Source organism: Streptomyces sp. NPDC043738, from assembly GCF_056436545.1.
This window is the reverse complement of the sequence record NZ_JBWKCJ010000005.1, coordinates 205403-263073: the sequence shown is the minus strand read 5'-3', so window position 1 is coordinate 263073 and position 57671 is coordinate 205403. Positions and strand designations below refer to the sequence as shown.

The 57671-nt window shown below is 71.2% G+C and carries 42 protein-coding genes and 2 riboswitches (2 of these 44 running past the window's edge); of the genes, 30 read left to right on the top strand and 12 right to left on the bottom strand.

Annotated elements, in window-relative coordinates:
* The 4 genes from AC0680_RS10270 to AC0680_RS10255 all read right to left on the bottom strand — a co-directional run.
* On the bottom strand, window positions 1-861 hold the 5' end (the start) of the coding sequence (locus AC0680_RS10270) for a trypsin-like serine peptidase (protein ID WP_478626517.1). 984 nt of this gene lie to the left of the window's left edge; 861 of the gene's 1845 nt are visible here — the first part of the coding sequence; its start codon is at window positions 859-861; its stop codon lies off the left edge, out of view.
* 55 nt (window positions 862-916) lie between these two features.
* The gene (locus AC0680_RS10265; RefSeq protein ID WP_478626515.1) at window positions 917-2593 is read right to left on the bottom strand and encodes a lytic transglycosylase domain-containing protein; all 1677 of its coding nucleotides are present in this window, start codon (window positions 2591-2593) and stop codon (window positions 917-919) included.
* Window positions 2594-2905: 312 nt separating this feature from the next.
* Window positions 2906-4495, bottom strand: a complete 1590-nt coding sequence (locus tag AC0680_RS10260) for a S1 family peptidase (protein ID WP_478626514.1) — start codon at window positions 4493-4495, stop codon at window positions 2906-2908.
* 146 nt (window positions 4496-4641) lie between these two features.
* Entirely contained in the window at window positions 4642-5175 is a 534-nt protein-coding gene (locus AC0680_RS10255) for a hypothetical protein (RefSeq protein ID WP_478626513.1), read from the bottom strand.
* Window positions 5176-5543: 368 nt separating this feature from the next.
* Between AC0680_RS10255 and AC0680_RS10250 the strand changes: the two genes are divergently transcribed.
* The gene (locus tag AC0680_RS10250) at window positions 5544-9071 is read left to right on the top strand and encodes an ALF repeat-containing protein (RefSeq protein ID WP_478626511.1); all 3528 of its coding nucleotides are present in this window, start codon (window positions 5544-5546) and stop codon (window positions 9069-9071) included.
* A 93-nt stretch (window positions 9072-9164) separates the two neighbouring features.
* Window positions 9165-10322, top strand: a complete 1158-nt coding sequence (locus tag AC0680_RS10245; protein ID WP_478626509.1) for a barstar family protein — start codon at window positions 9165-9167, stop codon at window positions 10320-10322.
* A gap of 587 nt (window positions 10323-10909) precedes the next feature.
* Here AC0680_RS10245 and AC0680_RS10240 read toward each other — a convergent pair.
* The 5 genes from AC0680_RS10240 to gcvT all read right to left on the bottom strand — a co-directional run bounded on the left by AC0680_RS10240 (window position 10910) and on the right by gcvT (window position 17215).
* Window positions 10910-12292 carry an L-serine ammonia-lyase gene (locus AC0680_RS10240; RefSeq protein WP_478626508.1) on the bottom strand — a complete coding sequence of 461 codons (1383 nt, stop codon included), beginning with the start codon at window positions 12290-12292 and terminating at the stop codon, window positions 10910-10912.
* A 105-nt stretch (window positions 12293-12397) separates the two neighbouring features.
* Window positions 12398-14050, bottom strand: coding sequence for an APC family permease (locus AC0680_RS10235; RefSeq protein WP_478626506.1), 1653 nt, complete (start codon window positions 14048-14050; stop codon window positions 12398-12400).
* A 241-nt stretch (window positions 14051-14291) separates the two neighbouring features.
* Window positions 14292-15551, bottom strand: a complete 1260-nt coding sequence (glyA, locus tag AC0680_RS10230; RefSeq protein WP_478626504.1) for a serine hydroxymethyltransferase — start codon at window positions 15549-15551, stop codon at window positions 14292-14294.
* A 28-nt stretch (window positions 15552-15579) separates the two neighbouring features.
* On the bottom strand, window positions 15580-15957 hold the full coding sequence (gene gcvH, locus AC0680_RS10225) for a glycine cleavage system protein GcvH (protein WP_478626502.1): 378 nt from the start codon (window positions 15955-15957) through the stop codon (window positions 15580-15582).
* A gap of 130 nt (window positions 15958-16087) precedes the next feature.
* Window positions 16088-17215: a glycine cleavage system aminomethyltransferase GcvT gene (gene gcvT, locus AC0680_RS10220; protein ID WP_478626501.1), complete on the bottom strand. Its 1128-nt coding sequence runs from the start codon at window positions 17213-17215 to the stop codon at window positions 16088-16090.
* Window positions 17216-17248: 33 nt separating this feature from the next.
* Window positions 17249-17367, bottom strand: a riboswitch (glycine riboswitch).
* Window positions 17368-17463, bottom strand: a riboswitch (glycine riboswitch). It abuts the riboswitch before it with no gap.
* A gap of 223 nt (window positions 17464-17686) precedes the next feature.
* Between gcvT and AC0680_RS10215 the strand changes: the two genes are divergently transcribed.
* The 9 genes from AC0680_RS10215 to AC0680_RS10175 all read left to right on the top strand — a co-directional run bounded on the left by AC0680_RS10215 (window position 17687) and on the right by AC0680_RS10175 (window position 28363).
* The gene (locus AC0680_RS10215; RefSeq protein ID WP_478626722.1) at window positions 17687-18415 is read left to right on the top strand and encodes an AAA family ATPase; all 729 of its coding nucleotides are present in this window, start codon (window positions 17687-17689) and stop codon (window positions 18413-18415) included.
* Window positions 18416-18525: 110 nt separating this feature from the next.
* Window positions 18526-19323, top strand: a complete 798-nt coding sequence (locus AC0680_RS10210) for an enhanced serine sensitivity protein SseB (protein ID WP_478626499.1) — start codon at window positions 18526-18528, stop codon at window positions 19321-19323.
* A 62-nt stretch (window positions 19324-19385) separates the two neighbouring features.
* Entirely contained in the window at window positions 19386-20186 is an 801-nt protein-coding gene (locus AC0680_RS10205; RefSeq protein WP_478626498.1) for an enhanced serine sensitivity protein SseB C-terminal domain-containing protein, read from the top strand.
* Between the two features lie 448 nt (window positions 20187-20634).
* Window positions 20635-21633: an ABC transporter permease gene (locus AC0680_RS10200; protein WP_478626496.1), complete on the top strand. Its 999-nt coding sequence runs from the start codon at window positions 20635-20637 to the stop codon at window positions 21631-21633.
* Window positions 21634-21726: 93 nt separating this feature from the next.
* On the top strand, window positions 21727-23478 hold the full coding sequence (locus tag AC0680_RS10195) for an ABC transporter substrate-binding protein (RefSeq protein WP_478626495.1): 1752 nt from the start codon (window positions 21727-21729) through the stop codon (window positions 23476-23478).
* A gap of 78 nt (window positions 23479-23556) precedes the next feature.
* On the top strand, window positions 23557-24567 hold the full coding sequence (locus AC0680_RS10190) for an ABC transporter permease (RefSeq protein WP_478626493.1): 1011 nt from the start codon (window positions 23557-23559) through the stop codon (window positions 24565-24567).
* Window positions 24564-25730 carry an ABC transporter ATP-binding protein gene (locus AC0680_RS10185; protein WP_478626492.1) on the top strand — a complete coding sequence of 389 codons (1167 nt, stop codon included), beginning with the start codon at window positions 24564-24566 and terminating at the stop codon, window positions 25728-25730. Before AC0680_RS10190 ends, AC0680_RS10185 begins: the two co-directional genes overlap by 4 nt.
* On the top strand, window positions 25727-26836 hold the full coding sequence (locus AC0680_RS10180; RefSeq protein ID WP_478626491.1) for an ABC transporter ATP-binding protein: 1110 nt from the start codon (window positions 25727-25729) through the stop codon (window positions 26834-26836). The genes AC0680_RS10185 and AC0680_RS10180 overlap by 4 nt, the downstream gene beginning before the upstream one ends.
* Window positions 26837-26932: 96 nt before the next feature.
* Window positions 26933-28363, top strand: coding sequence for a M1 family metallopeptidase (locus tag AC0680_RS10175; protein WP_478626490.1), 1431 nt, complete (start codon window positions 26933-26935; stop codon window positions 28361-28363).
* A gap of 15 nt (window positions 28364-28378) precedes the next feature.
* Here AC0680_RS10175 and AC0680_RS10170 read toward each other — a convergent pair whose 3' ends face one another.
* Window positions 28379-29014: a trimeric intracellular cation channel family protein gene (locus AC0680_RS10170; RefSeq protein WP_478626488.1), complete on the bottom strand. Its 636-nt coding sequence runs from the start codon at window positions 29012-29014 to the stop codon at window positions 28379-28381.
* Window positions 29015-29109: 95 nt separating this feature from the next.
* On the opposite strand from AC0680_RS10170, the gene AC0680_RS10165 reads away from it, so the two are divergent.
* The 6 genes from AC0680_RS10165 (at window position 29110) to AC0680_RS10140 (ending at window position 40183) form a co-directional block, all read left to right on the top strand.
* The gene (locus AC0680_RS10165; protein ID WP_478626486.1) at window positions 29110-29958 is read left to right on the top strand and encodes a thioesterase family protein; all 849 of its coding nucleotides are present in this window, start codon (window positions 29110-29112) and stop codon (window positions 29956-29958) included.
* 139 nt (window positions 29959-30097) lie between these two features.
* Window positions 30098-30535 carry a CU044_2847 family protein gene (locus AC0680_RS10160; protein ID WP_478626484.1) on the top strand — a complete coding sequence of 146 codons (438 nt, stop codon included), beginning with the start codon at window positions 30098-30100 and terminating at the stop codon, window positions 30533-30535.
* Window positions 30536-30543: 8 nt separating this feature from the next.
* On the top strand, window positions 30544-32718 hold the full coding sequence (locus tag AC0680_RS10155) for a VMAP-C domain-containing protein (RefSeq protein ID WP_478626482.1): 2175 nt from the start codon (window positions 30544-30546) through the stop codon (window positions 32716-32718).
* 43 nt (window positions 32719-32761) lie between these two features.
* Window positions 32762-33775 carry an AAA family ATPase gene (locus tag AC0680_RS10150; RefSeq protein ID WP_478626481.1) on the top strand — a complete coding sequence of 338 codons (1014 nt, stop codon included), beginning with the start codon at window positions 32762-32764 and terminating at the stop codon, window positions 33773-33775.
* On the top strand, window positions 33772-38208 hold the full coding sequence (locus AC0680_RS10145) for an SAV_2336 N-terminal domain-related protein (RefSeq protein ID WP_478626480.1): 4437 nt from the start codon (window positions 33772-33774) through the stop codon (window positions 38206-38208). Before AC0680_RS10150 ends, AC0680_RS10145 begins: the two co-directional genes overlap by 4 nt.
* A 502-nt stretch (window positions 38209-38710) precedes the next feature.
* Window positions 38711-40183: an amino acid permease gene (locus AC0680_RS10140; RefSeq protein ID WP_478626479.1), complete on the top strand. Its 1473-nt coding sequence runs from the start codon at window positions 38711-38713 to the stop codon at window positions 40181-40183.
* 167 nt (window positions 40184-40350) lie between these two features.
* On the opposite strand, the gene AC0680_RS10135 is transcribed toward AC0680_RS10140, so the two are convergent.
* Complete coding sequence (locus AC0680_RS10135; protein ID WP_478626478.1) at window positions 40351-41193, bottom strand: alpha/beta fold hydrolase; 843 nt, start codon at window positions 41191-41193, stop codon at window positions 40351-40353.
* A gap of 147 nt (window positions 41194-41340) precedes the next feature.
* On the opposite strand from AC0680_RS10135, the gene AC0680_RS10130 reads away from it, so the two are divergent.
* Entirely contained in the window at window positions 41341-42510 is a 1170-nt protein-coding gene (locus AC0680_RS10130) for a cysteine desulfurase family protein (RefSeq protein ID WP_478626476.1), read from the top strand.
* Between the two features lie 38 nt (window positions 42511-42548).
* On the opposite strand, the gene AC0680_RS10125 is transcribed toward AC0680_RS10130, so the two are convergent.
* Window positions 42549-43292, bottom strand: a complete 744-nt coding sequence (locus tag AC0680_RS10125; RefSeq protein ID WP_478626474.1) for an N-acetylmuramoyl-L-alanine amidase — start codon at window positions 43290-43292, stop codon at window positions 42549-42551.
* A gap of 54 nt (window positions 43293-43346) precedes the next feature.
* On the opposite strand from AC0680_RS10125, the gene mnmA reads away from it, so the two are divergent.
* The 12 genes from mnmA to gatA all read left to right on the top strand — a co-directional run.
* Window positions 43347-44492 (top strand): tRNA 2-thiouridine(34) synthase MnmA, encoded by a 1146-nt coding sequence (gene mnmA, locus AC0680_RS10120; protein WP_478626472.1) that lies wholly within the window; start codon window positions 43347-43349, stop codon window positions 44490-44492.
* A gap of 364 nt (window positions 44493-44856) precedes the next feature.
* Window positions 44857-45579, top strand: a complete 723-nt coding sequence (locus AC0680_RS10115) for a VC0807 family protein (RefSeq protein ID WP_478626471.1) — start codon at window positions 44857-44859, stop codon at window positions 45577-45579.
* A 366-nt stretch (window positions 45580-45945) separates the two neighbouring features.
* Window positions 45946-47322 (top strand): NADP-specific glutamate dehydrogenase, encoded by a 1377-nt coding sequence (gdhA, locus tag AC0680_RS10110; protein WP_478626469.1) that lies wholly within the window; start codon window positions 45946-45948, stop codon window positions 47320-47322.
* A 119-nt stretch (window positions 47323-47441) separates the two neighbouring features.
* The gene (locus AC0680_RS10105) at window positions 47442-47984 is read left to right on the top strand and encodes an LOG family protein (protein ID WP_478626467.1); all 543 of its coding nucleotides are present in this window, start codon (window positions 47442-47444) and stop codon (window positions 47982-47984) included.
* An 87-nt stretch (window positions 47985-48071) separates the two neighbouring features.
* Window positions 48072-48761: an SDR family oxidoreductase gene (locus AC0680_RS10100; RefSeq protein WP_478626465.1), complete on the top strand. Its 690-nt coding sequence runs from the start codon at window positions 48072-48074 to the stop codon at window positions 48759-48761.
* 221 nt (window positions 48762-48982) lie between these two features.
* Window positions 48983-49369, top strand: a complete 387-nt coding sequence (locus AC0680_RS10095; RefSeq protein WP_478626719.1) for a MarR family winged helix-turn-helix transcriptional regulator — start codon at window positions 48983-48985, stop codon at window positions 49367-49369.
* 140 nt (window positions 49370-49509) lie between these two features.
* Window positions 49510-50931 carry a DHA2 family efflux MFS transporter permease subunit gene (locus AC0680_RS10090; protein ID WP_478626463.1) on the top strand — a complete coding sequence of 474 codons (1422 nt, stop codon included), beginning with the start codon at window positions 49510-49512 and terminating at the stop codon, window positions 50929-50931.
* A 98-nt stretch (window positions 50932-51029) separates the two neighbouring features.
* Window positions 51030-52043 (top strand): methionine synthase, encoded by a 1014-nt coding sequence (locus AC0680_RS10085; protein ID WP_478626461.1) that lies wholly within the window; start codon window positions 51030-51032, stop codon window positions 52041-52043.
* Between the two features lie 31 nt (window positions 52044-52074).
* Window positions 52075-54291, top strand: coding sequence for an NAD-dependent DNA ligase LigA (ligA, locus tag AC0680_RS10080; protein ID WP_478626460.1), 2217 nt, complete (start codon window positions 52075-52077; stop codon window positions 54289-54291).
* Between the two features lie 156 nt (window positions 54292-54447).
* Window positions 54448-56556: a putative bifunctional diguanylate cyclase/phosphodiesterase gene (locus tag AC0680_RS10075; protein WP_478626458.1), complete on the top strand. Its 2109-nt coding sequence runs from the start codon at window positions 54448-54450 to the stop codon at window positions 56554-56556.
* Window positions 56557-56995: 439 nt separating this feature from the next.
* A complete protein-coding gene (gatC, locus tag AC0680_RS10070; protein ID WP_384431793.1) occupies window positions 56996-57292 on the top strand; it encodes an Asp-tRNA(Asn)/Glu-tRNA(Gln) amidotransferase subunit GatC in 297 nt (98 codons plus the stop codon).
* A gap of 5 nt (window positions 57293-57297) precedes the next feature.
* On the top strand, window positions 57298-57671 hold the beginning of the coding sequence (gatA, locus tag AC0680_RS10065; protein WP_384431790.1) for an Asp-tRNA(Asn)/Glu-tRNA(Gln) amidotransferase subunit GatA. The gene runs 1120 nt beyond the window's last position; 374 of the gene's 1494 nt are visible here — the first part of the coding sequence; it begins with the start codon at window positions 57298-57300; its stop codon lies beyond the right edge, outside the window.

The following is a 57671-nucleotide window of genomic DNA, read 5'->3' as shown; positions in this document are numbered from 1 at the left end:
GAAGTTCTCCAGGAACGGTCCGCCGCTGACGCCGGCCCGGAAGCCGTCGCACTTGATTTCCATGAACCGGCCCTGGAACGCGGTGGTGTTGTGGGTGCACCGCAACGGGGTCTTCTGGCCGCCGGGGTATCCGGCGACCGAGACGCTCTGGCGAGCGAGGTTGGCGGAGTTCACCTTGGTGAGGGTGTTGCCGCGGCCGGTGGCGTCCTCCAGGAGTTGTCCCTGGGCGTTGGGGCCCACGCGCAGGAACGCGAAGTCGACGTCATCGTCGGGTGTCGCCCGCAGATAGCGGCCGTCGATCCAGATCTTGCCGGGCTTGACGGGGAAGATCCCGTACGGGGTCTCGCCCGCCTGGCCCGCCGACGAGCCGCCGGCCCGATAGCCGGGAACGAAGGCGATGTTGCGGCCGGAGGATCTCTTGAGGCAGTGCGCTGCCGTGATGGCGAGGCTCTTGGTCGGTGAGGCCACCGAAGCGGCGGTGCAGAACTGGTTGGGGGTCGCCTCGTCCTTGTCGTTGCGGATCAGGAAGACACCGACGGTGGCCATGCCCTCGTCGATGGCGTGGCTGGGTTCCTGGAGGGAGCGCTTCTGCCGGCCGCCGGGCGGCTTGGGGGCGCTCTGCTGGCCGTCCTCCGGGCTGTGCTGGACGCTGTCCGCGCCGTCGACGGGGACCGCGGTGCGGATGCGTTCCAGGGTCCAGTAACGCTCGGCCTCCCGGGCCTGCCGGATCTCTTCCGGCGTGGCGGTCTTCGAGGGTTTCGGTGCACTGCCGGGGGGCGGCGCGGCCGACGCGGGGGCGGTGAAGGGGATTGCGGCGCACAGGCCCAGGGCCGCGGCGCGCGCCCAAGGTATTCGTCTCATGTGTCTCGTTCGTCTCATGAAGCTTCCGTTGCCGGTTGGCAGCAGAAACGGGCAACTAGGAGGCTGCGTGGGGCAAGGCCCTCGTTGTGGAGGTGCGCTCACCGACGGTGAGGGGGATGTTCAGGGCGGTCCCCTCGGGGGTGGCGAGGCGGAGCGTGTAGGTCCCGGGGTGCTCGTCGGTGAAGAGCGGCGGGAGGGTTAGTCGGCCTTCGGTGTCGGTGCTGGGGAGAAGGAGAGTGCGGACGGGGGCACCGTGCTTGTCCTTGAAGTAGGGGCCGACAGTGCTCTCTTTGTCCGCTCCGTTCTTCTCCTCCTCGTCGCCAGTGCTGGTGAGCAGGGTGGCGGTGAGACGGATGCCTGGGACGGGCTTGTCGTGTGCCGTCACTCGGGTCTGAGGGAGTACGAAGAACCGGCTGCTGATGTCCGCCTGCGGGCCGCCGACCGGCAGCTTGGGGCCGAGGAGTGCCAGACGATCGGCGGTGGCCGCGGTCGCTTGCCGGACGGTCGCGGTGAAGGAGACGGTGACCGAATTCCGCTCCCCGGGAAAAGCGGCGGTAACGGTGACACGTCCGGGCCGGTTGCCGGCCCGCAGAGCGGGCGAGGTGGCGACGCCCCGGCGGTCCGTGGTGACCGTCGCGGTCGTGGCGCGGTCGGCGAAGTGCGCCCCGCCGGTGCCTGTGATGCCGTACCTCACGTTGGCGCCGGGCACCGGGTGTCCGTGGGCGTCGAAGGCGCTCGCCTGCGGACCTCGTCCGAACGCCTCGTCCGCCGTCCGGTCTCCCAGGCTCTCGGTTCCGACGCGTTGGAGGCGGGTGGCCGTGCGGTGGTCACTGCGGTGGGGGTCGGGTGCGGGATCGGGCCTCTTGGCGGGCTTGCGATCCGGACGGCTCGTGGTAACCGGTGGTGTGTGATGCGGAGTTGACGGTGCGCCGGATGCCCGTCCCTGCCGGGGGCGGGGCTGAGCGTGGGCGACAGGGCGCGGTGACGTGGTGGCTGGTAGCCGGGCGTCCGCGGGGTCGGGGTGGTGCGGAGCGGTGGGGGCGTCGTCCGGTATCGCGGTGACCTCGCCGCCTTGGTACGTGCGCATCCAGTCCCGTACGGCGGCCACGTATGCACGGGAGTTGTTGTAGCTCAGGATGGCCTTGTCGAGGTCGGCCGGACGATTCAGGTCGCGGCCGCCTGAACAGAGGTAGTGACCGGTGGCGAGGGCGGCGTCGTAGATGTTGCTGGGGTCGTTGAAGCCGTCGCCGTTACCGTCGGCTCCCCGGGCCGCCCAGGTGGAGGGGATGAACTGCATCGGACCGATGGCACGGTCGAACTCAGCGTCCCCGTCCCACCGGCCCCCGTCCGTGTCACGCATCAGGGCGAACTGCTCACCGTCCAGGCGCGGGCCGCGGATCGGCTTCGCGGTCGACCCGTCGGAACGCAGGCCATAACCGGAGGCGTGCACGGACTCGACACGGCCGATGCCCGCCACAAGCTGCCAGGAAACATGACACGACGGCCGGGCACCGCCCAGCGTCCGCTCGGCCTTCTTGTAGGCGTCGAGGGCGCTGGCGGGTATGCCCATGGTCCCCTCGGACTTCGTTCCCGTTCCCGTCCCTGTCCCCGTTTCCTGCCCGGCCCGGTCCTCACGCTGACCCTGTGAGCCGGGCGGACTGAGGTCGGGTACGCCGCGGGGCTGCGCCTGCTTGGCGTCGGCGCCGGGGACGGTGCCGGTATCGGTGGCCACGGCACTTGACGGTCCGGCAACCTGCAGCGGGCTGAGCGCGGAGCCGGCGGTCAGGCCGGCAGCCAGCGCACAGACACACAGCCCCTGACGCACGCGGGGCGCCAGCCGCACGGAGCAGACGGACGACAGGGAAGGCGGCATCTTCACGGGTGAGCAGGTCCTCGATGTCAAAGGGGATACGGGAGAAGGCAGGGGGACACGTGGTGATCGCGGCAGGAGGCGGACCCAAGGGAGGTCGGACGTCGTTGCCGCGGGCCCGGGGAAGGTCCGGCCGAGGGCCGTGCTGGTCGGCCGGACCTGGCAACGGTCGGTTCAGCCGGTCAGCTTGACTTCTCCGTGGGTCCCGGCGGCGTCCACGCCCGGGTAGAGACCGAGCGAGCCGTCCTTCCACCGGACCAGGACGTCGTTGGGCCGTTCGTTGGCGACGAATGCCCCGGCGGCCACCACCGTGGCGTTGATCCACGGCGACTTCTTCGGCCGGATCTCGATCTCACCGTGGAGTCCCGCGGCGTCGACACCCGGATAGATGGTGGTCTCGCCGTCGACCCAGCGCACCAGCAGATCCGCGGTCTTCTTCCCGGTGAACTCGCCGGCGGCGATCTGCGTGGCGTAGGGCCAGGTCGTGCTGTTCTTGACCAGCGTCTTCCTCGCCTTGTCCGCCAGGCCGTTGGCGTTCAGGTCGGGGTGCAGGGTGACCCGGCCGTCGTCCCAGACGACCAGGAGGTCATCGCGCTGCGCATTGGCCGTGTACCGGCCGGCGGTCATCTGCTTGGCGTGTGTCCACGGGCCCTTCTTGACCGGTGCGACGAGCTTCTTCTCGTTGTGGAGGCCCTTGGCGTCCACGTGGGTGTACTGCGTCATCTCACTGTCGGCCCAGCGCACCACCAGCCCGTCCGTCCCCTCACCGAAGCCGGCGCCGGTCATTTCCTTGACGTACTGCCAGTTGGTCTTCGGGTCCTGCTTCAGCGGCTTGCCCAGCTGGTACTCGGCGACGAACGGATGGGACGGATCCTTGTCGTCCCCGCCTTGGTAGAGCGTGACCTCGGAGTCGGTCCAGCGGACGATCAGGTCCATGTGGCGCTTGCCGCCGGCCGAGCCACCGGTGAAGTACCCCGAGGCGATATGGGTCGCCTTGCTCCAGGGAGCCTTGGGGAAGACAGCCCGGTAACTGACCTTCTGAATCCATGTGCTGAGGTCGTCCACACGGGTGTCCACCGCGCCCTTACGGGTCTCCGACGGATCGGTCCCCAGACACCCGCCCTGCCAGGACGTGCTGTTGACACCGATCAACTCCACCCGCCCGGAGGTCTCGCGCAGTGCCGGACCACCGGTGTCCCCCTTGCACACGGCGCCGTCCGCAGCGGCCTTGGGGCTGATGGAGACCGAACCGTCCTGCACCGCGTCCACGGTGAAGGAGGAACCGCCCAATCGGTCGGGCACCCACGTGGTCTTGGTACGCCCGAAGCCCGCGACCTTCAACTCCTCGCCCGGCCTGGGCGCGCCGGTCCCGATGGCCACGGGGGTGACACCGGCGACCGGCGTGGCGAGTTTCGCCATCAGCAGGTCACGCCCCTCATAGGGGACCAGCTCGACGACATCGGAGACCGTGCCGGCCGGCTTCGTGAGATCGGTGCTGCCGACCGTGGCGGTCGTCTTCCACTTGGGCGCGCCCTCGGAGACCTTGAAACCCTTGTCGGGGTCGTCCGTGAAACAGCTGGCGGCGGTGAGCACCCACTGCTTGTCGACCAGCGCGCCGGAGCAACTCCGCTTGCCGCCACCGATATCGAGCTTGGCGGCGAAGGCGTAGGCGCTGTTCTTGATGCTACCGCTGTCCAGGGCCTGGGCCGGGGAGGCGGCGGTCACCGTGCCGGCCGTGACGGCCGCGGCAAGAAGACCGGTCACCCACGCTGTGCGAGGACGTCTGTTGAACACGTTTTGTTTCCTAATTCACAGAAAGAGAGCTGGGGTTGGAGTGGCCCGCCTCGACCGGTCCACCGCCGCCGGACGGCTGTGGCTCACCGATCGAATTGATCGGGGAGGCCGCTCGGTTACCCGTTGACGCGCAGCTCGACCAGAACAGCCGGCTTTCCGCTCGCACCCGGGCTGATATCACCCGTTCCGACGGGCTTCGAGGCGCCCTCGTCCACATGCACCGTCTTCTTCTTGCCCTCGGAGGTGACGGTGGCTTGGAAAGCCGGGCCCTTGGAGTCGACGGAGAATACTTCGGGAACCTCCAGGGTGAGGTAACCCTTCTTCCCTGTGGCCTTGAAGCAGTACTTGAAATTGTCGGCGCTGGTGCTCGTCGTCCGCACCAGAATGTTGGCATCGACGCACTCGCTCAACACGATGTGGCCGTCTCCCCGGACGAGCTTGATGCCCTTCTCCTTCAGGAGCTGCGCAGCGTTCGGGTAGGCGAAGTCCTCCACCGCGGACGGCGGCGTGTCACCGGCTGATGCCTGCTGAGCAGCGGCTTTCACGGGCGATTGGGCCGCCTGGGCAACCGCGATGGTGGCGGTTCCCGCGAGGACTGTCGCAGTGCCTATAACGCCGGCGAGCAGCGCTGTGCGTGCGCGATGTATCACCAGAGATTCCTTCCCGACGGTGTGCGGTGACAGTGATGGCCGCGTGTATTGCCCGGATTTAGGGCGAACGAAACTTATCACCTATGAACTGATGCAAGTCCATCAACACCCGCCATGTAACGAATCGAGAACGATGCCCGATTTCAGCACAACCATGGCCTTCTGATATCCCGGAGTGGGCAGGCGTACGGCTCCCGACATCGACCTTCTGGGGCAGCGCTGAACCTGCCAATTTCCTTGACCTGAGCGTCGATCGAGCCGCATACGCATGCCGCGCCATTAATGGCGGTCAACAATCAACGAGAAGGGTTTGCTTCGTGAGGCGCAGTGACCGCTCATGCAGAGCGGGGAAGTCCTGGTCGCGTGGCATGAAAGGCATGAGTGCGGGCGCCCTGCCGCTCGCACTCATGGCGGGAATTGTCGGGCCCAGCACGGCAGTTGCCACGGACAAGAGCACAGAGGGCGGTGCAGGATTCGTCAGTCCGATTCCAGAGACCGACCGGGGTCGCGTCGTAGCGGCGTGGAGAGACGGCGGGCCGGGCGTCAGGGCGGCGGCTGAGGCCGCGCTCATGGGGAGCGACGCGGACGTACGCCGTTTCCTGGACTCGGAGAAGGATCTCGCCGAGCGGGGTGACGAGCAGGTCGCCGCCGTTCAGATCTCCTCCGTGGGTGGGGAGAAGGTGCGTGCCGCGGCGCGGAAGGCCCTGGACGGCACTCCGCAGGAGCTGCGTAGCTTCCTCAAGGACGGTTGGAAGACGCCGCTGGAGATGGACCAGCGGGTCCGGGTCGCCCAGATCATGAGCGTCGGCGGGCCGAAGGTCCAGGAAGCCGGGCGGGCCGCGCTGGACGGCTCCAGCCAGGACGTCCGGAAGTTCCTCACCGACGGTCAGTACACCGCCGAAGAGGCCGACCAGCGGGTGCGGCTGGTCCAGATCATGAGCATCGGCGGCCCGGCGACCAAGAAGGCCGCCCAGTCCGTCCTCGACGGCTCCGTCGAGGAAGTCCGGGAGTTCTTGAACGTCGGCCAGTACGTGGCCCGTTCGCGCGATCAGGAACGCGCGACGGTGGCGCAGCTGGCGCAGCGGGCCAAGGAGGCCGGCGCGCAGGCCAAACGGGAGACGCAGGCGGCCAAGAACGCCTCGGCCCGTGCGGTGGAGGCTGCCAAGCTGGCCAAGGAGGCTGCGCAGCGAGCCGCCAAGGAGACCGCGGCGGCCAAGAAGGACTCCGTCCGCGCGGCGAATGCCGCCGGTCGGGCCGCGGACGCGGCACGGGGCGCCGCCCACGCCGCCCAGCAGGCCATCAACGCCGCCCAGGCAGCCAACAGGTCGGCCCGTATCGCGGCCAGTGCCGCCTCCCAGGCCGCCTCCGCCGCGGCCAGCGCCGCCACGGCGGCATCGGTGGCACGCATCCACGCGGCGGACGCGGCATCGGACGCCGGCAAGGCATCGGCCGCGCGCCAGGCCGCCCAGCGGGCACGCGAGGCCGCCAAGGGCGCTCACGCAGCGGCCGACGCCGCCCAGCAGGCAGGCGAAGCCGCCGCCCAGGCCGGTGTCGCGGCCCACGCGGCTGCCACTGCCGGGGCGCACGCCAACGCGGCCGCGGATGCGGCAAGCGAGGCCAGTGGGTACACCGACCAGGCCGGCATACAGGCCCGACGGGCCAAGCAGGCCGCCGCCACTGCCCGTCGCCAGGCCCACGAGGCGACCCGCGCCGCCAACCAGGCCTCCAGCCTCGCCAACCAGGCTTCCCGCGCGGCATATGAGGCCAGGGACGCGGCCAACAAGGCAGCCGAGCACGCCGATGCGGCGGCGGACGAGGCCGAGAAGGCGGCCAAGCACGCCGGCGAAGCCGGCAAGGCCGCGACAGAAGCCAAGCGGCACACCAAGGCAGCCAAGGAAGCCGCCGACGAGGCCACCGACGCGGTCAACAAGGCGCGCTCCACATACGACCTGGCCCGCAAGGTCGAGGCCGAGGAGCTCAAGACCCGCACCGCGGCCGGAGTCGAGAAGGCCACCGAACTCAAAGAAGCGGACGACGAGCGCAAGGCCGCACAGGCCCGCGCTGCCAAGGAGGTCAAGGACCTCGACGCCGAGGCCAGGCGCCTGTCGGCCGAGGCCGCCAATCCCGGCGCCGATGTCAAGGAGCTGGCGGTCAAGGGCCGCAAGGTCGCACTCGGTCTCATGAAGACCGGCAGCCCCTGGAACCACACCGCTGCCGAGGTGGCGCTCGCCGGTTCGGACACGGACATCCGGAGGTACCTGCAGAGCGGCCTGCACGAAGCCCAGGAGCAGGACGAACGCGCCCGCGTGGAACGCCTTGCGGAAGACCCCAAGTCGGCCGCCGTCCGCAAAGCCGCCCAAAAGGCGCTGGAGGGCGACGCCCAACAGGTACACGACTTCCTCACCACCGGCGCGCACCAGGCCGCAGCCGCCGACTACCAAGTGCGCGTGGTACAGATCTCCAGCATCGGCGGACCGGAGGTCAAGAAGGCCGCCCGGACCGCCTTGGACAGCGAGTCACCCGTGAAACTCGCCGAGTTCCTCACCGAAGGCCAGTACACGGCCCGTAAGGCCGACGAGCAGGTCCGTGCCGTGCAGCTGAAGAGCGTCGGCGGTCCCGAGGTCAAGGCCGCCGTCGAGATCGCCCAGGCCGGGCCGCCCGAGCTGATGCACGCCTTCATCCAGAACGGGCAGTACCAGGCAGCCCGCAGGGACAAGCTGACCGCTACTCATGTCGCGGATGTGCAGCACCTCATCGCCGAAGGCGCCGGCGCCGCCGCGACCGCCCAGAAGCACGCCGCGGAAGCCGCCCGCGCTGCCGCCCTTGCGGACAAGGCCGCCACGGAAGCCGACAAGTACGCCAAGCAGGCCAAGAACTCGGAGACCGAAGCCAAGCGCTACGCCGCCCAGGCCAAGAAGTCCGCAAACGAAGCCGAAGCCTCCGCCGCCCAGGCCAGGGAGTCGGCAAAGACCGCCCGCAAGGCCCAGGCCGACGCCATGGAGGCCGCAACCGAAGCCGTCGAGTCCGCCAACCGCGCACAGGATTCAACTGACCGAGCACGTTGGTCCGCTGACGAAGCCTGGAGCGCCGCAAACCGGGCACGTGCATCGGCCACCGCCGCCGGAAAGGACTCCGGCGCCGCCAACAAGGCAGCGACAGAGGCCTACACGACTGCTCTCGCCAAGAAGAAGCAGGAGGAGGAGCGGCGGCGGAGGTTCCAGGAAGCTGTGAAGAAGGCACGCGCCAGCGCGGCCGCGAAAGCCGCCGCCCAGGACGACAGCTGGATCCCCGGCTGGGTGAAGGACGGCGCCGACACATTCGTCGACGGCCTCAACGCCGTCGGCAACTATGCGGAGGCCATCTTCACCGAACCCGATATCTGGGCAGGGAGCGCCGAAACTCTCGGCGGCCTTCTCGCGATGGGAGTCGGAGCGTCCGGCGACATTGCGGGCGGTGCCCTGTGCATCACCGGAGTCGGCTGCCTGGCTGGAGCCCCGGCCGTTGCCGCCAGCTCCACTCTGGTGGTCGGCGGCGCGTTCGGTACGGCCGACGGCATAAGTCGCATCAACGACGGCCTGGGCAGGGCGCTGCGCGAGGCCCGTGGGAAGGGCGGCAGGTCCAAGAAGCCGCAGGAGACGCCAAAGATCATCCACGATGGTGTCGAGGACATCGCCAAGGGCCGACCGGTGCGTCTCGATGAAAACGGGGATCCGGATACGTTCACAGTGCGCCCCAAAACGCCGGGTTCGATCGCGCGGAAATGGGGCGGGGCAGATATCTATGACATCGAAGGAGGCGGAAACCGGTATCGCATTCTCGTGAATAAGTACGGAGACATCGGCTGGGTCGACCAACACGACTACACCAAGATCTATCCGTATACGCCCCGAGGGTAGTTCCATCAAAGAGCCCCGCCGAGAATTGTCTTGGCGGGTTCTCTTCGAGGTATATTCATCAAATCATCAGCTGTTTATGGTTTAGGAGGATGTGTGCAGGTCGAGAACGGTCACTGGAGCTGGGACCGAAGCGTTCCGCTGAAATACCTCCTGGTGGTCGAGGACGGCGGCGGCAACGAGCAGTTGTGGGGGCGGTGCGCCGATGTCGAGGGCCTGTTCGTGGACGCCGAGCCGCTGCCGAGGGAACGACTGACGTTCCTCGGGTGTGCGCCGACCGGCCCGCTGCGTGACGCTGTGGATCAACCCGGAGGGTCGGCCGGCGAGGTGGGCGACCTGTGTGTCGAAATCTCGAATGCCGAGCGCCCGGTGGAGTGGTGGGGACTGGTCGATGTCGTTGTCGTCTCCCACCGCCCGTCCGAAAGCGATCCTGCGCTGGTCGACGTCATCGTCGAGGCCGGCGTGGAAGAGTCGGAGGAGTGGCCCGTCGAGCTGCCCGCTTCGCCGCGGTACGAGCTGCTCAACGGTAACGATTCCCTGGGCACCTGCAAGGGGGTCGACGGTCTGCGCATGGAACGGCCCGGCCCCGCAGAGACGCCTATGGAAATCACCGGCTGCGAGCCCACGGAGGAACTGCTCGTCGCGCTTCGCACGTCGGAGGAGCGTTGGGCCGAACTCTGGGCGCTGGACCGCACGGGCCGGCCGATGGCGAGTCGGCGTCTCTACCTGAGCGTCACCGGATCAGGCCCGTCGGCCCTCGGGGACGACCTGATCGACCTCTCCCTCGCCGACGGTGTGGAGAGCTCGCCGCCGCTGCTTGCCCGCCCGGTCTGGGAGGCCTGGTACTCGGGGGTCCCCAGTGCGCCCAATCAGTGGGCTCAGTACACCTCGGAGGGCAGGACTGCGTGGCTTGGCCTTGCATTCCACACCGGGAGTAGCCGGGGTAGCGACGAGGTAGGCGGTACCTACCACCTCGACGGCACATTCGTCACGGATGTACCCGGCTTGCACTGCGCCATGGGCGAAGCACTCCAAGGACCCGGTGGCTATTACGGTGGGGGTTGGCAGGCGCTCAACGACTGCCTGCACGGCGGGTTCGGTGTGGTACCGCCCTTCACGCTCATCTGGCACGACGTGGACATCGCACGACGGTCGTTGGCCGGGGTCGTGAACCACCCGGACGGACAGAACTCCTACGTCGAGGAGATCGTGGAACTCCTTGAACGCTATGGCGTCACGGTGATTCTCCAGTAGGCCGGCTCCGTCGCTGCTCCAGGTACTTTTCCGGGATCCGTTGCAGCGATCGTCGTGATCGCCATGGTCCCTGAATCAGCCCTCCGGCCTCATGAAGGCTGGAGGGCTGCACCGTGTGCGGGAAGACGCCGGTGGGCAATGGCCGTGGGTATCGCGATGTCGGAGGTCAAAGCCGTTCGATGTCTGCAATATTTCCGGGAGTTCGAGAATCGCTCGGAAAACCCCGGAAGAAGGATTCTTGCTGGGGGCACCATGACGTGGTGGTGAGGACGGCTATGTATACGGCGCCCGGGAAGGGCCGGAAGGTGAACCCATCGACGTGTACCGCAGCCGCTCCGAGTACCGTCCTGTCAAGGGCCGACTTCTCGCAGCAATTCGCGCAGGCCTTTGCGCCGCACGTCGGGGTCAGCAGGTTTCATGCCCCCAGGCGCTCGCGTCACGGTCATCCAGGACCTCTCATGGGACGGGCCGTGGCAGGTCGGGTTTCCCGGGGGTTTCAGGGAACTTGTGCTGCGTGAGCGGGGAAGGCCCTGCCAGCGCTGAGAAATGAAAACACGCTGGTCAGGGCCTACGAGCGAGCTGCGACCTCAGCACTCGATGATGTTCACCGCGAGCCCGCCGCGGGCGGTCTCCTTGTACTTGACGCTCATGTCGGCGCCGGTGTCCTTCATGGTCTTGATGACCTTGTCGAGGGAGACGTGGTGGCGGCCGTCGCCGCGCAGGGCCATGCGGGCGGCGGTGACGGCCTTGACCGAGGCCATGCCGTTGCGTTCGATGCAGGGGATCTGGACGAGACCGCCGACCGGGTCGCAGGTCAGGCCGAGGTTGTGCTCCATGCCGATCTCGGCGGCGTTCTCGACCTGTTCCACCGAGCCGCCGAGGACCTCGGCCAGGCCGCCGGCGGCCATGGAGCAGGCGGAGCCGACCTCGCCCTGGCAGCCGACCTCGGCGCCGGAGATGGAGGCGTTCTCCTTGAAGAGCATGCCGATGGCGCCGGCGGCGAGCAGGAAGCGGACGATGCCGTCCTCGTCCGCGCCGGGCACGAAGTTGAGGTAGTAGTGCAGGACGGCCGGGATGATGCCGGCGGCGCCGTTGGTGGGGGCGGTCACGACCCGGCCGCCGGCGGCGTTCTCCTCGTTGACGGCCATGGCGTAGAGGGTGACCCACTCCATCGCGTGGGCCGGCGCATCGCCCTCGGCGCGCAGTGCGCGGGCGGCGGTGGCGGCCCGGCGGCGGACCTTCAGCCCGCCGGGCAGGATGCCCTCGCGGGACATCCCGCGAGCCACGCAGGCCTGCATGACCTGCCAGATCTCCAGCAGCCCGGCCCGGATCTCCTCCTCGGTGCGCCAGGCCTTCTCGTTCTCCAGCATCAGCGCGGAGATGGACAGGCCGGTCTCCTGGGACAGGCGCAGCAGCTCGTCGCCGGTGCGGAAGGGGTACTTCAGCACGGTGTCGTCGAGCTTGATGCGGTCCTCGCCGACCGCGTCCTCGTCCACGACGAAGCCGCCGCCCACCGAGTAGTACGTCTTCTCCAGCAGCGGGGCGCCCGCGGCGTCGTAGGCGTAGAGGGTCATGCCGTTGGCGTGGTACGGCAGGGCGCGGCGGCGGTGCAGGATCAGTTCGGTCGACTCGTCGAAGTCGATCTCGTGCGCGCCGCCTATCTCGGCGCCCAGCAGCCGCAGCCGCTTGGTGGTGCGGATGCGCTCCACCTCGTCGTCGGCGCTCTCCACGTCCACGGTGCGCGGGGAGTGGCCCTCCAGGCCGAGGAGGACGGCCTTGGGGGTGCCGTGGCCGTGGCCGGTGGCGCCGAGGGAGCCGAAGAGTTCGGCGCGCACCTTGACCGTCTGGGCGAGCAGGCCGTCCTTCTTGAGGCGTCCGACGAACATCCGGGCGGCGCGCATGGGGCCGACGGTGTGGGAGCTGGAGGGGCCGATGCCGATGGAGAAGAGGTCGAAGACGGAGATGGCCACGGTGGCGGACTCCCTTGTCTGCTCGTGGTGGACGGTGGAGCAATGGGGCAGGAGGTGCGTTTCTGCGCCGTTTGTCGAGCGTAACCCGGACCCGGCGCGGTGCCGTCAGACGGAAGCCATCGGGCGTTGGTCCTCGGGCGTAGCAGTGGGTGTCGGAACGGATACGGCGGCGGAGAACGAGCCGGTCAGGCCCGCCGCCCGGGCCCCGACCCCGGCACGTACGGCCCAGAAGTAGAAGGCCGGGGCCGAGAGCGCGACCAGGGCGATGTCCAGGCCGCCGGGGATGATGCCACGGCCGCCGAAGTCCGGGCTGCCCAGCGCCGACAGCGCCGCCATCCAGACCAGGAAGAGGACCATCCACCAGGCCGGCGCGAACTGCCGTGACAACCGGGTCTCGCCCTTGCGCCGCAGCACCAGCGCCGCGATCGGCACGGACACCAGCGTCAGCACGGCGACCTTGCCGGTGTCCGGCCACTTCGACCAGTACAGGGCGCAGGCGGCGAAGGTGAAGGTGAGCGGGCACAGGAACCCGGCGGCGGGGAGCCGGAAGGGGCGCGGCAGGTCCGGCTCGGTCCGCCGCAGGACGCCCACCGCGATCGGGCCGATCAGATATGAGATGACCATGGCCGCCGAGACCACCCCGGCCAGCGCCTGCCAGCTGCGGCCGACGGTGAGCAGCAGCAGGACGGAGAAGCCGAGGTTGAGCCACATCGCGGGGCGTGCGGTGCCGTAGCGCGGGTGCACGGCCGCCAGCTTCCTGGGGAAGAAGCCGGTCTCGGCGAGATTGGTCACCATGTACGCGGCCGAGGCGACATTGGCGATGTTGGAGCCGGCCGGCGAGATGAAGGCGCCGAACTGCAGCAGCGTGACCACCCAGTGCAGCATCAGCAGCTTGGCGAGGTCGGCGAACGGCGAGCTGAGGTTCACGCCCTGCCAGCCGCCGGCCCGCTGGAGCTGCTCGGGAGGTACGGAGCCGAGATAGGCGGTCTGCAGCGCCAGATAGATCACCAGGCCCAGTGCGAGCGCGCCGACCAGGGCGATCGGGATGGCCCGGCCCGGGTTCCTGGCGGCCCCGCCGAGGTTGACCACGGCCTGGAAGCCGTTGAAGGCGAAGATCACGCCGCAGGTGGTGACGGCGGTGAGCACGGCCGGCCAGCCGTACGGGGCGAACCCGCCCTGCGAGGTGAAGTTCGAGGTGTGGAAGCCGGAACCGATCAGGGCCAGCACGGCGAGCACCGGGATGGCGAACTTGACCAGGGTGAGCACGGTGTTGGCACGGGCCAGCAGCTGGACCGACCAGTAGCAGGTCAGCCAGAGGGCGACGGTCAGCGCCAGTGCCGTGCAGATGCCGGAGAGGGTGAGCTGATGGGTGGCCGGGTCGACCAGCCCCTTCGCCCAGCCGAAGCTCCAGGACGTCATGTACTGGGTGGCGGCGATCGACTCGATCGGGATGAGCGAGGCGACCGCGATCCACACGGCCCAGCCGGTGAGGAAGCCGAGCACCGGCCCGTGGGAGAGATGGCCGTAGCGGGCCATGCCGCCGGGGATCGGGTAGGCCGAGCCGACCTCCGCGTAGGACATCGCGATCATGCCGATGAAGACGGCGCCGATCACCCATGCGACCAGCGCCGCGGGGCCCGCCACCTGGGCGGCGGCACCGGCGCCGAAGAGCCAGCCGGAGCCGAAGATCGAGCCTATGCCGATCATGATGAGGGCGAAGAGGCTGAGCCCCTTGCGCTCGCCCGCGCTCATGTCCATGGGATGTGTCGTCCGTCCTGCGTCGAGAAGTGCCCCCTTCACGGAGGAGGGGCGGCTGCCATCTGCCGTGGGCCACCTTATTTCTCGCGAATCACCGGATTTTCCACGTGATTTCGCGAAGGGAGGGAGAAGAGCGGGCACGCAGACGGTGAGCCCGGGACCAACGGCCCCGGGCTCACGGCCCGTTCGGCCTCCGCGCCGCCGGTGACCGGCGGCGCGGAGGATCACCGCATGAGACGCGTCACAGCGACGGGTACAGCGGGTACTTCTCCGCGAGCGCCGTGACCCGGGCCTTGAGGGCCTCGGCGTCGTAGGCGGGCTTGAGGGCCTCGGCGATGATGTCGGCGACCTCGCGGAAGTCCTCGGCCGTGAAGCCGCGGGTGGCCAGGGCCGGGGTGCCGATGCGCAGGCCGGAGGTGACCATCGGCGGACGGGGGTCGTTGGGGATCGCGTTGCGGTTGACGGTGATGCCGACCTCGTGGAGGCGGTCCTCGGCCTGCTGCCCGTCGAGCTCGGAGTCGCGCAGGTCGACCAGGACGAGGTGGACGTCGGTGCCGCCGGACAGGACGGAGACACCGTGCTGCTTGACGTCGTCCTGGACGAGGCGCTCGGCGAGGATCTTGGCGCCTTCGAGGGTGCGCTGCTGGCGCTCCTTGAAGTCCTCGGAGGCGGCGACCTTGAAGGAGACCGCCTTCGCCGCGATGACGTGCTCCAGCGGACCGCCCTGCTGGCCGGGGAAGACCGCGGAGTTGATCTTCTTGGCGAGCTCCTGGGTGGACAGGATGACGCCGCCGCGGGGGCCGCCGAGCGTCTTGTGGGTGGTGGTGGTCACGACGTGGGCGTGCGGCACCGGGTTGGGGTGCAGACCCGCGGCCACCAGGCCGGCGAAGTGCGCCATGTCGACCATGAGGTACGCGCCGACCTCGTCGGCGATCCGGCGGAAGGCCGCGAAGTCCAGCTGGCGCGGGTAGGCGGACCAGCCGGCCACGATCAGCTTGGGGCGGTGCTCCTTGGCGAGGCGCTCGACCTCCTCCATGTCGACCAGGTTGGTCTTCTCGTCGACGTGGTACGGCACGACGTTGTACAGCTTGCCGCTGAAGTTGATCTTCATGCCGTGGGTGAGGTGGCCGCCGTGGGCGAGGTTGAGGCCCAGGATGGTGTCGCCCGGCTTGATGAGGGCGAACATGGCGGCGGCGTTGGCCTGTGCGCCGGAGTGCGGCTGGACGTTGGCGGCCTCGGCGCCGAAGAGGGCCTTGATGCGGTCGATCGCGATCTGCTCGACCACGTCGACGTGCTCGCAGCCGCCGTAGTAGCGGCGGCCGGGGTAGCCCTCGGCGTACTTGTTGGTGAGGACGGAGCCCTGGGCCTCCATGACGGCGACGGGGGCGAAGTTCTCCGACGCGATCATTTCGAGGGTGGACTGCTGGCGGTGCAGCTCGGCGTCGACGGCGGCGGCGACGTCGGGGTCGAGCTCGTGCAGGGAGCTGTTGAGAAGCGACATGAGTCTTCCTGGGGAGAGGGGTCCGGGATCAGCCGGCGGCGAAGGCGGTGTACTCGTCGGCCGAGAGCAGGTCCTCCGGCTCGCCGCTGACCTTCACCTTGAACAGCCAACCGCCCTCGAACGGGGCGGAGTTCACCAGCGAGGGGTCGCCGACGACATCCTCGTTGACCTCGACGATCTCGCCGTCCACGGGCGAGTAGAGATCGCTGACGGACTTGGTCGACTCCAGCTCACCGCAGGACTCGCCCGCCGTGACCGTCGAGCCGACCGCGGGAAGCTCCACGAAGACCACGTCGCCGAGCGCGTTGGCCGCGTGCTCGGTGATACCGACCGTCGAGACGCCCTCCACGGCGTCCGTCAGCCACTCGTGCTCCTTGCTGTAGCGCAGCTGCTGGGGGTTGCTCATGGCTCGATTCTCCTGTACGCGAGGGTGTGATCGTGCATGGGGGCGCCTCCCCGGGCGAAGTCCGGGGGAGGGTCTTGCACAGTGAGACACGCGGGCGCGCGCCACTGCCGGGGATGCCGGGGGTGAACCGCTACTTCTGCCGCTTGTAGAAGGGCAGCGCGGTGACCTCGTACGGCTCATGGCTTCCACGGATGTCCACGCAGACACCCTCGGTGCCCGGTGTGGCGTAGGCGGCGTCGACGTAGGCGATGGCGATCGGCTTGCCGAGGGTGGGGGAGGGGGCCCCGGAGGTGACCTCGCCGATGACCGTGCCGTCGGCCGTGACGACCGGGTATCCGGCGCGCGGAACCCGGCGGCCCTCGGCGATCAGGCCGACCAGCTTGCGCGGCGGGTCGGTCTCGGCGCGCTCGGCGGCCGCCGCCAGCGCGGCGCGGCCCACGAAGTCGCCGTTGTTGGTGGTCTTCTCGAACTTCACGACCCGGCCCAGGCCCGCGTCGAACGGCGTGGTGGCGGTGGTCAGCTCGTGCCCGTACAGCGGCATGCCCGCCTCCAGGCGCAGCGTGTCGCGGCAGGACAGACCGCAGGGCACCAGGCCGGCGTCCTTGCCGGCCGCGGCCAGCGCCTCCCACAGGGCCACCGCGTCCGCCGGCCGCACGAACAGCTCGAAGCCGTCCTCGCCGGTGTATCCCGTACGGGCGATCAGCGCGTCGACGCCGGCGACCGTGCCGGGCAGACCGGCGTAGTACTTCAGTCCGTCCAGATCGGCGTCGGTCAGCGACTTGAGGATCCCCGGGGACTCCGGTCCCTGCACGGCGAGCAGCGCGTAGGCGTCCCGGTCGTCGCGGATCGCGGCGTCGAAGCCGCCCGCTCGCGCACTCAGCGCGTCCAGCACCACCTGGGCGTTGGAGGCGTTGGCGACGACCATGTACTCCTGGTCGGCGAGCCGGTAGACGATCAGGTCGTCCAGGATGCCGCCGCCGTCCTCGCAGATCATGGTGTAGCGGGCGCGGCCGGTACTGACGCCGCCGATGTTGCCGACCAGCGCGTAGTCCAGGAGGTCGGCGGCCTGCGGGCCGGTGACGGTGATCTCACCCATGTGGGAGAGGTCGAAGAGACCGGCGCGGGTGCGGACGGCGACGTGTTCGTCGCGCTCACTGCCGTAGCGCAGCGGCATGTCCCAGCCGGCGAAGTCGGTCATGGTCGCGCCGAGCGCGCGGTGGGTGGCGTCCAGCGCGGTGCGGCGGGGGGCATCTGTCATGGTTCTGGGCTCCCAGGCATGGGTGACAAGACGTTCTCCCCATCTGTCATCGGAACCTGAGAGGTTCACCGGGATCCCGCGAACGGACCCGGTTTGCACCTTGGGTGGAGCCGCCCCGTGCAACCGGGCAGTGGCTCGCTTTTCAGATCTGCCTCGCCCGCGCGGTATAGGGGCCTGAGAGATTCAAGGGAGGACTTGCTCCTTCGGCGCCCCGCCGTGGCGGCCGGGGACTCTCCCGCGCGGATTCAAGCGGCCGGTATGGAGTTGGCGGTGCACGGATGAGCTTCGGACGTGCACGTGGCGGCCACATCATTACACGGGAACGCCGGATCGAGGAGCCCCGGTCGCCGCCCCGTCCAGGACCGGGCCCGCCACGCCGACAGATCGGACAATCGCCTTGATGGGCATTACCTTTTCTTGACACTCTGCGGGTAAGGGACGGACTCGGACCGGAACTGGACGGGGAGGGCGATCACGGTGCAGAGGGAAGCGGCATTCGCGGCCACTTCAGGGGTCGTGCCCCCGGGCGCGCCGGTGGCGGCACCCGCCGCCGGGCCCCCGGCCCGGCGCGCGGCGCGGTCCGTCGTCCGGCCGGGGCGCGGTACTCGGGTGAGGGACCTGCGCGGCCGGAAGCGCGCCCGCGGCACTGCGGAGCTGCGGTTCGCCGCCGGTGACCTGGTGGTGGTCTCCGGGCTGCCGGGCAGCGGAAAGAGCACTCTGATGCACCGGGTGGTGCCGTCGTCGGACGGCCGCGGCCCCGTGGTGCACCGCATCGATTCGCAGGACGTCCGCGAGCGCTGGGGGCGCGGCAGGCTGCGCCGGCTGCCGTACGGGCTGTACCGCCCGCTGGTGCGGGCCGCGCACTATCTCGCGCTGGGCCGTGCGCTCGCGTCGGGGGACAGCGTGGTGGTGCACGACTGCGGAACGCTGGCCTGGGTGCGCCGCTGGGTCGCCCGGTCGGCGGCGCGCGGCGGGCGCGGGCTGCATCTGGTGCTGCTCGACGTGCCGCCGGAGGTGGCGCGGTCCGGCCAGGAGGCGCGCGGGCGCGGGGTGTCGGGGTACGCCTTCGCGCGGCACCGCAGGGCGGTGGGCCGGCTGGTCGCCGCGGCGGAGACGGCCGGGCCGCCGAAGGGGTTCAGCTCGGTGGTCCTGCTGGACCGGCGGGCGGCGAGCGCACTGAAGACGGTCGCCTTCCACTGAGCGGACTGCGGATTCCGGGTGTGCCGTACCCCGCCCCCGTATGAACCGCCTGCGGGTTTTCTCGTCTAGGGTCGTTGGGCGATTGGCGTGGTCGGAACGGGTGGGTACAGATGAGTCTTCCGGAGCAGGGGATACCGCAGCTGGCGTGGCCGGCGAACGAGCTCGAGGAGGTGCTCGCCGCGTCGGTCGGGCATCCGGGCGCCGGCGGCCGGATCGTCGAGGTCCTGGGGCGCAGCCGGGTGTGGGTGCCGCTGCCCAACGGCGGGGGCCCGGAGAGCGCGGGCCCGGGTGCCCGCGGCCTGGACCTGCCCACCGTCGAGATCGGCGGGGTGGCCCATGTCCCGGTCTACAGCTCCGAGCAGGAGTTCCTGCGGGTGGTCGGCTCGCACATGTCCTTCACCGTCGCCCCGGCCGGGGAGTTCGCCCGCGGGCTGCCGCCGAGGATCGGGATCGCGGTCAACCCGGACGGCACGGTCGGGGTCCCGCTGCCGCCGCCCGCGGTGGCCGAGCTGTGCCGGCAGGGCCGCCACGGGGTCGAGGGGCTGCCCAGCGGCGGGCGGGTGCGGCTCTTCGAGCCGGACTGGCAGGAGGAGCCGGTGGACTTCCTGGCCGGCGCCGGGCTGGAGTTCTCCGGTGCCGGAATTGTCCTGACTGCCCGGCGTGCCCTGGCTAGTGTCGAGGGCGACACGCCCACACTGTTCGTCGGTGTTCAGCTCGCCGTGGACCCTGCCGCGCTGCACGACGGCACCGCCCGCGAGACGGTCCTGGCGGCCCTGGGACGTGCGCTCGGCGCGGTCCCGGTGCCCTGGCCGGTGCAGTTGGTGATGCTCGATCTCGCCCACGGCGACCCGGTCGCCGACTGGATGCTGGAGCGCGTGCGGCCCTTCTACTCTCGCGACCACTCGTAAGCTGGTTGGATGACGCGCGGGCGCACCCACACGTGCCCTGCCGAGATGAAGGGACGGACCACGTGAGCGCGGGTGCGCATCAGGGGCCGGCGGCGGCCGGAGCGCTGGAGCAGCTGCTCCAGCAGGTCTCGCCCGGCCGTTACGACGCCTATGAGGCGCTGCTGCAGGCGCTCGCCGCGGGCCAGGTCTGGATGCTGCTGTGGCACGGCCGGGCCGGCTCCCCCGACGCGCAGTACGGAAACATGGAGGTCGACGGCCTCGGCTACGCGCCGTGCGTGACCTCCGCGCCCGAACTCGCCGCCTCCGGCTGGAACCGCGACCACGAGGTCGTCGGCGGCCTGGAGATCGCCGGCGCGCTCTTCCCGGACCGCTGGGGCCTGTGGCTGAACCCGCACGCCCCCGGTGGCGGTGTCGGCATCCCCTGGCTGGACCTGCGCCGCATCGCCGGCGGCCTCGACCGGCTGCCGGCCGGCCCGCTGCGGATCTCCGAGCCGGTCATCGACATCCCGCAGTTCTACGCCCTGCTGGCCCAGAACGCCCACCGCACCCCCGCCGTGCGGTCGTTGCGCCGGGCCTGGGTGCAGCCCGCGCTCGGTGCCCCGTATCTGGCGGTCGGGCTGGATCTGTACGACACCGGCCAACAAGCGGTGGATTCGGCCCGGTTGATGATCCAGCAGTCGATCGGTGCGGTTCCGGACGGACTGCCGGTCTCCACGGTCGCGATGAACGACGACTACGACCCGGTCGCGATGTGGATGCGGGCCTGTGCGCGGCCGTTCTTCGACCGGGACGGCTACGTTCAGCCGCAGGGTCAGCCGGCCCCCGCGCCCTCGTACGGCTACGGCTACCCGCGCCCTTACTGACCCACCCGCCGGCCGCCCGGCCGGAGTTCCTCGGCGATGCCCTCCGGTGACGGAGAGTGTCGTCGAGGTGTCGGTTCCGGGGTGAATTCGCCCCGTATTCCTCACGGTTGAGGTCCGCTCCCGTGGACATTCGCTCCGCTCAGCCCGAACGTGCGTCCGTATAACGGAAAGCCGTGGAGCACATCACAGTTGCGCATCCTTTCCCGGTCAGGGCTGGTGACTGATCGCGAAGGGGATGAAGACTCCGGAAACACCGAGGGCCTCGGTCCTTTGTACGAGCGTCATCGAGCGTCATCCCGTAGGGCGTCGCGTGAATCTCCGACTTCCACTGTGTGAAGTTCCGCGATGCCCGCAGTACTTGCACCGAATTGCACCAGTGATGTGAATCAGGCCGCTTTTGCGGCGGGCAGGGGCCGGCCACCGCCGGCCGAGAGGGGTCAAGGGCACCGTGACCGCACCGATCGAGACCACCGGGGCGGCTGCCGAAGCGCAGCCGGAAGCGGTGCTGAAAGGCGTGGAGGGCAAGCGCATCGAAGGGCGCTCGCTCGGCCAGATCGCATGGCTGCGCTTCCGGCGGGACAAGGTCGCGGTGGCGGGTGCCATCGTTGTCATCCTGCTCGTCGTCCTCGCCGCGCTCTCCCGCCCCCTCCAGGCCCTGCTCGGCCTGGACCCCAACACCCCCAACCAGTCGCTGATCGACCCCAACACCACGCTTCCCAAGGGGGACTTCGGCGGGATGAGCGGGGACCACCCGCTCGGCGTGGACCCGAAGTTCGGCCGCGATCTGCTCGCCCGGATCCTGGAGGGCTCCTGGGTGTCGCTGATCGTGGCGTTCGGCGCGACGCTGCTGTCGGTCGCCATCGGCACCGTGCTGGGTGTGGTCGCCGGCTTCTACCGCGGACGGGTGGACGCCTTCATCAGCCGGATGATGGACGTCTTCCTGGCCTTCCCGCTGCTGCTGTTCGCCATCGCGATCTCCGCCTCGCTGCAGGGCGGCGCCTTCGGCCTGGACGGCCTGCCGCTGCACATCTCGGTGCTGATCTTCGTGATCGGCTTCTTCAACTGGCCGTACATGGGCCGCATCGTGCGTGCGCAGACGCTGTCGCTGCGCGAGCGTGAATTCGTCGACGCCGCCCGCGGCATGGGTGCGCGCGGGCCGTTCATCCTCTTCCGTGAGCTGCTGCCCAACCTGGTGGGTCCGGTCATCGTCTACTCGACGCTGCTGATCCCCTCCAACATCCTCTTCGAGGCGGCCCTGAGCTTCCTGGGCGTCGGTATCCAGCCGCCCCAGGCGTCCTGGGGCGGCATGCTCAACCAGGCCGTCAAGTACTACGAGGTCGACCCCCAGTACATGATCGTCCCCGGCCTCGCGATCTTCGTCACCGTGCTCGCGTTCAACCTGCTCGGTGACGGCCTGAGGGACGCGCTGGACCCGCGCAGCCGCTGACGGCCCGCCGGGCGCCGGCGCCCACAAATCTCCACCGCCAGTGAAGTTTTGACGTGTGAAGTTTCTCGACGAACGAAGGGGACACGGACCATCATGCGAAGGTCAGTTCCGGTCGCGGCGATAGCGGCCATCACCAGTGCGGGCCTTTTGCTGGCCGGCTGCAGCGGGGGCAAGGGCTCCTCGGACGGCTCGGCCGAGGCGAACGCCGCCACCAAGGGCGTCGTCAACGCCTCGGACGCGAAGGGCGGCACCGTCAACTACGCGATGAGCGACGCCCCCGAGTCGTTCGACCCGGGCAACACGTACTACGCCTTCATCTACAACTTCAGCCGGCTCTACGCGCGCCCGCTGACCACCTTCAAGCCGGGCCCCGGCACGAAGGGCAACGAACTGGTCCCGGACCTCGCCGAGGAGATGGGCAAGCCCAGCGACGGCGGCCGGACCTGGACGTACAAGATCCGCAAGGGCGTGAAGTACGAGGACGGCTCCGCGGTCACCGCGCAGGACGTCAAGTACGCGGTCGAGCGCTCCAACTTCGCGCGCGACACCCTCTCGCTGGGCCCGAACTACTTCCAGCAGTTCCTCAAGGACAACGAGGGCGGCTACAAGGGGCCCTACAAGGACAAGAGCAAGGAAGGGCTCAAGTCCATCGAGACCCCGGACGACCACACGATCGTCTTCCACCTCAAGAAGCCGTTCGCGGAGTTCGACTACCTGGTCAGCGCCCCGCAGACCGCTCCGGTCCCGAAGGCCAAGGACAAGGGCGCGGACTACACCAAGTCCGTGCTGTCCACCGGCTCGTACAAGTTCGAGAGCTACGAGGAGGGCAAGCAGCTCACCCTCGTGCGCAACCCGCAGTGGTCGGCGAAGAACGACCCGCTGCGCAAGCAGCTGCCCGACAAGATCGTCCTGAAGCTGAAGGTCGCCCAGTCGACCATCGACAAGGACCTCCAGTCCGGCAACACCCTGGTCGACCTGGCGGGCCGCGGTGTGGACGGCCAGACGCAGGCCCAGCTCCTGACGGACTCCAAGGAGAAGGCCAACACCGACAACGCGCTCGGTCAGCGCCTGGTCTACACGGCGATCAACACCAAGGCGAAGCCGTTCGACAACCTGGAGTGCCGCAAGGCCGTCGAGTACGCGATCGACAAGAAGGCCGTGCAGACCTCGCTCGGCGGCCCGATCCGCGGTGAGCTGGCCTCCACGGTCCTGCCGACCGACATCGACGGCTACCAGAAGTACGACCTGTACCCGCAGAAGTACAACGGCGACAAGCTGGACCTGACCGAGGCCAAGAAGCACTGGGACAAGTGCGGCGCCGGCAAGACCACCACCACGATCCTGGCCCGCAACGACCGCCAGGACGAGGTCGACGCGGCCACCTCGGTCATCGAGTCGCTGAAGAAGATCGGCGTCACGGCCAAGATCCAGTCGTACCCGACCAGCAAGTACTTCTCGGACTACGCCGGTGTGCCGGAGTTCAACAAGAAGAACAACGTCGGCCTGATCATGATGCAGTGGGGCTCGGACTTCCCGACCGGCTACGGCTACCTGCAGCAGATCCTCAACGGCAAGGCGATCAGCAAGTCCGGTAACACCAACCTGTCCCAGCTGGACGACCCGGAGATCAACAAGCTGCTCGACACCGCCATCGCCAACACCGACAAGGCGGCCCGCGAGAAGGCGTACGCCGAGATCGACAAGAAGACGATGGAGCAGGCGGCGCTGGTCCCGCTCACCTACTTCAAGGTCCTGATGTACCGCTCGCCCAAGGCCACCAACCTGGTGTCCACCTCGGCCTTCAGCGGTCAGTACGACTACCTCAACATCGGCGTCAAGAAGTAGCAGCCCTGGAAGGCAGGTGAAGGCATTGGTGTCCGCGGTCCGGTTCCGGCCGGCCCGCGGCGCCGACGCCGCATCCCCGTGTTCTCGTACATCATCCGCAGGTTGATCAGCGCAGTGATCCTGCTGCTGATCGTCAGCGCGGTCACTTTCGGCATCTTCTTCCTGCTGCCGAAGCTGGCCGGGCAGAGCACCGACCAGCTTGCCCAGCAGTACATCGGAAAGGCCCCCACGCCCGCGGACATCGCCGCGGTCAAGAAGAACCTCGGCCTGGACAAGCCCGTGTACGAGCAGTACTGGGACTTCCTCAAGGGCATCTTCGTCGGCGTCGACTACAAGTTCGGTCCGGAAGCGGCCAAGTGCCATGTGCCGTGCTTCGGCTACTCCTTCAAGACCCACATCGAGGTGTGGCCGGAGATCCAGTCCCGGCTCCCGGTGACCCTCTCGCTGGCCGCCGGCGCGGCCGTGCTGTGGGTCGTCTCCGGTGTCGCCACCGGCGTGCTCTCCGCGCTGCGCCCCGGCTCGGTCTTCGACCGGATGGCGATGGGCGTCGCGCTGGCCGGCGTCTCCCTCCCGATGTTCTTCACCGGCGCGCTGGCGCTGGCCCTGTTCACCTACCAGTGGCCGATCTTCGAACGCAGCGACTACGTGCCGCTGCTGGAGGACCCGTTCCTGTGGGCCCGGACGCTGGTCCTGCCCTGGGTCACCCTGGCCTTCCTCTACTCCGCGCTCTACGCCCGGCTCACCCGGGCCGGCATGCTGGAGACGCTGAGCGAGGACTACATCCGTACGGCCCGCGCCAAGGGCCTGCGCGAGCGCAAGGTGGTGGTGCGGCACGGTCTGCGGGCCGCGCTCACCCCGATCATCACGGTCTTCGGCATGGACCTGGGCCTGCTGCTCGGTGGTGCGCTCATCACCGAACAGGTCTTCTCGCTCAAGGGGGTCGGCGCCTTCGCGGTCGAGGCGATCAACGCCAACGACCTGCCGAACATCCTCGGCGTCACCCTGCTCGCCGCGTTCTTCATCGTCATATGCAATCTGGTGGTGGACGTTCTGTACGCCGCCGTCGACCCGCGGGTGAGGCTCTCGTGACCGACTCCTCCGAGGACAAGACCGTAGAGAAGTCCCAGAGCACCGCGGCCGAGCCCGCGTCGGCCGCCACCGAGCCGGGACCGCGGCCGGCGGCCTTCCTCCAGGTGCGGGACCTCAAGGTCCACTTCCCCACCGACGACGGCCTGGTGAAGTCCGTCGACGGGCTGACCTTCAGCCTGGAGAAGGGCCAGACGCTCGGCATCGTCGGCGAGTCCGGCTCCGGAAAGTCGGTGACCTCGCTCGCCGTCATGGGCCTGCACCGCGCCTCGCGCCAGCAGCGCAGCCGGGTGCGGATGTCCGGTGAGATCTGGCTGGACGGCAAGGAGCTGGTCTCCGCCGACCCCGACGAGGTGCGCCGGCTGCGCGGCCGCGAGATGGCGATGATCTTCCAGGATCCGCTGTCCGCGCTGCACCCCTTCTACTCGGTCGGCAAGCAGATCATGGAGGCCTACCGGGTCCACAACGACGTGGACAAGAAGACCGCGCGCAAGCGGGCGATCGAGATGCTCGACCGGGTCGGCATCCCGCAGCCGGACAAGCGTGTGGACGACCATCCGCACCAGTTCTCCGGCGGTATGCGCCAGCGCGCCATGATCGCGATGGCGCTGGTCAACAACCCCGAGCTGCTGATCGCGGACGAGCCGACCACCGCCCTGGACGTCACCGTCCAGGCGCAGATCCTGGACCTGATCCGCGATCTGCAGAAGGAGTTCGGCTCGGCGGTCATCATCATCACCCACGACCTCGGGGTGGTCGCCGAGCTCGCCGACGACCTGCTGGTGATGTACGGCGGGCGGTGCGTCGAGCGCGGCCCGGCCGAGAAGGTCTTCTACGAGCCGCAGCACCCCTACACCTGGGGCCTGCTCGGTTCCATGCCGCGCATCGACCGCGACCAGACCGAGCGGCTGATCCCGGTCAAGGGCTCCCCGCCCAGCCTGATCAACGTCCCGTCCGGCTGTGCCTTCAACCCCCGCTGCCCGTACGCGGATGTGCCCAAGGACAACCTCACCCGTACCGTCCGCCCCGAACTGCGCGAGGCCGGCAGTGGGGGCACCCCCGCCAATGAGGGCGTAGCCGGCGGGGGAGGGCACTTCTCCGCCTGCCACATGGCGCCGGAGGAGCGGGAGCGTATCTGGACCGAAGAGATTGCGCCGAAGCTGTGACCGAGACGACTGACGACCAGAACAACAAGATCCCGCTCCAGAAGGGCCCGCAGGCCTCGGCCGCGGCCGAGCAGCGCTCCGCCGACCCCGAGCCGCTGCTCAGGGTCCGCGGGCTGGTGCGGCACTTCCCGATCACCAAGGGCCTGCTCAAGCGGCAGGTCGGGGCGGTGCAGGCGGTCGACGGCATCGACTTCGACGTACGGCCGGGCGAGACGCTCGGCGTCGTCGGCGAGTCCGGCTGCGGCAAGTCGACGATGGGCCGGCTGATCACCCGGCTCGACGAGCCGACCGGCGGCTCGATCGAGTTCCAGGGCACGGACATCACCCATCTGTCGCCGGGCAAGTTGCGCCCGATGCGCCGCGACGTACAGATGATCTTCCAGGACCCGTACGGCTCGCTGAACCCCCGCCACACCATCGGCGGGATCGTCTCCACCCCCTTCCGCCTCCAGGGCGTCGAGCCCGAGGGCGGCGTGAAGAAGGAAGTGCAGCGGCTGCTGGAGCTGGTGGGCCTGAGCCCGGAGCACTACAACCGCTATCCGCACGAGTTCTCCGGCGGCCAGCGCCAGCGCATCGGCATCGCCCGCGCGCTCGCGCTCAAGCCCAAGCTGGTCGTCGCCGACGAGCCGGTCTCCGCGCTGGACGTGTCGATCCAGGCGCAGGTCGTCAACCTCATGGACGACCTCCAGGAGGAGCTGGGCCTGACGTACGTCATCATCGCCCACGACCTCTCGGTCATCCGGCACGTCTCGGACCGGATCGCGGTGATGTACCTCGGCAAGATCGTGGAGCTGGCCGACCGCAAGGCGCTCTACGAGACGCCGATGCACCCGTACACCAAGGCGCTGCTGTCCGCCGTGCCGGTGCCCGACCCCAAGCGGCGCACCCAGCGCGACCGGATCCTGCTCAAGGGCGACGTTCCCTCGCCGATCAACCCGCCCTCCGGCTGCCGGTTCCGTACCCGCTGCTGGAAGGCGACCGAGGTGTGCACCACCACCGAGCCGCCGCTGGTCGCGCTGCGGACGGGGCACCAGGTCGCGTGCCACCACCCGGAGAACACGCAGGAGCCCGCCGCGGCCGGTCAGCAGGCGTCAAGTGATCTGTAACACCTGAGGGCTTGGGAAAATCCCGGGCGAAACCGGCCGGGAGAGTGCAGAGTTGGCGCGATTGTTCCCTCATTCGCATGTTCGAAAGGACGGCTCATGGCACTCTCCCGGTCCGTGCGTCGCACTCCCCGCCTGCTCGCCCTCGCCATCGCGGTCGCCTCGGCCGCCACCCTCGCCGCCGCGCCCGGGGTGTCGGCCGCCGCACCCGGCGCCTCGGCCGGTGCGCCCGGGGTCGGCGACCCGTACTTCCCCAAGCTGGGCAACGGCGGCTACGACGCCCTGCACTACGACCTCGGCGTCAGCTACGACCCCGAGAGCGGCCTCCTGGACGGCCGCGCCACGCTCAAGGCCAAGGCCACCGAGAGCCTTCGCTCCTTCGATCTCGACCTGCAGAAGCTCGCTGTCGACGCGGTCAAGGTGAACGGGCGCAAGGCCGCCTTCACCAGATCCGGGGACGAGATCACCGTCACCCCCGCCACCCGCCTGCGCAAGGGCGAGCGGTTCACCGTGACGGTGACCTACGGCGGCATACCGAAGCCGCTCAACGGCCCCATCCTGTTCGGCTCCGACTACGGCTGGATGAAGACCAAGGACGGTGTCTTCGTCGCCTGCGAGCCGAACGCCGCCTCGACGTGGTTCCCCTCCAGCGACCACCCCGGCGACAAGGCCACCTACGACATCCGCATCGACGCCCCCAAGGGGCTGACCGGCGTCTCCAACGGCCGTCTGGTCTCCTCGCGGGTCAAGGGGGACCGCTCGTACTTCCACTGGCGCGAGACCAAGCCGATGGCCTCGTACCTGGCCACCGCCACCATCGGGAAGTTCGACGTGCGCACCGGCACCACCCCCGGCGGCATCCCCGTCTACGTCGCCACCGACCCGACCCTGCCCACCGGCAAGGTCGATGTCTACGCCGTCACGGCCGAGGCCACCGACTACTGGTCGAAGGTCTTCGGCCCGTACCCCTTCGAGGAGACCGGCGCCATCGTCGACGACATGCCCGACGCCGCCTTCTCCCTGGAGGTGCAGTCCAAGCCCGTCTACTCGGCGGTCCGCAGCGAGTCGACCATCGTCCACGAGCTGGCCCACCAGTGGTTCGGCGACTCGGTGTCGGTGAAGACCTGGCCCAACATCTGGCTGAACGAGGGCTTCGCCACGTACGCGCAGTGGCTGTGGGAGGAGCACAAGGGCCGCGCCGGCGCCCACGAGTCCTTCTTGAAGGCCTATGGCTCCCGTCCCGCCGACGACCCCTTCTGGAAGATCAAGGTCGGCGACCCGCAGCGGGACACCATGTTCGACGGCGCGGTCTACCAGCGGGGCGCGATGACGCTGCAGATGCTGCGCGAGCGCATCGGTGACAAGGCGTTCTTCGAGCTGCTGCCCACCTGGACGCGTCAGCACCGCTACGGCAACGCGGAGATCTCGCAGTTCATCACGCTGGCCGAGCGGATCTCGGGGCAGCAGCTGGACGATCTCTTCGACACCTGGCTGTACACGGGCAAGAAGCCGGCGCTGCCCGGCAAGTAGGCACCGCGGGCCGGGTCAGTCGGTGTGCTTCTGGCCCGGCCTCGGCCGCAGCTGCTGCGGCCGGGGCAGATGGAGCCCCAGGTAGACCGCGCCCATCCGGAGTGCGAAGACCACCCCCGCCGAGACCGCCGCGGCGGGGGTGGCGCCGACGCCGAGGTGGTGCAGCAGCAGCAGGCAGCAGGCGCCCGCCATCGCGGCGATCGCGTACACGTCCTCGCGCAGCAGCAGCGGGGGGAACTCCCCGCACAGCACATCGCGGATGACCTCGCCGGCGACGCCGGTCAGCACGGCCAGGATGATCACGGCGAGCGGGGTGGCGCCCGCCTCGATGGCGGCGCGGGCGCCGATCACCGTGACGACGGAGAGTCCGATCGCGTCGACGACCAGCAGGGATTTTCGCGGCAGCGTCCAGAAGCGCAGATAGATCATGGTGCCGACGCCGACACAGATGATCACCGTCAGCAGTACCCAGTCGTGCGTCCAGTACAGCGGCTGCCGGTTGAGGATGAGGTCGCGCAACGTCCCGCCGGAGATGGACGCGGCGAAGGCGAGCACCAGGCCGCCGAAGGGGTCCATGTTGGCGCGGTAGGCGGCCAGCACACCGCTCGCCGCGAAGGCCGCGACGCCGACCAGGTAGAGCACGTGAAGCATGGCGTCATCATCGCAGGGCCGGACGGACCGCTTCCGGGTGAAGTCGTCAAAACTGACACTACCGGTCGGTAACTATCCGGTGTAGCGTGCATCCCATGGCTCTGGTGACGCTTGGCAACAGTGAGTTCGACCGCGACACGGCGGTCGCCCGCCGCGCCCCGGGCGTCTATGACGCCCACCTCTCCGCCGGCTGGACGATCATCCAGGCGGTCAACGGCGGCTACCTCCTCGCCCTCATGGGCCGCGCCCTGGGCGACGCCCTCCCGCACCCCGACCCGCTCTCGGTCACCGCGCACTACCTGACCGCCTCCGTCCCGGGCCCCGCCGTCATCCGCACCGACGTGGTCCGCACCGGCCGCACGATGTCGACCGGCACCGCCACCCTCGTGCAGTTCGCCGACGACGGCAGCGAGGTCGAGCGGCTGCGGGTGCTGGCCTCCTACGGCGATCTCGGCGCGCTGCCCGACGACGTCCGCACGACCGCCAAGCCGCCCGCCATCCCGCCGTACGAGCACTGCCTGGGCCCCGACAGCGCCCCCGGCGAACGCCCCGCCATCCCCGGGAGCACCGCGATCGCCGACCGGCTCGCCATCCGCCTGGACCCGGCGACCGCCGGCTGGGCCGTCGGCGCCCCCTCCGGCAAGGGCGAGATGCGCGCCTGGTTCGGCCTCGCCGACGGCCGCGACCCCGACCCGCTCTCCCTCCTGCTGACCGTCGACGCGCTGCCGCCCACCGCCTTCGACATGGGCATCTCCGGCTGGGTCCCCACCGTCGAACTGACCACCCACGTCCGACGGCGCCCGGCCCCCGGCCCGCTGCGGGTCGCCATCACCACCCGCAACATGGCGGGCGGCTTCCTGGAGGAGGACGCCGAGGTCTGGGACAGCGAGGACCGACTGGTGGCGCAGTCGCGCCAGTTGGCCAGGGTCCTGCTCGCGGAGTAGGCGCGACGCGCCTGCCCGCCATGTTCCGTGCCGACCCCTATGGAGCCCCCCTTTTCGCAGGTGGCACCCGGTGCCGAAGGGCGGAGTGTGACGCAAAAGTGCGCGCGTTGGCCCTGTGCCTCGTGTCAGACTGATCGACATGGGGGACGTGGCACTGAAGTTGGATGACGGGACCGTCGTGTGGCTGCGGGCCGAAGAGCCGGTCGCCAAGAGCCCTTCGGACGCGGGCCGGTCCGCGCACCCCGCCGACGGCGACGACGGCGAGCTGGAGCTGCCCGATGCGTTCGGCTCGGCCCAGCCGGTCAGCGTGGACAGCCGGATGGGCCGCGCGCTGACCCGCGGCGGTGAGGTCCTGGAGGAGGCCCTGCGTCCGCTCGGCGGCGTCCTCGGGCAGATCCACCGCTCGATCGCAAGCGGCGAACACCGCCCGGACGAGGTCACGGTGGAGTTCGGCGTCACCCTCGGATCCGATCTGCGCCTGGGCGTGTTCTCCGGCAACGGCGAGGCCAGCTTCACGGTCTCCGCCACCTGGAACCTCGGCCGGGACCCGGGTGAACCGGGCGGGGCGACACCATGATCGCGGGCGTGGGTCCGGACACCCCGCTCCAGCTGTCCTTCGCCTCCGTACGGCACGGCGAGCAGGCCGTAGGCGCGGGCGTACTGGTCGCCGAGCGACTCGTCCTGACCTGTGCCCATGTCGTCAACAGCGCACTGGGCAGGGAGCGTTTCACCCAGGACCTCCCCGACCGGAGCGAGACGGTCACGCTCAGGCTGCCGCATGTCGCGGCCGGCGCGGACCTGTCGGCCCGGGTCGTACCGGAGATGTGGGTGCCGCCGAGGGCCAAGGCGGCCGGCAACGACCCCGTCCGGCCCGGGCGGTTGCCCTACCACGGCGACCTCGCCGTACTGGAGCTGACCGCCGCCCCGCCCCCGGGTGCCGAGCCGGCACCGTTCCTGCAGCACAACTACGCGGGGGAGACCATCGCGTTATGGGCCAGCGGCAATCCGCTGCCCACGGTCCGCGCGGTGCCGCGGGTCTCGGCACCGCCGTGGATCGCGCTGGACGTGCTCGGCGGAGCCCAGGTCACCGAGGGATTCAGCGGCGGGCCGCTGTGGGACCGCGAGCGGCAGGCCGTCGTCGGCCTCGTCGCGGCCGTGCACCGTGCCCCGGAGTCCGGCGCCCCCGGGTCGCCGCCGGCGACGATGTACGCCATCAGCGTCCCCGCCATCGAGGCCGAACTCCCCGAACTGCCGCCCTCGGCGGTGCCCACCGCCCGCCGCGGCGTCCAGCAGCTGCTCACCGCACTGGAGCGGGTCCTCAAGGGCCGCGAGGCGGTGCTGGCCTGCGAGCAGCGGCTCGCCGCCCGGCTCGGCAGGCCCTCCGCGGGCCCGGCGGCCGACCTCGAACGGCTCGTCGGCCTCGCGGTGGGCGTCCGCCGCGGCATCCCCGAACTCCTCGACCTGGTACGGGACTACGAACCCCCCGCCCTCGCCGCCCCGTACGACCCCCACGCCCGTCCCGGCCTCTACGGCGCCCGCGAGGACTGGGAACGGCTGCGCCGCGCCGCCCATACGGTCCGCCCCGGCGAGTATCTGACCACCCGCCAGCGCCGCGACCTCTCCGGCCTGCTGGCCCACTGCACACGTACGGACCCCCGGGCCCTGCTGGAACGGGTGCTCCCGCACGCCCCGGAACTCCCCGCCGTCGCGGGCCTCGCCGACACCATGGACGCGCTGGAGGGCTTCAGCTCCACGACCGGCGCGCCGGTGCCACCGCTGCTGCAGGCGGTGGTGCGGATCAGCGTCGAGGAACGCGCGGCCGGCGAGGTCTATCCCGCCGAGGACCTGGACGCCTGGGTCGAGCGGGTGGCCGCCCGCTCAGGGGTGGACGAGGCGGCGGTCAGCCAGTTCCGCGCCGACGTCGAGGCCACCCGGTCACCGGTGCGCGCCCCGGATGCCGCTGCCTCGCCCTCCGGCGCGCGCCCCTCCGCCGCCCCGCCGCGCGTCCAGGTGGAGCTGCTGCCCACCGCCACCGGACGCCGCTTCACGTACCAGATCTGGACCTTCGCCGACGGCCAGGCGCACCGCCTCGCACTGGTCCGGGACGCGGAGGCGGGCAGCGAGCAGGTCGTCGACGACATCCGCCGGGTACTGCGCACCGAGGTCAGGGAGGACCCGGAGACCGCCCTGGTGGAGTACTTCCTGCCGTCCGCCTGGCTCGGCCTCGACGTCGACTCCTGGGAGTCGCCCGACAGCGACGAGGACGGGCCGTTCGCACCGGGCATCACCCGCCGGGTGGTGGTGCGCACCACCGAGCGCTCCCGGGAGAGCTACGCGGGCTGGAAACAGCGCACCGCGGCCCTGCCGCACGCCAAGCGCCTGGTCCTCGACCACCGGCACACCGACCGCAAGGTGGCCCGCGCCCAGCTGGAGGTGCACCGCGACGCCGGAACGGTGATCGTGTGCTGCGAACCGCACCACCACGGCACGCTGCTGCGCCAGTGCGTCCAGGCGGGTGTGCACACCGTGCTGTGGCACCGCGCCGAACACGGCGAGCACATCGCCCAGGACCTGCTGGCCCTGGTCGACGGCACGGACCACACCGAGGTCCCCGAAGCGGTACGCCTGGAGCGGGCCAAGGCCGTGGCCGAGCCCGAGAGCGCCGCCCTCCACGGCCGGCGGCTGTCCCTGCTGTACGACGCCCCGGATCACCGCCCCCCGCAACTCGCCCCCGACGCCTGGGTGTTGACGCAACCATGAACGCCTGTGCGTGGACGCACGCCACGAACGAGGAGAACGCGCGGTGACCGGACAGAGCGCAGCTGGCGCCCCCGACGGCCTGGTGCCGGAGCCGGAGGACTGGTGGGTCTTCCGCGGCCCCGCGGAGCTGCCGGCCCCGCCACCGTGGCGTCGCTTTCCGGCCACCCGGGGCACGGCGGCCCAGGCGCCCTACCTCCTGGAGCGCAACGAGATCTCCGTCGTCAACGCCGCCCTGCATCTGCACCGCCCGCTGCTGGTCACCGGCCGGCCCGGCGCCGGCAAGAGCTCGCTGGCCCGCGCCGTCGCCGACGAGCTGGGACTCGGCGACGTACTGCGCTGGTCGGTCAACAGCCGCTCCACGCTCCAGGACGCCCTCTACCGCTACGACGCCGTGGGCCGGCTGCGCGAGGCCTCGCTGCGCCGCGAGCGCGAGGCGCCCCGCGGCTCCGGCCGCCGCCCCAGGGCCCGGCACGCCACCGCGGCCGGCGACATCGGCCAGTACCTGCGCCTGGGCCCGCTGGGCAGCGCACTGGCCGCCGACCGCCCCCGGGTGCTGCTCGTCGACGAGCTCGACAAGGCCGACATCGACCTGCCCAACGACCTGCTCGTCGTCCTGGAGGAGGGCGAGTTCGAGATCCCGGAGCTGGCCCGGCTGCCCGAGCACCAGCAGGAGGTGCAGGTCCTGCTGAGCGGAAGCCGCGAGCGGGTCGCGGTCCATCGCGGAGTGGTGCGCTGCGCCCACTTCCCGATCGTCATCATGACCAGCAACGGCGAACGCGACTTCCCGCCCGCGTTCATGCGCCGCTGTGTACGCCTGGACCTGCCGGAGCCGACCGGCGACCGGCTGCGGAAGATCATCGAGCACAATCTGGGCGAGGAGGCGGTGGCCGCCGCCGAGGACCTCATCGAGGTCTTCCACCAGCGCGCCAAGACCCAGACCCTGGCCACCGACCAGCTGCTGGCCGCCGTCCATCTGCGGATCAGCGGCGCCGACCTCACCAAGGAAGAGCTCCTCGCCGCCGTCCTGCACCGCCTCGACGAGCCCATGTCGCCATGATCGACCCATTGCGACAGGCGATGTCGGCCGCCGGCTACGACCTGGGGGCGAGCGAACTCCTCGATGTGCTGTGGCTGGCACGGGCGATGGAGGGCGGAGCGGCGCCCCGTCCGGAGGGGGAGCCGGGGGAGCGGGGGGAGGCGGCGACGCCGGGCGAGGGGGAGCACGCCGGGCCGGCACACCCCGGTGAGGCCGCCGCCGAGCCCGCCGCCCCTGACGACCGTGCCGGGACCGGCCCGCACCCGGAGCACGCCGACCCGCTCCACCCCGCCGACGCCGCTCACCCCGACGGCCCCGTCGCGCCCGCCGACGCCCCCGAGCCCACCGGGCCCTCGGCCCCCGCCGGCCCGCCCCGCCGCGCCCTGTACGCCATGGGGAGCCAGGGCGGCTCGCAGGGCGCGGACCGCGCGCGCCCCGCCCGGGTCCCCGGTCAGCGCGCACTGCCCGACGCCCAGCAGCTGGGCCGGGCGCTGCGCCCGCTGCGCCGTTTCCGGGACCATCCGCACCGCACCGTCACCGACATCGAGGCCACCGTCCGCCTCGCCGCCGAGACCGGCTTCCTGGATGTCGTCGCCCGCCCGGAACAGGAGCGGCGCTGGTCGGCGGTGCTGCTGGTGGACTGCTCGCCTTCCATGCAGGTGTGGGGCTCGCTCGCCACCGAACTGCGTGCGCTGCTCGCCCGGAGTACCGCCTTCCGCTCCGTCCAGGTCCATCCGGTCGACCCCCGGGACCCCGGCGGCCCCCTGCCGCGCCGGCAGGCCGCGGGCGCGTCGGTGACCTTCCTGCTCACCGACGGGACGAACCCCGGATGGCGCGGCCCGCGGGCCGTCCGCGCCCTGGCCGCATGGAGCCGCGGCGGCCCGGTGGCCGTCCTCAACCCGCTGCCCCGCCGGCTGTGGCGCGGCACCGCCCTGGACGCCCGGCCCCGACTCCTGGCCGCGCCGGGCGAGTTCGAGCCCGTAGGGCGGCTGACGGTCTGCGACGCGCTGAGCGGCGAGCCCGACCCGGAAGCGGAGGGCTTCCTCGCGCTGCCCGTCCTGCATCCGACCGCCTCCGCGCTGGAGCAGTGGGCCGGGCTGCTCACCCGCCCCGGGGTGCCGCATCTGATCGAGACGGCGCTGCTGTCCGAGGCGCCGTCGCCGGCCGCGCCGCCCGAACCGCACGGCAGTGCCGAGGAGTTGCTGGCCCGCTTCCGCGGCGCGTTCTCCCCCGAGGCCTACCGCCTCGCCGTCCGCCTCTCCGCGATCCGCCCGCTGACCACCCCGCTGATGCAACTGGTCCGCGCCGCCACGATGCGCGACGCGGGCCCCACCCATGTCGCGGAGATCCTGCTCGGCGGCCTGCTGGAGCGCACCGACGAGATGCGGGAGACGGCCGCCGCGCAGACCCTGGACCGCGCCCTGGGCGCACCACCGGGCCAACTGGTCCAGCCCGTCTACGACTTCCGCCCCGGAGTGCGGGAGCTGCTGTTCAGCGGGCTCGGCACCGAACAGGCCGTGGAGGTCGTCGAGGCGGTCGGCCGGTCCCTGGAGCCGTATCTGGGGCGGCTGCCGGACTTCCCGGTCCTGATGGGCGACGAGGACGGCGAGCTGCGGCTGCAGGCCTCGGCCCGGGCCTTCGCCGTCCTCGCCAGTCCGGTACTGGAGCGGATGGGCGGGGCGGCGCCGGAGCACCCGGCGGTCACCGCGGAGCCACCGCCGCCCCGGCCGCGCCGCCCGGTGGCCGGCCCGCCGCTGCGCTTCGGAGTGCTCGGCCCGGTGCGGGCCCGGCGGGGCGAGACGGAGGTCCCCCTGGCCGGCCCGGAGGTCCGGGCGCTGCTGGCCTGCCTGCTGCTCCGGCCGGGCCACACGGCCACGGCGGACGAACTGGTCGGCGACATCTGGGGCGCCGCGCCGCCGCGGGAGGCCCGTGAGCTGCTGGACGTCTACGCCACCCGGCTGGGCCGGCAGCTCGACTGGGACCTCGTGGCCGGCGACGCGGACGAGGGGTACGGGCTGCGCCGCCCCGACGGGCGGCCGGCCGTCCTCGACCTCGATCTGCATCTGGCCGAGCGGCTGGTGGCCCACGCCCGCGAGGCCACGGATCCGGCCGAGGCGCGCCGCCTGTGCGATGCCGCACTGGCCCTGTGGGAGGGCGAGCCGCTCGCCGGCCTCCCCGAGCCCTTCGCCCGGGTGCCCCGCGAGCGCCTGGCACGTTGGCGCGCCGACCTCCTGGCCGGGCGGTACCACCCCCTGGCCGAGGACGGCTCCGCGGCCCTGCCGCCGGTCCCCGAGCACTTCTTCGGCCGTACGCAGGAGATCGCCGAGCTGGCGGCGGCGCTGCGCGCCCGCGACGCCGAGAAGCCCTGCTGGGCCGTCCACGGTCCGCCCGGTGCGGGCAAGACGGCGCTGGCGCTGCGGGTCGCGCACGAGGTCGCCGGGCACTTCCCCGACGGGCCGCACTTCATCGACATGGGGGAGGCCGGCCCCGAGCGCTGGGCGCACTGCCGCGCGCTGCTGGCCCAGCGCCGGGTGCTGCTCGTCCTGGACGACGTCTGCGACGACGAGGAGGCGCTCGCCGCCCTCCTGCGGGAGCCGGCCGCCTGGGCCGGCGCCGTCCTGATCACCGGCCGGCACCGCCCGCGGCTCGACGGGCTCACCGGCGACCTCGCACTGGCCCGGCTGCCGGCGACCGAGGCCCACGCCGCGCTGCCCGAGCATCTGCTGCTCCAGTGGCTCGACGCACAGCTCAGCCCGCCCGCGCGGCGCGCCCTGGTGCTCCTGGCCGTACCGTCCGGCGACGGGCTGACGCTGCCGGCCGCCGCCGCGCTGCTGGCCACGACTCCGGAGCGGGCGCGGGCGCATCTCTACGAGCTGGCGACGATCGGCGCCGTGGAGCAGACCTCCGGCGGCCGCTACCGCCACGTCGGCCGCCTCCGGGCCTTCGCCGAGGGGATCGCCCACCGCGAGCTGCCCCGGCAGCTGCGCGACAAGGCGCTGTCCCGGCTGCTGGACCTGTATCTGGCCCTCGGCCGCCGGCTGCACGAGACCCGGTATCCGGGCGAGCGGTGGCTGAGCCGCCTCACCCGCGCCGAATCCCCGTCCCTCCCGAAGGCACGGGACGCCGCCTCGGAGCTGGCCGCCTGGGCCGACGAGACGCCCCACCTCCTCGCGCTCGTCCGCCAGGTGGCGACGGGCGCCCCGGCCCTCCTGCGGCCCGCCGCCGACCTCCTCCTGCTGGCGCAGGTGACGGCGGACTGCGGGGCGCCCTCCGCCGCGTTCGAGACGGCCGGGCGGACCGTGGCCGCGCGGGCGGCCGCCAAGGGCGACGCGCAGGCGGAGGCCCGGGCGCGGGTCGCGCTCGCCGAGGCCTACCTCGCCCTGGGCAAGGTCGCCGAGGCCGAGCCCCAGGCGCGGCGCGCGGAAAGCCTGGCGGACCGCTCCGGCGATGCCCTCGCCCGCGCCCGTGCCCCGTACCTCCGCGGTGTCATCGCCCTCCACCAGGGGCGGCACGACGAAGCGGGGCGGTACCTCACCACGGCCTGTGTGCAGTGCCGCGACCGCAAGGACGAGGCGGGCGAGGCCGTCGCGCTCGCCGCCCTGGCGCGGCTGTGGGCCGCGGTGGGCAACAGCCAGGACGCGCTGCTGTTCGCCGAGCGCAGTATGGACCTCCACCGCCGCGGCGGCGACGGCTCCCCACGCCTGGCACACGGTCTGTACGCGCTGTCCGAGGCGCTGTCGTCGGCCGGCCGGCACACCGAGGCGCTGCGCACGCTGTTCCAGGCGCTGCCGCTCTTCGAGGAGGACCACCAGCGCATCTGGGCGGGCCGCACCCGCTGCCGGATGGCCGAGGAGACGGCCGCGCTGATCCGGCCCAACGAGGCGGCGGCCGCCGGTCAGGACGCCGCGAAGCGGCTGCTGGTGCCCGGCGGCGAGCGGTGGCGCGCCGATGCGCTGACCGCGCTGGGGCACGCCGAGACCGCTCTCGGCCGCAAACAGGGCGCCCGGGCGCACTGGCGCGACGCGCTCGGCGTCTACGAGGCCTTCGGCGCCACGGAGGCCGACGGGGTACGAGCGCTGCTACGGGACAAGCCGGCTCCGTCGGCGGGCGGCACGCGCAGACCCGGGGCGTCGCGCACCACGGACATCGCGAACCTCGGCACGGTCCTGCGCGATCTGACGGCGGCCGTCGGCGTCCTTGGCGACCGGCTCCGGGCCGAGGCCGCCGCCCGGGGCCCGGTCCTTGCCACCCTGGCGTCCCTGGAGGCCGAACTCACCGGGCACACGGAGGAGTTCGCGCGCACGGGCCGCCCCCCGCGGGCCGACTTCGCCCTCCTGCGCACGTCCCTGGCGGAGGCGGCCTCCCCCGAGGCCCTGCCGGAGTCGACCCGCGACCCCGACACCCTCGAAGCGGCCCACACCGTCCACACGCTCAGCGGCCGCCTGCCCGCATAGGCCACGGCCTCCGGCGCGGCCCCGCCCGCCGTCGGCTTCCAGACGTATAGATCCAGCCACCGGGGTCGCGTCATCTCCTCCCGGCCGGAGATCGCAGCCCCGCTTCACCCCTCGCGGTGTGTCGCCTTTTGTGCGCAATAGTCGATTCTGCGCCTCGGTATGACCGCAAAACCCCATCGCTAACGGGTGCGGGGTATCGGTTGCGGAGCACTGTTCGCTGAACGGGTTGCTCGCACCGGATATCGATTCGGTCACACCGGCTGGCGATTCACCTGGGTGTTTACGGTTTGTCGCATTTGCTCTGTGACAGGCGTCACGCTGGCTGGAATTCGACCGTGGTAAATCTTCACGACCACCTGCCGGGCGTCACCCATGTCCGTGTAGGGGGCGCTTGAGTCGGCCGATCGCCGGCATGCAACTCCATCAGTATCCGGGGGGATCGAGACCCGATCCGACGCCAAGCAAGGGCGCGGATCGGCATGGAGCGGAAGGCGCACCACACATGACCTCAACGCAGGTCGGCACGGACCTCGGCGAAGGCAACGAGGCCCCGGGCAGCACACCGGAAGAGGGCTACGAGCGGGGTCTCGGCAGCCGTCAAGTCCAGATGATCGCCATCGGCGGCGCCATCGGCGTCGGCCTCTTCCTGGGCGCGGGCGCGAACATCGCGAAGGCCGGGCCCAGCCTCATCCTGATGTACGCCCTCGCCGGCGTCATCGTCTTCTTCATCATGCGGGCGCTCGGTGAGCTGCTCCTGTACCGCCCGGTTTCGGGTTCCTTCGCGGAGTACGCCCGCGAGTTCCTCGGCCCGTTCTTCGGATTCGTCACGGGCTGGACGTACTGGCTCATGTGGGTCGTCACGGGCATGGCCGAACTGACGGCCGCCGCGATCTACGTGCATTTCTGGTTCCCGGACATCCCGCAATGGGTCACCGCGCTGGTCTTCCTGGTCGTGCTGTACGTGGCGAACCTGATCTCGGTGAAGATCTTCGGTGAGATCGAGTTCTGGTTCTCGATGGTCAAGGTCACCGCGCTCATCGGCATGATCGTGATCGGCCTCGGCGTCGTCACCTTCGGCTTCAGCCAGGCGGGAGACGCCGCGGCGGTCTCCAACATCTGGGCCCACGACGGGATCTTCCCCATGGGTGTCGGCTCCAGCCTCATGACCCTCCAGGGCGTCATGTTCGCCTACCTGGCCGTCGAACTGGTCGGTGTCACCGCGGGTGAGTCCGAGAACCCGGAGAAGACCCTGCCCAAGGCCATCAACACGCTGCCGTGGCGCATCATCGTCTTCTACGTCGGTGCGCTGAGCGTGATCCTCATGGTCGTCAAGTGGACGGAGTTCCAGCCGGGCGTCAGCCCGTTCGTGGCCGCCTTCGCGAAGATAGGCATCCCGGCCGGTGCGGCGATCGTCAACTTCGTGGTCCTGACCGCCGCCCTGTCGTCCTGCAACTCGGGCATGTACTCCACGGGGCGCATGCTCCGCGACCTGGCCGCCAACGCCGAGGCCCCGAAGGTGCTCGGCAAGCTGAGCTCCACCAAGACCCCGGCCGTCGGCATCACCCTCTCCGCCGTCCTCATGGGCATCGGCGTGGTGCTCAACTACGTCGTTCCGGAGAAGGCGTTCGGCTACGTCACCTCGGTGGCCACCGCGGCCGGCATCTGGACCTGGCTGATGATCCTCGTCAGCCACATCCTCTACCGCCGCGCGGTCGTCGCCGGCCGCCTGCCCGCCTCGCCCTTCCCGGCGCCCGGCGGCACGGTGTGCAGCTGGATCGCGGTGGCGTTCCTGCTCCTGGTGACCGGCCTGATCGCCCTCGACCCCGACAGTCGCGTGTCGCTGTACGTGGGCGCCGGCTGGGCCGTGTGCCTGGCGATCGGCTGGTTCGTCCTGAAGGCCCGCAACCCGCAGATCGCGGTCAAGGGGACGACCCAGGAGAAGCAGCTGGAGACCGCCGGACAGCCGCGCGGCTGAACGGAACGGGCTCTCGAGCTCCCGCCGGACGGCCCTTGAAGCCGTCGCAGCCCTGACGGGGGCACCCGGACACAGACGTCCGGGTGCCCCCGTCGGCTGTGTCCGGGTGCCTGTCCGATCGCCACGGCGGCCGACGCGGATCCGCGCCCGGCCCGCGGGACAAGGCCCTACGGCCGCAGGAACTCCGCCAGCGCCACGGCGAGTTCCGCGGGCGCGTCCTCCGGCACCAGATGCCCCGCGCCCTCGATGACCCGAAGCCGCGCGCCGGGTATACGGGACGCCAGCTCGTGCCCCTTCGCCACCGGGATCCAGTCGTCCTGCGCGCCCCAGCAGACCAGCGTCGGCAGCTCGATCTCTCCGTAGCGCCCCTGGATCTCGTCGGTGAAGCGCTGGTCGTTCTGCCGTATCTGCCGGTAGAACGCCGGCTGTCCCTCGTCGGTGCACCAGGGCTCGACCAGCCGGTCGAGGACGGCGGGCGGCAGGCCCGGACGGCTCGCGGAGGAGACGTACTCGCGCACCAGCGCCCGGTGGAGCGCGGCCGGCAGCTGCCCGAAGACCTCGTGGTGGCCGCCCAGCAGCCGGTATGCGGGCGAGCCCCAGGGGCCCAGCGCCACCGGGTCGACCAGTGCCAGCCGTGCGTACCGTGCGCCGTGCAGCAGATGCGCCCGCAGGGCGACGCAGCCGCCGAAGTCGTGCGCGACCACGGCCGGCCCGGACCGCTCGTCGGCCAGCCCCCAGTGCTCCAGCAGCTCCACGAACACCCGGGCCTGCGCGCCGAGTGAGACGTCCTGCCCGTCCCGCATCCCGGAGGCGCCGTAGCCCGGCATGTCCCAGACGAACACCCGGTGCCGCGCGGCGAGGGCGTGGGCGACGCCCCGCCAGACGTACGACGAGAACGGCGTCCCGTGCAGCAGGACGACCGGCGGCGCGCCGTCCTCCCCGAGGGCGGCCCACCGCACCTCGTCGCCGCTCGCGGCGCGGAACGTACGATCCAACAGCCACTTCGTCATGACCGTAAGCGTAATGACTCCTTACAGGTGCTGTCGAGGCCCCAGGGGTGAACGGGCCCGCGGGAAGTGCCCCGGCGTGCGGCGCTTCCGCGCGCCGCGTATGCGCCCCCGGAGCCCACCGCGCCGACTCGTAGAATCGTGCGCACCATGGTTTACCTCGACCACGCCGCCACCACCCCGATGCTCCCGGAGGCGGTGCAGGCGATGACCGCCCAGCTGACCGTCACCGGCAACGCGTCCTCGCTGCACGCCGACGGCCGGCGGGCCCGGCGCACCGTCGAGGAGGCGCGGGAATCCCTCGCCGACTCGCTCGGCGCGCGTCCCAGCGAGATCGTCTTCACCGCGGGCGGCACCGAGGCCGACAACCTCGCGGTCAAGGGCCTGTACTGGTCGCGCAGGGCGGCCGATCCGGCCCGTACCCGCGTGCTCGCCAGCCCCGTCGAGCACCACGCCGTCCTGGACGCCGTGGAGTGGCTCGCCGAGCACGAAGGCGCCCGCGTCGAGTGGCTGCCGGTCGACACCCACGGGCGGGTGCACGCCGACGCGCTGCGCGAGGCCATCGCCCGCAACCCCGCCGATGTCGCCCTGGCCACCGTCATGTGGGCCAACAACGAGATCGGCACCATCCAGCCGGTCGTCGAACTCGCCGCAGTGGCCAGCGAGTTCGAGGTTCCGCTGCATGCGGACGCGGTGCAGGCGTTCGGTCAGCTGGAGGTCGACTTCGCCGCCTCCGGGCTCGCCGCGATGACGGTTTCCGGCCACAAGATCGGCGGCCCGTACGGCATCGGCGCCCTGCTGCTGGGCCGCCAGTACTCCCCGGTGCCGGTGCTCCACGGAGGCGGCCAGGAGCGGCAGGTGCGCTCCGGCACCCTCGACACCCCCGCCATCGCCGCCTTCGCCGCCGCCGGCCGGTACGCCGCCGCGCACCGTGCGGACTTCGCCCGCGACATCGGCGCACTGCGCGACGACCTGATCAAGGCCGTCCGCGCCGCCGCCCCGGACGCCGTCCTCGGTGGCGACCCGGACCCCGCGGGCCGCCTCCCCGCCAACGCCCACTTCTCCTTCCCCGGCTGCGAGGGCGACTCCCTGCTGCTCCTCCTGGACGCCCAGGGCATCGCCTGCTCCACGGGCTCGGCCTGCACCGCCGGTGTGGCCCAGCCCAGCCATGTCCTGCTGGCGACGGGCATGTCACCGGACCTCGCCCGCGGCACCCTGCGGTTCTCCCTGGGGCACACCTCGACCGCGGAGGACGTGGCAGCACTGGCCCAGGCCATCGGCCCGGTGGTGGAACGCGCCCGCAGCGCGGGCCTGAGCTAGCCGGGGGCGGGTCCGAGCCGGCCGGAGCCGGCGGGCACCTAGGACGTGCCCGACGGGTCGTGGCCGGGCACGCCCTTGCGCAGCTCCGCGCGGACGAGCCCCAGATACCGGCCCCAGTCCCAGTGCGGCCCCGGGTCGGTGTGATCCGTGCCCGGTACCTCCGCATGGCCCACGATGTGCTCCCGGTCGGCCGGGAACCCGTAGCGGCGGCAGATCCCCGCGGTCAGCCGCGCCGACGACGCGTACATGGCGGCGGTGAACGACTCCGGCCGGTCCACGAACCCCTCGTGCTCGATGCCGATGCTCCGCTCGTTGTACCCGCGGTCCCCGGCGTGGAACGCCACATCGAGCTCCCGCACCATCTGGGCGAGCCGTCCGTCCCGGCCCACGACGTAGTGCGCGGCGGCCTCGTGGTCCGGGTCCCGGAACACCTTCAGCGCGGTCGCGTAGCTGCCCTGGACGACATGGACGACCACGCGGTCGATGTCGTAGTCCGCCGGCCGGTCCGCCCGCCGGTAGTTCTCGTCGGACGCCGCCACCCACCGCGCGCCCCGGTGGTCGACCGCGCCCGGCGTGCGCGGCTTGTCATTGCCCGGCAGCTGCCACCACCAGTGCCGCAGCTCGTCCCGCGCCGCGAGCGCCACCGCCCCGGCGGCCAGCGCCCCGCCGCCGATCCACAGCGCCCGCCGCCGTGTGACCCCGGGCGGGCCGCTCCCGCCGCCGCTCTCACCTCCGCCTTCTCCGTCGCTCTCGGCGCCCGTGTCCCCAGCCCTGTTCCCCATGCGCTGCATAACGCTTTCCGCACTGTCGGCGGTTCCGTCTACCCTGGACGGGCTATGACTGATGACGCCCCCCGCCGCCTCCGCGTACTCGCCGCCATGTCCGGCGGCGTCGACTCCGCCGTCGCCGCGGCCCGCGCCGCCGAGGCCGGCCATGACGTGACCGGCGTGCATCTCGCGCTGTCCGAGAACCCGAAGTCGTTCCGTACGGGTGCCCGCGGCTGCTGCACGATCGAGGACTCGCACGACGCCCGCCGCGCCGCCGACGTCATCGGCATCCCCTTCTACGTCTGGGACCTCGCCGAGCGCTTCCGCGCGGACGTCGTCGACGACTTCATCGCCGAGTACGAGGCCGGGCGCACCCCGAACCCGTGTCTGCGCTGCAACGAGAAGATCAAGTTCGCCGCCCTCCTGGACAAGGCCCTCGCCCTCGGCTTCGACGCGGTGTGCACCGGCCATTACGCGACGGTGGTCGTGAACGAGCACGGCAGCCGCGAGCTGCACCGCGCCTCGGACATGGCCAAGGACCAGTCCTACGTCCTCGGCGTCCTCGACGACCGCCAGCTGGCGCACGCCATGTTCCCGCTCGGCGACACCCTCACCACCAAGGCCGAGATCCGCGAGGAGGCGGCCCGCCGCGGCCTGTTCGTGGCGAAGAAGCCCGACAGCCACGACATCTGCTTCATCGCCGACGGCGACACCCAGGGCTTCCTCGCCAAGCGGCTCGGCGCGGCGCCGGGCGACATCGTCGACGAGTCCGGCAACCGCCTCGGCACCCACGAGGGCGCGTACGGCTACACCATCGGCCAGCGCAAGGGTCTGCGCATCGGCCACCCCGCGCCCGACGGCAAACCGCGCTACGTCCTCGACATCTCCCCGGTGGACAACACCGTCACCGTCGGCCCCGCCGAGGCCCTGGACGTCACGGCCCTCACCGCCATCCGCCCCCGCTGGTGCGGCCGGCCCCCGGCCGCCGGCCCCGCCACGTACACGGCGCAGCTGCGCGCCCACGGCGGCGAGACCGAGGTCACGGCGGAGCTGGTCGACGGCGCGGAGCTCCAGGTCACGTTCACCGAACCCGTCCGCGGCGTGGCCCCCGGCCAGGCCATCGTCCTCTACGACGGCACCCGGGTGGTCGGCTCGGCGACGATCGCGACGACGGAGCGGCGGGCGACGGCGGCGGCGCGGACGGCCGCTCAGTAGGTGTAGAGCGCCGTTGTGTCGAGGGCGAGGCCGAACGGCTCGCCGATCGGCACCGGTTTGCCGAACTCGGTCTCCAGCGACGCGCGGTAGCGCCCCCTCAGGCAGCGAGTAGAGCAGACCCTCCCCCCGTGTCCTGGCTCGTGCCAGCGTAGCTCTGTGTGAGCGCCCGCACACAGTCAGGGCGCGGCGGGGTCGCAGTTCCGGAGGGGCGACGGCCACGGGGGTGGCACCACTGACAAATGTCATGCCGAACGCAGGACAGACGGGACTGCCGGTGCCTCGGGCCGTGCACGAAGCTGAAGGTGTCACGCGGACGCCGGCACGAGCGAGCCGCCGTCCGTAGTCCAACTCGGGGGAGTACACCGTGAGTCAGAAGCAGTCCGTCGCCGCAGGCAAGCCGGTCAACCCGCTCGTGGCGAGCCTGACGCCACTCGTCGTGGACGCGGGGATCCCGATCGCCTCGTACTACATCCTCAGTGCCGGCTTCGGGCTCAGCACGGTGGCCGCGCTGGGCTGGAGCAGTGTGGTGCCCGCGCTGCGCACGGCGTGGGGGCTGGTCGGCGGGCGCGGGGTCAACGGCCTCGCCCTGCTGATACTGATCGTCAACGTCGTCGGGCTGGCGATGAGCGCGGTGGCCGGCGACGCCCGGCTGATGCTGGCCAAGGACAGCGCCGTCAGCAGCGTCGTCGGCATCGCGGTCCTGCTCTCGGTGCGGACGAAGCGGCCGCTGATGACCGCGGGGCTCAAGCCGTGGGTCACCAAGGGGAGCGAGGCGGGCAACGCCGCCTGGGAGCGGCTGATGGCGGGCTCGGAGCGGTTCCGGCGGGCGGAGCGGAGGTTCTCCGCGATATGGGGGATCGCGCTGCTGACCGAGTGCGTGCTGAAGGTCGTCGGTGCCTACACCGTGCCGGTGGACACGATGGTCTGGCTGGGCACGGTGCTGACCGTGGTGGCCGTCTTGCTGGCGATGCTCATCGCCGGGGGCAGCTGCGCCGACCCGATGGAGAAGATGGTCAAGGCCGAGATCGAGGGCGGCGCGACGGCAGCTGCTGCCGAAACAGGGGCAGTTGTGGGGATTGCGCCGTAGTGGCGTAGCGCGCGGGCGTGCGGGCCCGACGCGGGGACGGTTGTGAGGTGGCGCACAGGGCGTGCCCGGCCGAATCCCGTCCGTGCGGCGGTGGCGGTGCGCTGACCTGCGGACATACGGCGAGGGGAGGGGGCGGGGGCGGGAGCCGGTGGAGGTGGCGAAACGGCATACGGCGGCGAGGTGTCATCCATCCCACAGCCGCCGGACCGGGCCGACACATAGTGTCGGCGCAGCGATGGACGTCAGAGACCGCTGAGCCGGGGATCGGTGACGCCAAGGGCTCGCGAGGAGTTGAACGCCCTGTGAGGGGGCGTCTCGGTCCGGACTGCGGGCAGCCTTTCCTCGGCCACGAAGGGAACGGAAGTCATGTCGACTGTGCACACTGAGGTCAAGCCCGGCGATCATCGGGCCGGACCGGCATCCCTGTACGCCGAGCTGGTCCGGCGCAACCCCGGGGAGCCCGAGTTCCACCAGGCGGCTCTTGAGGTGCTGGAGACGCTGGCCCCGGTGCTGGCCGCCCGTCCCGAGTTCGCCGAGGCGAAGATCCTGGAGCGGATCTGCGAGCCGGAGCGGCAGATCATGTTCCGGGTGCCCTGGCAGGACGACTCCGGGGCGGTGCACGTCAACCGCGGCTTCCGGGTGGAGTTCAACAGCGCGCTCGGCCCGTACAAGGGCGGTCTGCGCTTCCACGCGTCCGTGAACCTGGGGATCGTGAAGTTCCTCGGCTTCGAGCAGATCTTCAAGAACTCCCTGACCGGGCTGAACATCGGTGGCGGCAAGGGCGGCAGCGACTTCGATCCGCACGGCAGGTCGGACGCCGAAGTGATGCGGTTCTGCCAGTCGTTCATGACGGAGCTGCACCGCCACCTCGGCGAGCACACGGACGTACCGGCGGGCGACATCGGCGTCGGCGGCCGCGAGATCGGCTATCTCTTCGGCCAGTACCGGCGGATCACCAACCGCTGGGAGGCCGGCGTGCTCACCGGCAAGGGCCTGGCCTGGGGCGGCTCCAAGGCCCGTACGGAGGCCACCGGCTACGGCAATGTGCTCTTCACCCAGGAGATGCTCAAGCAGCGCGGGGAGGAGCTGGACGGGCAGCAGGTGGTGGTCTCCGGATCCGGCAATGTCGCGATCTACACCATCGAGAAGGCCCAGGCGCTGGGCGCGCACGTACTGACGTGTTCGGACTCGGGCGGCTATGTCGTCGACGAGAAGGGCATCGACCTGGCGCTGCTGCGGCAGATCAAGGAGGTCGAGCGCGGCCGGATCAGCGCGTACGCCGAGCGGCGCGGGGTGTCGGCGACGTACGTCCCCGGTGGCCGGGTGTGGGATGTCGCCTGCGATGTGGCGCTGCCGTCGGCGACCCAGAACGAGCTGGACGCGGACGCCGCCCGGGTCCTGGTCCGCAACGGCGTCAAGGCGGTCTCCGAGGGCGCGAACATGCCGACCACGCCGGAGGCGGTGACGCTCCTCAAGGAGGCCGGTGTGGCCTTCGGCCCCGGCAAGGCGGCCAACGCGGGCGGGGTCGCCACCAGCGCGCTGGAGATGCGGCAGAACTCCTCGCGCGAGGCGTGGTCCTTCGACCGTACGGAGGGCGAACTGGCGGCGATCATGCGCGGCATCCACCGCACCTGCTACGAGACCGCCGAGCGCTTCGGCCTGCCGGGCGACTATGTCGCGGGCGCCAACATCGCCGGCTTCGAGCGGGTGGCGGACGCGATGCTGGACCAGGGGCTGATCTGACCGGGACGGCGCCCAGGGAGTAGGGGGTACGGGCGGGGCCGGAGCGTGGACGACGGCGTCCTCGGGGCGGCCGGCGGTGACCCCTCCGCGATCCGGCTCCGGCTCGTAAGGTGAGGCGCATGAATATCTGTGTCTTCTGCTCCGCCAACGACCTCGACGACCGCTATGTCGTCCCTGCCCGCCAGTTCGCCGAGCTGATCGGCAGGGGCGGGCATGCGCTGGTCTGGGGCGGCTCGGACACCGGGCTGATGAAGGTCATGGCCGACGGGGTGCAGGAGGCCGGCGGGAAGCTGATCGGCGTCTCCGTGGAGTTCCTGGCGCACAAGGCGCGCGCGAACGCCGATGAGATGGTCGTCACCAAGGACCTCGCCGAGCGCAAGGCGCAGATGCTGATCCGCGCCGACGCCATCGTGATCATGGTCGGCGGCACGGGCACGCTGGACGAGGCGACCGAGATCCTGGAGCTGCGCAAGCACGGGATGCACACCAAGCCGGTGGTGCTGCTGAACACCGCCGGTTTCTACGACGGGTTGAAGGAGCAGTTCCAGCGGATGGAGTCGGAGGGGTTCCTGCCGCTGCCGCTGACCGACCTGGTCTTCTTCGCGTCGGACGGCGTCGGCGCGCTGGCGTATCTGGAGGAGCGGGCGGGCATCCAGGGCTGAGTCGTCGCGCCGGCCCGGCAGGCCGTCGGCCGCACCCGCCGCCCCGGGCACCCGCTCTGCGGTCGACCGCTCGTTAGGATCGGCGCCATGGGTACGCACTTGATCACGGGCGCAGGGTCGGGCATCGGAGCGGCGGTCGCACGGCGGCTCGCCGAGCGCGGGGAGGACCTGTGGCTGCTGGCACGCAACGCGGTCCGGGCGAAGGAGCTGGCCGCACAGTTCCCCGGCGCCCGCACGATCGTGGGTGACCTCGCCAACCCCGAGAAGCTGTCCTGGGCCTTCGGGCAGCAGCCGCTGCCGGACCGCATCGACTCCCTTCAGCACATCGCGGGCGTCATCGAGCTGGGCGCGGTCGGCGATCTGCCGGCCAAGGCCTGGCAGCGTCAGCTCTCCGCCAACCTCGTCGCGCCCGCCGAGCTGACCCGGCTGCTGCTGCCGCTGGTGCGGGTCGCCCAGGGGCACGTGGTCTTCGTCAACTCCGGCGCGGGGCTGAACGCGCACGCCAACTGGAGCGCGTACGCCGCGAGCAAGCACGGCCTGAAGGCGCTGGCCGACTCGCTGCGGGCCGAGGAGCACGGCAACGGCGTACGGGTGACCTCGGTCTACCCGGGGCGTACGGCCACGCCGATGCAGGAGAGCACCCACCGGCAGGAGGGCAAGGAGTACGACCCGTCCCGCTGGATCGACCCGGAGTCGGTCGCCACGGCGATCCTCACCGCCATCGATCTGCCGCGGGACGCGGAGATCAACGACGTGTCGGTGCGGCCGGGGCGCTGAGCACCTCGGTACGGCCCGTTCGCCGTGCCGACCACGGGCCGCCCGGATGCCGTGCCGACCACCGGGGTCGCCCGTATGCCGTGCCGACCACCGGGGGCGGCCCGCACCGCGCGCCGACGGGCCGCCGCGGGCGCCCGGTGGTCCCGGCCGCGGCGACGTACGCTGCATGAGTGACCACTGAAGCGAAGTCGACCGCGGCGGCCGGGTGCGGGTTCCGGGAGATCCGGGGGCTCGTCACGGAGCTGGGCCGCCGCCTGGACGCCCATCAGCGCAGCCGGATCGCCGAGCTGGACCTGACGCCGACGCAGGCCAAGGCGCTGGAGGAGCTCGGCGAGCCGAAGACCGCGCGCGAGCTTGCCGGGGTGCTGTGCTGCGAGCCGCCGAACGTCACCTATGTCATCTCCAAACTGGAGAAGCAGGGCATGGTCATCCGGCAGCCGCACCCGTTGGACGGGCGGGCCAAGCAGCTCGTACTGACCGAGGCGGGGCGGGAGTTGCGGCTCGATCTGCTGCGCAGGATGGGGACCGCCTCGCCGTTGGACCATCTCTCGCACGAGGAGCGGGCCGCGCTGCGCGACGACCTGTTGAAGGCCCTGGGGCGGGACTGACTTCCCTGGGGCGGGGCGGCTGAGTCCTGCGCCCGGCGGGCCGGCCGTCCGCGGCGCGCCGCCCGCGGTTCCGTATACCTTCAGTAAAGTTATAGCTGTAACCATTGCTCCCGACGATGGCTACAGCTTTAACTAAATGCATGATCGCTCAGAAGGCGGCCGCGCGCCGCGCCGCGCAGGAGGTACCGGCCGCATCGACCCCCGACCGGGCCCCGCGGCGGCCCGGCGGCGGGCTCCAACTCCTCGTCCTGGCACTCGGGTTCGTGATGGCCAGCCTGGACACCGGCATCATGAACGTCGCGGCGAGCGACCTGCGGGCCCGGCTCGGCCTGAGCATGTCGGGCCTCACCTGGGTCGTCGACGGCTACGTCCTGGCCTTCGCGTCGCTGCTGCTGCTCGCGGGCTCGCTGGCCAAGCGGTTCGGCGCCCGCCGGATCTACCTCGTCGGGCTCGCCGTGTTCACCGCCGCGTCCCTCCTGGGCGCGGTCGCACCGAACGGTGCCGTCCTGGTGGCGGCCCGCTTCGCGCAGGGGGTGGGCGCGGCCCTCTTCATGCCCAGCTCGCTGTCGCTGCTGATGAACGCCTTCCCCGAGCCGGCGCGCCGGGCCAGGATCCTCGGCCTCTGGTCCGCCATCGTCTCCACGTCCGTAGGGCTCGCGCCGACCATCGGCGGCCTCCTGGTGGGGACCCTCGGCTGGCGCTCGATCTTCCTGGTCAACCTCCCCATCGGCATCCTCGGGCTGCTGCTCACCCGGCGGGTCGTCGCCGCCGTCCCGGGACGCGGCTCGGCGCTCGGCGGCAGCGGCCACGTCCTGGGCCTGCTCGCCCTCGGATCGCTGAGCTACGCGCTCATCGAGGGGCCCGACATCGGCTGGTCCGCCCCCTTCATCCTGGGGGCGTTCGCGGTGACGGTGCTGGCGGCGGCCGGCTTCCTCGTCCGTGAACGGACCGCCCGTACGCCGATCCTGCCGGTCTCGCTCTTCGCGGACAGCGGCTTCTCCACGGCCAACCTGGTCGGCTTCCTGTTCAACTTCGCCTTCTACGGGGCGCTGTTCGTCCTCGGGCTCTTCCTCCAGACGGCGCGCGGCGCGAGCTCGGTGGCGGCGGGGCTGCAGATGCTGCCGGCCGTGCTGGTCATCCCGTTCGGCAACATGCTCTACGCCCGGATCGGGCCGCGCATCGGCAACCGGACCGCGCTCACCGCTTCCCTGGCGCTCTCCGCCGCGGGATACCTCCTGCTCTTCCTGCTCCTCGCGCCCGGCCTGCCGTACTGGGCGATCGCGCTGGTCCTCGCCGTCGCCAACATCGGCAGCGGGGTCAGCTCCCCGGCGATGACCGGCGTCCTGATGGCCGCCGCGGGCCGCGAGCACGCCGACATCGGCAGCGCCACCCTCAACGCCAACCGCCAGATCGGCTCCCTGGTCGGCATCGCCGGGATGGGCGCGGTGCTGACCGGGGCGGGCGCCGGCTATCAGGGCGCGGCCTACGCCTTCGCCCTGGCGGCCCTCGCGCTGGCGGTCGCGGCGGTGGCCGGCCGGCTGGGGATCCGCGGCCGGGGCTGACGGGGCGGGCGCGGATCGGCCCGGACGCGGCCCGGCGGCCGCCGGGCCGCACCGCCACCCGTTCCGCCGTCCTCCCCGCCGCCGCATACCCTTCCTGGGTGAGCGAGAACAGCACGCAGAAGTGGGCCGCGGGCGCGGCGACCGGGATCGGGTCGATGCCGGGCGGGGACGCGCGGGAGGCGGCGAAGACGGTCACCGGTTCGCTGGAGGCCTTCCCGTATCTGCCGGAGCTCCCGGCGCGGGGGCCCGGCGCCGACATGATCGGGCGGACCCTCGGGCTGCTCGTCGAGGTCTACGGCCATGTGGAGCCCAGCGGCTGGCGGATCAGCGACCGGCCGGGCCGCGACACCCGGCGCGCCCGCTCCTGGCTCGGTGAGGACCTCGACGCCCTGGAGGAGTTCACCCAGGGGTACCAGGGGCCGCTGAAGATCTCGGCGGTCGGGCCCTGGACACTGGCCACCGCCCTGGAACTGCGCAACGGCGAGGCGGCCCTGAGCGACCCCGGGGCCTGCCGTGATCTCGCGGCGTCGCTGGCCGAGGGGCTGCGCGGCCATCTCGCGGACGTACGGCGACGGGTGCCGGGTGCGCGCCCGGTGCTGCAGCTCGACGAGCCGTCGCTGACGGCCGTGCTCCAGGGGCGGGTGAAGACCGCGAGCGGCTACCGCACCCACCGGGCCGTGGACCGGGCGGTCGTCGAGGACGCGCTGCGCGATCTTGTCGCGGTCGCGGACGGCGGGCCCGTTGTCGTCCACTCCTGCGCGCCCGGGGTGCCGTTCGGGCTGCTGCGGCGGGCGGGTGTCACGGGCATCTCGTTCGATTTCGCACTGCTCACCGAGCGTGAGGAAGAGGCGATCGGTGAGGCCGTCGAGGGCGGGACGACGCTGTTCGCAGGCGTGGTGCCGGGCGTGGACGGCCGATTGTCAGACCCTGCCGGTAGCGTCATGGGTGTCAGGACGCTGTGGCGCAGGCTGGGGCTGGCACCAGGGATTCTCGGCGAGTCCGTGGTCGTCACCCCGTCGTGCGGACTCGCGGGCGCTTCGCCCGCATATGCCCGCTCCGCCCTCGCCCACTGCGTCCGGGCGGCGAGATCACTCGCAGACAACCCTGAGTGACCGCACTCAAGGACCACGGGAGGACAAGACAGTGGCTGGCGAACAGCACGCAGCGGAGTCCAAGGTGCCCGCAGCGGCGCGGGAGAAGCACGCGCAGCTCGCTGAGCAGATCGAGGAGCATCGCTTCCGGTACTACGTGAAGGACGCCCCGATCGTCAGCGATGCGGAGTTCGACACGCTGCTGCGCTCCCTCCAGGCCCTGGAGGACGAGCACCCGGAGCTGCGCACCCCGGATTCCCCGACCCAGAAGGTCGCCGGCGCGTATGCCACGGAGTTCACCGAGGTCGAGCACCGCGAGCGGATGCTCTCGCTCGACAACGCCTTCGACGACGAGGAGTTGGCGGCCTGGGCCGAGCGCCTCGCCGGCGAGCTGGGCGGCGACCCCAAGAGCGCCGGGTACCACTTCCTGTGCGAGCTGAAGGTCGACGGTCTCGCCGTCAACCTCACCTACGAGCACGGCCGGCTGACCCGCGCCGCCACCCGAGGCGACGGCCGTACGGGCGAGGACATCACCCCCAACGTCCGGACGATCGCCGAGATCCCGCACCGCCTCAAGGGCGACCGGATCCCCGATCTGGTCGAGGTGCGCGGCGAGGTCTACTTCCCGATGGAGAAGTTCCTCGACCTCAACGAGCGGCTGGTGGCCGACGGCAAGCCCCCGTTCGCCAACCCCCGTAACGCCGCTGCCGGTTCGCTGCGCCAGAAGGACCCCAAGGTCACCGCCACCCGGCCGCTGCACATGGTCGTCCACGGCCTCGGCGCCCGCGACGGCCTGGAGATCGACCGCCTGTCGGAGGCGTACGACCTGCTCAAGGAGTGGGGCCTGCCGACGGCCACCCACAACAGGGTCGTGGACTCCCTTGCGGCGGTCCGCGAGTTCATCGCCCACTACGGCGACCCCGAGACCCGCCGTACGGCCGTCGAGCACGAGATCGACGGGGTGGTCGTCAAGCTGGACGAGATCCGGCTGCAGGGCAGGCTGGGCTCCACCTCCCGGGCGCCGCGCTGGGCGATCGCCTGGAAGTACCCGCCGGAGGAGGTCAACACCAAGCTGGTCGACATCCGCGTCGGCGTCGGCCGTACGGGCCGGGTCACGCCGTACGCCGTGGTCGCGCCGGTGACCGTGGCCGGTTCCGAGGTGGAGTTCGCGACCCTGCACAACCAGGACGTGGTCAAGGCCAAGGGCGTGCTCATCGGGGACACCGTAGTGATCCGCAAGGCCGGCGACGTCATCCCCGAGATCCTGGGGCCGGTCGTCGATCTGCGGGACGGCGACGAGCGGGAGTTCGTGATGCCGGCCGAGTGCCCCGAGTGCGGGACGGCGCTGCAGCCGGCCAAGGAAGGCGATATCGACCTGCGCTGCCCCAACGCCCGTGGCTGCCCCGCGCAGATCCGCGAGCGGCTGTTCTATCTGGCCGGCCGCAAGTGCCTGGACATCGAGAACTTCGGCTATGTCGCGGCCACGGCGCTCAGCCAGCCGCTGGAGCCCGCGGAGCCTCCGCTGAAGGACGAAGGCGATCTTTTCGGCCTTTCCATCGAGCAGTTGCTGCCCATCAAGTCCTATGTCCTCGACCCCGACTCCGGTCTGCCCAAGCGCGATCCGAAGACCGGCGAGGAGAAGGTCGTCACGTTCTTCGCCAACCAAAAGGGCGAGCCGAAGAAGAACGCCCTGGCCATGCTGGAGAACATCCAGGCCGCCAAGCAGCGCCCGCTGGCGCGCATCCTGACCGGCCTGTCGATCCGGCATGTGGGTCCGGTGGCGGCCGAGGCGCTGGCGCGGGAGTTCCGCTCCATCGACCGCATCCGGGAGGCGGACGAGACGGAACTGGCCGCGGTCGACGGCGTCGGGGCCACGATCGCCGCCTCGCTGAAGCAGTGGTTCGCCGAGGAATGGCATCAGCAGCTCATCGAGAAGTGGCGGGCCGCCGGTGTCCGGATGGAGGAGGAGCAGACGGGGCAGGAGGGCCCGCGCCCGCTGGAAGGCGTCACCGTCGTCGTAACGGGCACACTTCAGTCACACACCAGAGATGGCGCGAAAGAGGCCCTCCAGAACCTCGGAGCGAAGGTGACCGGTTCCGTTTCGAAGAAGACCGGTTTCGTAGTAGTGGGCGACAACCCCGGCTCGAAGTACGACAAGGCCATGCAATTGAAGGTCCCCGTACTGGACGATGACGGCTTTGCGGTGCTGCTGGAACAGGGTCCCGACGCGGCACGAGCGGTAGCCGTCACTCCGCCTGAGGAGGAGTGAGGTGTCACCCCATCAGCGCATACCAGATTGATCCCGGACGCCGGGTCGCATTCGGGCAACCGTCGCCGATCGCTGCCCGCGGCGGCCTTCCGCGGCCTAACCTGGTGGGGTGCGCCTGCCGTGGCGCGGGCTCAGCCGGCTGTGAGAGGGATCGGAATGAAACCGACCGACAGCGCCGCTCCGGCGTCGCGGCTCCGGCGGCTCGTCGTGCCCGCGTTGCCCGCGGCCATCGTCATCGTGGCGGGCCTCGCGCTCGCCACGGGCGTGATCTGGACTTTCGGCAAGGGTGACGCGCTGTTCCCCGCCGGCTCGGTGGGCTGGTCGCTGGCGATCCTCACGGGCGTCATCGTCGGCCATCTGGTCGCGCTCGGCCGCGACCGCTGGTGGGGCGGCACGGGATCCGGCGCCGCCCTCGCCCTCGCCGTCCTGCTGCTGTACGGCTGGGTGCCGGCCACCCTCGTCAGCCTCTCCGTCGTCGTCCTCGTCGGCGCCGCCCGCCGGCACCGCTGGCGACAGGCCGTGGTGCACGGCGCCGTGGACATCCTCGGCATCGGCGCCGCGGCCCTCGGCCTGGCGGCCTTCGGCGTGGTCTCCAGCGTCCGCCAGCCCTGGAGCCCCAAGGCCTGGGACCTGGCCGTACTCCCCGAAGTCATGGTCACCGCCGCCGGCTATCTGCTCGTCAGCCGCGCCCTGTTGTGGATCAGCCTCGCCCCCCGCAGCGGAACGCTGCCCGCGATACCCCGCACGGCCGTCGTGCGCCAGGCACTGGTCGGCATCGCGCTCCTCGGCATCTCCCCGCTGATCGCCGTCTGCGCCGTCCACGCCCCCCTGCTGCTGCCGCTGTTCGCGGTCCCGCTCATCGCGCTGGACTCCACCCTCTGGATAGCCCGCGCCCGCGCCGAGGAGCAGCTGCGCGATCCGCTCACCGGCCTGCCCAACCGTCAGTGGCTGCTGGAGCGCACATGGACGGCGCTGGACGAGGCCGAGCGGGTGGGCGTCCGCTCGGCCCTGGTCCTGATCGACCTGGACCGCTTCCGGTCGGTCAACGACACCCTCGGCCACCTCGCCGGCGACCGCCTGCTGCTGCAGATCGCCGACCGGCTGCGGCACGCCCTCCCGCGCGGCGCCGAGGCGGCCCGGCTCGGCGGCGACGAGTTCGCCGTCCTGCTGCCCACCACCGACTCCCTCACCAGCTCCCAGCGGGTGGCGCGCAACCTCGTCGCCGCCCTCGGCTCCCCGCTGGACCTCGACGGACTGACCCTCGTGCTCGAAGCCAGCGCGGGGGTCGCCGTCTTCCCCGACCACGCCCTCGACGCCGAGGGGCTGCTGCGCCGCGCCGACGTGGCGATGTACCAGGCCAAGCGCGACCGCAGCGGGGTCGAGCTCTACGAGGCCAAGCGGGACGGGAACACCCCCGACCGGCTCGGGCTGCTGGGCGATCTGCGCCGCGCCCTGGACGCCGGCGACGTCGAGCTGCACTACCAGCCCAAGGTGGGCTTCGACGGGCACGTCGCCGGGCTGGAGGCGCTGGTCCGCTGGGTCCACCCGGACCGCGGCCGGGTCCCACCGGACGAGTTCATCGCCATCGCCGAGTCCTCCGGGCTGATGCCCAGGCTGACGGAGTACGTCCTGGAGACCGCGCTCGCCCAGGTGGCGCGCTGGCGCGCGATGGGCCTGGAGGTGCCGGTCGCGGTCAACGTCTCCCCCCGCGATGTGCACTCCCCGGGCTTCGCCGGCGCGGTCGCCGCCCGGCTCGCCCGACATCGGGTCCCACCAGGCGCCCTCCAACTGGAGATAACCGAGCATGTCCTCCTGGAGGACCCGCAGCGGGCCGCCGACACCCTCGCCGGGCTCACCGCCCACGGGGTGAAGATGTCCCTCGACGACTTCGGCACCGGCTACTCCTCGCTGGTCCACCTGCGGCGCCTCCCGGTCAGCGAGCTGAAGATCGACCGCTCCTTCGTCGCCCGGCTCGCCGTCGACACGGAGGACGCCGAGATCGTCCGCTGCACCCTGGACCTCGCCCACTCCCTCGGCCTCCTGGTCGTCGCCGAGGGCGTCGAGGACGACGAGACCTGGGAGCGCCTGCGCGACCTCGGCTGTGACGCCGTACAGGGCTGGCTGGTGGCGGCGGCGATGCCACCGGACGAGACCACGGCCTGGCTGAGGGCCCGCGGTGAGCACGGCTGGCACCGCGAGTCGGAGACGGCCGCCCTGGCGGCGGAGAAGGCAGCCGAGCGCCCTTCGGGACAGGTCTTGAACTGACCCGGCCACCGGCCGTCCCGTGTCCCCGCTCCGACAATGAAGACAGCGATCAGAACGACCGGACCGACCGGACCGACCAGACCCACCAGAGCGACCCGAGCGACGCTGGCGACGGCGCCGACGATCACGGCGCCGACGATCACGAAACCGGCGAGGACCACGCCGAACGCGACCGGCACCCAGAGGGCGCGGAGCACGCGGAGGACGACGGAGGCGACACCTCCGCAGGCCCGCGTCCTCCGGCTTCCGAGGCCCCGTGACCGGTGCGACGCCGGGGCGCGCCCGCCTCATGGGCGGCGCCCCGGTGAAAGGGTTTCGCGGCAGCTCCGCCGTACGCCATAGGATTGGGCCGGAAAAGTTCACCGGAGCATTCGCCCAGAAGACTCCGCCGGAACACTCCGCCCGGAACACTCCGCCAAGAACACCAGAGGATCGCTGCATGCCTGGCATCACGCGCGAGGAGGTCGCTCACCTCGCCCGGCTGGCACGTCTGGAGCTGCAGGACGAAGAGCTCGACCACTTCGCCGGACAGCTCGACGACATCATCGGCGCGGTCGCCCGCGTCTCCGAGGTCGCCGACCAAGACGTACCGCCGACCTCCCACCCGCTGCCCCTGACCAATGTCATGCGGCCGGACGAGGTCCGTCCGTCGCTCGCTCCCGAGCAGGCGCTCTCCGGCGCCCCGGCCCAGGAGCAGCAGCGTTTCAAGGTGCCGCAGATCCTGGGGGAGGAGTGACCGACATGGCAGACCTGATCAAGCTCACCGCCGCCGAGATCGCGGCGAAGATCGCCGCCGGCGAGCTCACCGCCGTCGAGGTGACCGAGGCCCACCTGGCGCGCATCGAGGCCGTCGACGAGAAGGTGAACGCCTTCCTGCACGTCGACCGCGAGGGCGCGCTCGCCCAGGCCCGCGCCGTGGACGCGAAGCGCGCCCGTGGCGAGAAGCTCGGCCCGCTGGCCGGCGTCCCGCTCGCGCTCAAGGACATCTTCACGACGGAGGGCATTCCCACCACCGTCGGCTCCAAGATCCTTGAAGGCTGGCTCCCGCCGTACGACGCGACGCTCACCAAGAAGCTCAAGGCCGCCGACGTCGTCATCCTCGGCAAGACCAACAT

What these genes read in the sequence shown, in the direction of transcription:
- AC0680_RS10250 (WP_478626511.1), top strand. Translation starts at nt 5,544, where the DNA reads ATGAAAGGCATGAGTGCGGGCGCCCTGCCGCTCGCACTCATGGCGGGA.
- AC0680_RS10235 (WP_478626506.1), bottom strand. Translation starts at nt 14,050, where the DNA reads ATGGACATGAGCGCGGGCGAGCGCAAGGGGCTCAGCCTCTTCGCCCTC.
- glyA (WP_478626504.1), bottom strand. Translation starts at nt 15,551, where the DNA reads ATGTCGCTTCTCAACAGCTCCCTGCACGAGCTCGACCCCGACGTCGCC.
- gcvH (WP_478626502.1), bottom strand. Translation starts at nt 15,957, where the DNA reads ATGAGCAACCCCCAGCAGCTGCGCTACAGCAAGGAGCACGAGTGGCTG.
- gcvT (WP_478626501.1), bottom strand. Translation starts at nt 17,215, where the DNA reads ATGACAGATGCCCCCCGCCGCACCGCGCTGGACGCCACCCACCGCGCG.
- AC0680_RS10210 (WP_478626499.1), top strand. Translation starts at nt 18,526, where the DNA reads ATGAGTCTTCCGGAGCAGGGGATACCGCAGCTGGCGTGGCCGGCGAAC.
- AC0680_RS10195 (WP_478626495.1), top strand. Translation starts at nt 21,727, where the DNA reads ATGCGAAGGTCAGTTCCGGTCGCGGCGATAGCGGCCATCACCAGTGCG.
- AC0680_RS10175 (WP_478626490.1), top strand. Translation starts at nt 26,933, where the DNA reads ATGGCACTCTCCCGGTCCGTGCGTCGCACTCCCCGCCTGCTCGCCCTC.
- AC0680_RS10170 (WP_478626488.1), bottom strand. Translation starts at nt 29,014, where the DNA reads ATGCTTCACGTGCTCTACCTGGTCGGCGTCGCGGCCTTCGCGGCGAGC.
- AC0680_RS10165 (WP_478626486.1), top strand. Translation starts at nt 29,110, where the DNA reads ATGGCTCTGGTGACGCTTGGCAACAGTGAGTTCGACCGCGACACGGCG.
- AC0680_RS10160 (WP_478626484.1), top strand. Translation starts at nt 30,098, where the DNA reads ATGGGGGACGTGGCACTGAAGTTGGATGACGGGACCGTCGTGTGGCTG.
- AC0680_RS10145 (WP_478626480.1), top strand. Translation starts at nt 33,772, where the DNA reads ATGATCGACCCATTGCGACAGGCGATGTCGGCCGCCGGCTACGACCTG.
- AC0680_RS10140 (WP_478626479.1), top strand. Translation starts at nt 38,711, where the DNA reads ATGACCTCAACGCAGGTCGGCACGGACCTCGGCGAAGGCAACGAGGCC.
- AC0680_RS10135 (WP_478626478.1), bottom strand. Translation starts at nt 41,193, where the DNA reads ATGACGAAGTGGCTGTTGGATCGTACGTTCCGCGCCGCGAGCGGCGAC.
- AC0680_RS10130 (WP_478626476.1), top strand. Translation starts at nt 41,341, where the DNA reads ATGGTTTACCTCGACCACGCCGCCACCACCCCGATGCTCCCGGAGGCG.
- AC0680_RS10125 (WP_478626474.1), bottom strand. Translation starts at nt 43,292, where the DNA reads ATGGGGAACAGGGCTGGGGACACGGGCGCCGAGAGCGACGGAGAAGGC.
- mnmA (WP_478626472.1), top strand. Translation starts at nt 43,347, where the DNA reads ATGACTGATGACGCCCCCCGCCGCCTCCGCGTACTCGCCGCCATGTCC.
- gdhA (WP_478626469.1), top strand. Translation starts at nt 45,946, where the DNA reads ATGTCGACTGTGCACACTGAGGTCAAGCCCGGCGATCATCGGGCCGGA.
- AC0680_RS10105 (WP_478626467.1), top strand. Translation starts at nt 47,442, where the DNA reads ATGAATATCTGTGTCTTCTGCTCCGCCAACGACCTCGACGACCGCTAT.
- AC0680_RS10100 (WP_478626465.1), top strand. Translation starts at nt 48,072, where the DNA reads ATGGGTACGCACTTGATCACGGGCGCAGGGTCGGGCATCGGAGCGGCG.
- AC0680_RS10090 (WP_478626463.1), top strand. Translation starts at nt 49,510, where the DNA reads ATGATCGCTCAGAAGGCGGCCGCGCGCCGCGCCGCGCAGGAGGTACCG.
- AC0680_RS10075 (WP_478626458.1), top strand. Translation starts at nt 54,448, where the DNA reads ATGAAACCGACCGACAGCGCCGCTCCGGCGTCGCGGCTCCGGCGGCTC.
- gatC (WP_384431793.1), top strand. Translation starts at nt 56,996, where the DNA reads ATGCCTGGCATCACGCGCGAGGAGGTCGCTCACCTCGCCCGGCTGGCA.